Genomic DNA, 55,918 nt, shown 5'->3' with positions numbered 1-55,918 from the left:
GAACGTCGATCGAAATCCGTGCGGTACCGCGTCCACCTGCATGCGTTTGCAGACGGCGCTGATACTCATATCGGACAGCGCACCGCCTCGGGGTGCGGTGAATAGCAAATCGGAGTTCGCGAAGCGGGGCAGGGCTTCCAGCAGGGCCACGGCTTCATCGGACAACGGAACCATGTGCTGTTTGCCCGCTTTGATCCGTTCAGCAGGCACTGTCCATGTTCGGGCGTCCAGATCGATTTCATCCCACGTTGCGCCGCGCACTTCACCCGATCGGGCGGTCGTCAGGATGGCGAATTCCAGCGCCCGTGCGCCCATGCCGGGCCGTTGGCGCAGCGCCCCCATGAATGCTGGGACATCGTTCCAGGGCAGGGCTCGGTAATGGTCGCGCTTGCGGATCTTGCGCGGGGCAGGCAACGCAACCTCCAGGTTCCCTTTCCAGCGGGCCGGGTTGTCGCCTTCGCGATAACCGCTCACGGTGGCCCAGCTGAGCACCGATTCAATGCGCTGGCGTATCCGGCTGGCCGTCTCGGTCTTTTCTTTCCAGATCGGGTCCAATACGGCTTTGACGTGCCCCAACTCGATAGCGGAGACCGGAAGTTTGCCCATCGTTGGGAAGGCGTAGTGCTCCAGCGAGCGAATCCAATCCTTGCGGTGCTTCAGGTTGCGGAACTCGTCTTGCTTCGCGGCATGGCATTGGTGGGCGGCCTCGGCGAAGGTGAGCCGCTTGGCTTCCTCGGCGCGCCTGGCGTCCTCTGCGGCCCTGCGTTCGACTACTGGATCGATCCCTCGCCACAGCTGATCCTTGAGCTCCCGAGCCCGCTCACGCGCTTGTGCGAGCATGACATCGGGGAATCCTCCAAGACCGAAGTTGCGACGTTTTCCGGCCACGCGCGCGCGTAACACCCATTGCCGCGATCCGGTGTCCGTCACCCGCAGCGTCAGGCCGGACACGCCGCCCACCGCATGGAAGCCTGGACGGTCGATCCGTTTGACCTCAATGGCGGTTAGCTCCTTCGCCTTCTTCGGCACGGTGTCCCTCACAGAGTTATGTGGAGGCTTTTTGTGTAGTGCCTCCTGTATACCCAAAAAAGATGTTCTTGGATGCTACAGATTGAGACGAAGTTCAACAAGGAGAGAACGGGGAGTCCGGAAAAGGGCCGAAGAACCAGAGAGATAGAGAGGCTCTGTGAGACCTATTGAAACACCGGGGCGGTGGTCCTCCGCTCCACCAAACACCAAGGAAAAGGCCTGCTTTCGCAGGCCTTTTCCTTTTTCAGGGTTAGCTGAGCAGGTGGCCCCGTGGGGCCATGGCGGCTTTTACCGGGGCCCGGCGCGCGAACGGCTCGGGTTCGTGGTCGTTCACGAGTCGGGCCAGGGATGCGGCGGGAAGCGGGCGGCTGCACAAGTAACCCTGCCAGGCATCACAGCCCTGCGCGGCCAGAAACGCGCGCTGCGCCTGAGTTTCAACCCCCTCGGCGAGCACATCCAGCCCCAGGTTGTGGGCCATGTCGATGATGGTCATGGCCAGCTCGGCATCGTTGCGGTCCTCCGGCAGGTCGCGCACAAAGGTCTGGTCGATCTTCAGGATGTCGATCGCGAATTCCTTCAGGTAGGCCAGCGACGAATACCCGGTGCCGAAGTCGTCGATGGCCAATGCCACGCCCAGATGCTTGAGCTGTTGCAGGGTGCCGCGGGTCGTGTCGGCCTGTTCCATCAGGGTGCTTTCGGTGAGCTCCAGGGTCAGGCGTTGCGCGGGGAGTCCGGATTCGTTCAGCACCTGGCGGAGCTGATGGAGCAGGCCCGGTGCGGCGACCTGGCGGGCCGACAGGTTGACCGAGACCTCCAGCGGCGGCAGGCCCTGACGATCCCATTCCACGACCTGGCGGCAGGCCTCGCGCAGGACAAAATCCCCGATGGCGGTGATCAGGCCCGTTTCCTCGGCCAGCGGTATGAACACGTCCGGCGCGATCAGGCCGCGTTCGGGGTCCCGCCAGCGCACCAGGGCCTCGATCCCGGTGATCTTCCCGGACGTCATGTGTATCTGAGGCTGGTAGAACACCGCCAGTTCGTTCTGGACCAGGGCGTGCCGCAGCCGGTTCTCGATCTCCAGGCGCTGGTTGGCGGCATCGGTGAGGGCGGTCCGGTAAAAGCGGAAGGTGTTGCGCCCGGCGTCCTTGGCCTCGTACATCGCCGCATCCGCCTGGGTGAGAAGCTCACCAGCTTCGGTGGCGTCCTCCGGGAACAATGCAATACCGATGCTGGCGCCTACCTGCAAGTTGGTCCAGCCGCCGACGGCAAACGGTTCGGCTATGAGCTCCAGCAGCTGCCGGGCGCGAGCCTCCAGCTCTTGATGTTCTGCGGCGTCGTCGATTACCGCGATGAATTCGTCGCCCCCAATCCGGGCCACGGTGCGAGCCTTGAAGCGCGTCTTCAGGCGCTCGCCCAGGATTTGCAGGAGGTCATCGCCGACGCGGTGGCCGAGGCTGTCGTTGATGTTCTTGAAGCGGTCCAGATCCACGAACAGGATGGCCACCAGGCCTTCCCGCTGGCTAGCCTGTTGCATGGCCTCGTCAAGGTGCTCCTGCAGCAGCGTGCGGTTGGGCAGTCCGGTCAGCGGGTCATGCCCCGCCTGGTACGCCAGGCGAGCTTCGTGTGCGCGCAGGCGGCCCTGCGCCGCGCGGCGTTGCTCGACCTCCAGTGAAAGCCGCCGGGTCAGACGGCGGTAGTAGAGCGCAGCCAACCCGCTCAGCAGCAATAGTCCCGCCATGAAGCCGAGCAGGACCTCCGGCCGAGCCTCCCAGTAGGCGCGCAGACTGATGGCCACGGTGCGGTCGTAGGGCGGGCGGCCGAGTTCTTCCAGGAGTTCATGTACCGCCGCGTAGGACAATGGGGCCGACCAGCCGTGGTAGCCGCCTTCGCGCGCCGCGGGGTGATCCGCGGGCAGGCTCAGCAGGGCGATCGTGACGGCTTCGGCCAGTTGGTCAGGGGTGTGCCCAAGGCGCGAGAACGGCCATTCGGGGTAAAGCCGGGTGGAGTGGGCAAACGGGAAGCCCGCCGTTTTGCGGGGCGCCAGTACACGCAGGGTGTCGGCGGGCAGGTCGCCCGATTGCAGCCGTTCCTCCAGCACGCCGGTGCGCACCATGCCGGCGTCGGCCTCGCCGGTTAGCACGCCCTCGATCACCCGGTAGTGAGGCATGCCCGTGTAGTGAACGGACGCCAGGTCCTCGAATGGATCCACGCCAGCGTTGCGCAGGGCCCCGTAACCGGCCAGCCAACCGCCCAGAGAGTCTTCTTCCACCGCCAGCAACCGTTGCCCGCGAAGGTCGTCCAGTGACTGGAGGTCATTGCGTTCGTCGAGGACCAGGATCGTCCCGCCGAACTGACGAATGGGCTGGCCTTGCTCCTCGGCGATGAGGGTGGCTAGGCGGGTGATGCCTTGTTGCGCCTCCAGGCGCACGTAATGGCCGGTGTTGGTGAGGACGAAATCGACGTCCCCGGTGGCGACGGCCTGCTCCAGGTCCGGATAGTTAAGTGCCTGAATGCGAAATTCGGCCGCGTCGACCTGCGTGCTCAGGTAGCCGGCTGTGGGTTGCCACTGGGCCGTGGTCTCTTCGGCATCGCGAAAGGCCAGCACGCCGATGGTGTATACGCTGGCGCCGTCACTATTTGCCGCCATTGCGGGCGCGGCAACAGACAGGCTGATCAGCAGGATCAGCAGACGGGGCAGGGTGGATGGATGGCGCATCGGCAAGAGCCTACTATGCGAAGGGACTTGCCGTACACGTTGGGGCGCGAACGGGCGCTGGGCTACCGGCTCGCGGGAAGGGGCGGTCACGCGGCGCGTCTGGCCGCCGCGTGACCGATGGGGCACGCTACCAGCTCTTGTAGGGCAGGAATTTACCGTTCCAGGTGATCTTCACACGGTCGCCCTTCGGGTCCTCGACCTTGTCGATGTCCATGGTGAAGTCGATGGCGCTCATGATGCCGTCACCGAACTTCTCGTGGATCAGCGCCTTCATGGTGTCGCCGTAGACGTTGATCGCCTCGTAGAAGCGATAGATCACCGGGTCGGTGGGGATGGTCTTGTCCCAGGTCTTGTGCGGGAAGGCCTGCAGCGCCTGCGAGACCTCGGGGCCGAGACCGAGGAAGGTCGCCAGCTTGTCGGCCTGGTCGCCCCCCAGGTGGTTCATGCCGTAGCAGGCGGAGGTCACGTAGACCTCGTGCAGCCCGGTGGCCTCGGCGATCGCGGCCCAGGTGGTTCCGCGGTTCTCCTTGGCCTCGAGGATGGTGGTGGTCATGGCGCTCTTGCTGAGACTCATCATGTGCTCCTTAGAATGCGATGGATGGACTGGGGGTCAGACCGCGCGAACCATGCGCGGACCGGGTTCCGGGTTGGCCTCGGGCTTGGCCGGGTTGACGATGCGCGGGCTGTGGCGCGGGTTGTCACCGCGGGCGGCGCCCGCCTGGGCCTTGGCCGACATCTCCTTGGCTCCGTTCACGAGGAAGTCGACCAGGTGGTTGCGGATCGGGTAGTAGGCCTCCTGCTGATGCAGACTGGCGCGCTCCCGCGGCCGGGGGATGTCGATCTTGACCGACTCGGCGACCTGGGCATGCGGCCCGTTGGTCATCAGCAGCACGCGGTCGGCAAGCAGGATCGCCTCGTCCACGTCGTGGGTGATCATGAACACGGTCTGGTGGGTCTCCGACCAGATCTTCAGCAGCTCCTCCTGGATGACCCCGCGGGTCAGGGCGTCTAGGGCTCCGAACGGCTCGTCCATCAGCAGCAGCTTGGGTTCGATGGCGAAGGCCCGGGCGATGCCGACGCGCTGGCGCATGCCGCCGGAGAGTTGCGAGGGCTTGCGGTCCATGGCGTGGTCCAGGCCCACCATGTGCAGGTAGCGCTCGGCGTGTTCCAGGCGTTTCGCCTTGCTCCAGTTCGGCCAGCGGGCGCGCACCGCGAACATCACGTTGTCGCGCGCCGACAGCCACGGCAGCAGGCTGTGGTTCTGGAAGATCACGCCCTGGTCGAGGCTGGGGCCGTTGATCTCCTTGTTGTCCATGATCACGTTGCCGTCGGTCGGTGTGGCCAGACCGGCGAGCACGTTCAGGATGGTGGACTTGCCGCAGCCGGAGTGACCGATCAGGCAGACGAACTCGCCCTTGTTGATGGTCACGTCGACGCCCTCGAACACGGTCATCAGTTCGCTGGAGTCGGGCTGCGGGAAGCGCTGGCTCAGGTTCTCGATTTCGAGGAATCCCTTGCTCATGATAGGTCTCCTGGTTGGGCTGCGCCGACTTAGTCGGCGTAGCGCACGAATTTGGTGGCCTGGGCGAGGGAGGCATCCAGCAGGAAGCCGACGATGCCGATCATGATGATCGCGAAGATCACGCTGGCGAGATCGAGGTTGTTCCACTCGTTCCAGATGTAGTAGCCGATGCCGGTGCCGCCCACGAGCATCTCCGCGGCGACGATGACCAGCCAGGCGATGCCGATGGAGATGCGCATGCCGGTGAGGATGGTCGGGGCCGCGGCGGGCAGGATGACCGTGAACGCGGTGCGCAGGTTCGACAGCTGGTGGGTCTTGGCTACGTTCAGCCAGTCATTGCGCACCGAGGCCACGCCGTAGGCGGTGTTCACGAGCATCGGCCAGATCGAGCAGATGAAGATCACGAAGATCGCCGACATGTTCGAGTCGCGGATCACGAACAGGGCGAGCGGCATCCAGGCCAGGGGCGAGATCGGCTTGAGGATCTGGATGTACGGATCGAACGCCTTGTTCAGCAGCGGCGACATGCCGATCACGAAGCCGAGCGGGATGGCGATCAGCGCGGCCAGGGCAAAGCCCAGCAGGACCCGATAGATCGAGTAGGCCAGCTGGATGCCGATGCCCTTGTCGTTCGGGCCCGCGTCGTAGAACGGGTTGCTCAGTTCGCTGAAGGCGTGGCTGAACACCTGGGTGGGGGCCGGGATGCCGCTGCTGGAACTGCGATCGGTCCCGCCCCCCATCAGTTGTTCGTATTCGCTCAGCTCGCCCTGCTGCGGCGCGAGGACCTCCGGGGCGGTGGCCAGCTGCCACACGCCCAGGAAGACCACGAGCATCACCAGCGAGAGAACGGTCGCCCGGAAGTTGAGATTGCTCAACATGGCTTAGCTCCTGCGGATTGCGAAGCTGTCGAGATAACCTTCCGGGTCGGTGTAGTCGAACACCTTGCCCATGATCTCGAAGTTCTTGTAGGTGTCGCTCGGCGCTTCGTAGCCCAGCTCGGTCATGACCTCGGCGCACTCGCTGGCGAGGAAGACGTCTTCCGCAAGGCGGTTGTAGTCGAAGTCGCGATCCACATAGCCCCAGCGCTTCATCTGGGTGAGGATCCAGGTGGCCATCGAGTGCCAGGGGAAAGGGTCGAAGTCGATCCGGTGCGGATCGTTCTGCACGTTGCCCAGGCCGTCGGCGTAGCGACCGGTGAGCACCTGCTCCACCACGGACTGTGGCTGATTGAGATAGGCACGCGGGGAGATGGCCTCGGCAATCTCGGCCCGGTTGTTGATGTCCGAGCTGTACTGCGTGGCCTCGATCAGCGCGCGGAACAGGGCACCGAAGGTGTTCGGATGCTCGTCGGCCCACGCCGCGGAGCAGGCGAAGGCGCAGCACGGGTGGCCGTCCCAGATCTCCTTGGTCAGCATGTGAATGAAGCCGATGCCGTCCCAGACCGCGCGCTGGTTGAAGGGGTCGGGGGCCAGGTAGCCGTCGACGTTCTCGGCACGCAGGTTGGCGACCATCTCCGGCGGCGGCACGACGCGGATGCTGATGTCGCGATCGGGATCCAGCCCGTGTTCCGCGACGTAGTAACGCAGCAGGAAGTTGTGCATCGAGTACTCGAAGGGCACGGCGAAGGTGAAGCCCTTCCAGTCCTTGGGATCGCGCTTGTCCTTGTGCTTGTTGTGCAGGGTGATGGCCTGGCCGTTGATGTTCTCCACCGCCGGCATGATGTAGTGCTCGCGCGAGGAGCCGGAGCCCAGGGTCATCGACAGCGGCATCGGCGAGAGCATGTGCGAGGCGTCGTACTCACCGGACAGCGACATGTCGCGGGCCACCGCCCAGCCGGCGGTCTTGATCACGTCGACATCCAGGCCGTGGCGCTCGTAGAAGCCCATGGGGTGGGCCATGATGATCGGCGTGGCGCAGGTGATCGGGACGAAGCCGACGCGCAGCTTGGTCTTTTCCAGCGGCCCGCCGTCCTTGATTGCGGCCTTGACCTTGTCCAGCGGCAGGATGGAGCCCAGGGCCGCGGCCACCGTGCCGCCCCCGATCATCTGCAGGAAGCGGCGGCGGTTGATCTCGTTGTGGCCGAACATGCCGCGCACGATCGCGCTCTCTACCGCGCGATCGACCATGGCCTCGTCGCTCAGGTCCTCGCCGGTGGCGTGGGCATCGGCCTGTACGGGCTCATGGGTGGCGCGTCGTTCCAGTTTCTCTTCCAGGTCCGGGGACGCGGTGTCGAAGCAGCTGCAGCTGCCGGGACCGGTGTGCCCGTGGCGGCAGCTGGAGCCGTGGCGCAGATCGGCATTGGCGTCAAAGGGATCGTGAAGACTCTTGGTCGGCATGGTCGGCTCTCCTCGTGGGTCGAATCGATGCGGGCATCGTTGCCGCGCATGTCGAGGGTCATTGCAGGTGCCATGCCAAGCGTGGGGAATGGGCCGCCAGGGCGGCGCGCGAGCGCCGGGAGATCGGACCATTGGTCGACATTGTCGACGAAGGGGACAAAAGGTCCGCTGGTGTCTGAGCGGTGGGCCTAAGTGGTTTCTATGCCGAGCTTTTTCAGGCGATAGCGCAATTGCCGCGGGGTCAGGCCCAGGTCCATCGCGGCGCGGGTCTTGTTGCCCCCGGTCTGCTCGATCGCGCGCTTCAGGCGCTCCGCCTCGGTGGCGTGCACGCGCTGATACGGGCGCACCGCGCTGGTGCAGGACGCGCCGGAAGAGGGCAGGGTTCGGGGCTCGTTGTGCCGCGATGGTGCCGGTGCATGCTCGTCGCGGAGGCCGTGCCGCTCACCCTCGAACGGGCTGATGCGGGATTCCTCGTGCAGGATCTCGTCGATCAGCGGCGTGCCGATGCGGCCGTCGGTGGACAGCAGTACCGCGCGCTCCAGGACGTTCTCCAGCTGGCGGATGTTGCCGGGCCAGTCGAAGGCCTCCAGGCGTTCCAGCACGCCCTCGTCGACGACCACGTTCCAGCCGTGCAGGTGGGTGTAGCGGTCAAGGAAGTGGCGGGTGAGCAGGCGGATGTCGCTGGCGCGGTCGCGCAGGGCCGGCATGTGCAGCGGGATCACGTTCAGGCGGTAGAACAGGTCGAGCCGGAAGTTCCCGGCGTTCACCGCGGCCTGCAGGTTCTGGTGGGTTGCGGCGATGATGCGTACGTCCACCGGGAGATCGCGGTTGCCGCCAATGGGCTGGACCACCCGTTCCTGCAGCACACGCAGGATTTTGGACTGGAGAGCCTCCGGCATGTCGCCGATCTCGTCCAGAAACAGCGTGCCGCCGTCGGCCAGGGCGATCTTGCCGGTCTTGGCGCTGAACGCGCCGGTGAAGGCCCCCTTTTCGTGGCCAAACAGTTCGGATTCCAGCAGGTCGGCCGGGATGGCGGCGCAGTTGATGGAGATGAACGGCTTTGCATTGCGCTGGCTGATCCGGTGGACCATGCGCGCGATCTTCTCCTTGCCAGTCCCGGAGGCCCCGGTGATCAGGACGGTGGCCTGGGTATCCGCAATGCGGTGGACCTGCTTGAGGACATGGCGCAGGGCCGGACTCTCGCCGAGGATGCCGTACTGCCCGCCCTGGGTATCCAGGGCGCTCTTGAGGTAGCGGTTCTCCGAGACCAGCTCGGCGGTGCGCTCGGCGATCAGCTGGTGGATGCGCAGCACCTGGCCGATCATGCTCGCGATCACCCGCAGCAGGTTCAGGTCGTCCTGGAACTGGCGCGAGCGGCGTCGCAGCCGGTGCACGCCCAGCACGCCGATGGCGTGTTCGTCCTGGACGATGGGCACGGCGATGTAGGCGACGGTCTCCTGCGGCAGGGTGGAACGGTCAATGGCGCGCGCGAGGTATTCGGGCTCGTTGTCGATGTCCTGGATCAGGGCGATCTGGCCGGTCTTCATGACGCGCCCGGTGACACCCTCGCCGAGGCTGTAGCTGCCGCGGTCGCGCTCGGCATCGGTCAGGCCGTAGGCGTGGCGGATGCGCAGTTGGCCGCTGTTCGGATCCGGCAACAGGACGCGGCCGCGGTTGAGTCCCAGTAGCTGGGACATCATCCCGAGGATGCGGTAGATCGCGGCATCCGGGTCGCCGGAGCGGCCCATGAGCTTGGCAACCTCCAGCAGCAGGGTGATCTCCTGCTCCCGGGTGGCCAGGTCCGGTGGGGTCGAATCGGATATGCGGTGGAGTGCCATGCCGTGGGTTATGCAGAAAGCCTGCCAGTGCGGAAACGACGTGTTGGTGGGCGTTCGGGGGCGTCTGGCCGGGTCGGGATGACGCGGTTGCCTCGAGGCGGGGCAGGGCCTTGCACTGTTGGGTTGCGCTTGCCCGCTTTGCGGGCGCACAAAAAGGCCCGGCCATGAATGGCCGGGCCCGGGTATTGCCCGAGGGGATCAGCCCTCCGCGTGATAGCTGCTGCGCTTGATCAGGCGTACGCAGATGGCGTCGAGCATGTAGCCGATAATGCCGATGACCAGGACAAATGCGGCCAATTTGTCGTACTCCAGGGTGTCGCGGGCATCGTTGATGGCGTAGCCCAGCCCCGAGGTGACGCCCAGGTACTCGGCCGGCACCAGTACGATCCAGGCCACACCCACCGCCAGGCGGATCCCGGCGAACACATCCTGGGCGATCGCGGGCATCACGATGTAGCGCAGGGTGTGGTACGGATTGGCGCCCAGGTTGTTGCCCACCTTGAGCCACATCGGATCGATGCGTTGCACCCCGTGCGCGGTGGCGTAGGTAATGGGCCAGACGGCCGCGATGGCGATCAGGAAGATGATGGCCGCATCCCAGGTGGCGAAGGCCAGGACCGCGACCGGCATCCAGGCCAGCGGCGAGATCATCCGCAGGAACTGGAACGGGACGTGGGTGACCTGCTTCAGCGTCAGGAAGTAGCCGATCATGACGCCCAGTGGCACGCCGATGGCAATGGCGTAGGCCAGGCCCCAGCCCACGCGGTACAGGCTGGACTCGATCGGTGACCACACGGCCCCGGAGCTGACGATGTCCCAGAAGGCCGCCAGCGTGGGCCCGGGGGCGAAGCTGGCGAAGGCCATCGTGTCCTCGTTGTTACCGATGGCCCAGCCGCCCCAGTACCACAGGGCGAACAGGCCGGCGATACCCAGCGCCGGGTACTGCAGCGCCCGGCGTGCGCGGTCCGCGAGCCGCAGCAGCGGCATCAGCCGCTCCACGGTCGCGGTGTCGACGGAGAGAGTGGCTTCGCGGTTCATAGCACCACCACCTCCTCGCGGGCATAGGGCGAATCCATGTCCACGCCCGGGGCGCCCTGCCAGGCGGTGTGTTTTTCCATCGCCTTGCGCACGAAGTCGTAGTTCACCAGGTCGTCGGTGACGAAGTCCGGGTCCAGGCCTTCGAGGAAGGTGGTGTCGCCGCCGACCAGGGTCTCGTTCATAGCGCCGACCAGCATCTTGGTCGCGGACGGGTAGGGCCAGGGCGAGAAGTCGATGCGGCCGTTCTCCCATTCGGGGTGACGGATCGCGCCGCTGTCGGCGTAGGTGCTGTCGTCGTGATAGTTCGTCATCGCGCGTTCCACCACGTTGGCGGGCATCGGGAGATACCCCTTGCCGTCGCGCGAGAGCATGGTGGCGACACTCTTCTTGTCTTCCTGGATCGTGCCCTGGGCGCGGACCACGGCGTTCATCACCTTCTGGGTCCACTCCGGCTCGCGGTCGGTCAGGCGCTCGTTCATGCAGACCACGCAGCAGGGGTGGTTCTTCCAGATATCGCCGGTGAAGCGCAGCACGTTGCCGCGCGCCAGCAGTTCGCCGGCGGCGTTGAACGGCTCGGCGACGATGTAGGCATCAATGGAGCGCGCGGCCAGGGCCGGCGGCATGTCCGGCGGCGGCATGAGCATCAGGTTGACCTCGTGCGCCTCCAGGGCGTCTCCCTGATCGCGGATCACCGGCGTCAGGCCGGCATCGCGCAGGGCCATCTGCATGACCACGTTGTGCATGGAGTACCAATAGGGCACGGCCACGCTCTTGCCGCCGAGATCGGCGAAGCTCTGTACATCCACATGGCGGCCGGTCACCACGGCCGAGCCGTTGGTGTGGGCCCAGGACATGATCTTCACCGGGAAGTCATTCTGGTAGCGCATCCACAGCGGGATCGGCTTCAGCAGGTGCACCAGGTTGAATCGGTTGGCGGCAAAGGACTCGATCAGCGGCGACCAGCCGCGGATCAGCTGGGGATCGGCGACCTCCAGTCCTTCGTCCTCGAAATAGCCCTCGGAGTGGGCGACCAGCAGGGCGGCCGCGTCGGTGATCGGGATGTAGCCGATGCGCACGACGCCGTCGAAGTCGCTGACGACGCCTTCGGGTTCTTCGAGGCTCCCGGGTTCGGCCCCGAACAGGGAACCGGGCAGGGCAAGCCCGCTCCCGGCCAGGCCGCCGACGGCGGCGGTACGCAGGAAGTTGCGACGGGAGAAGCTGCGATCCAGCAGCCGGTCCAGTTCGCTGTCGATGTCGTGGTGGTTGTCGCAGTTGCACATGGTGGCGGTTCCTCGCTCGGGTTCGGGGCAGTGGGGTGGTGGATCAGGCGGCGCGTACGCGCGCTCGGGATTCGGATGAAGAAGACTCGTCTTGTTCGCTTTCGGTATCCGGCGTCGGGGCTTCGGCCTCCGCTGAACCCTTGTCAGCGGCCGGGGTGCGGGTGGCGCCGAAGTAGCCCATCAGTTCGGCCTTGCGGTCGACGAAGGCCTGGCTGTTGCGATCGCGCGGGTGGGCAATGTCGATCGGCAGTTCGGCGGTGATGGTCCCCGGGTTTGAGCCCATGACCAGCACGCGGTCGGCCATGGCGACGGCCTCTTCGATGTCGTGGGTGACGAACACCACCGAGATCCCGCGTTCCCGGGCCAGGCGGGTGACTTCGTCCTGCAGGGCGACGCGGGTAAAGGCGTCCAGGGCCGAGAACGGTTCGTCGAGCAGGAGCAGCTCGGGGTCGGTGGCCAGGCTGCGGGCCAGGGCGACGCGCTGTTGCTGGCCGCCGGAGAGCGACTGCACGTTGACCTCGGCCTTCTCGCTCAGACCCACGGTCTCCAGCAGCTGGTCGATGCGTTCGCGCATGTCGGTCTTGCGGCCCTGGAAGATCAGGCCCAGCGAGGCGTTCTTGCGCACCGTCATCCAGGGGTAGAGCGAGGGCTTCTGGAACATCATGTTCCAGCGCGGGCTCGGCTTGATGACCTGGTGGCCGTTGATGCGTACACAGCCTTCGCTCGGCAGCAGGAGCCCCGCGAGCATGTGCAGCAGGGTGGACTTGCCGCAGCCACTCTGGCCGATCAGGGCGACGGTCTCGCCCGGTGCGACGGTGACCTGGATGTCCTTGAGCGTGGGGGCTTCCTGCCCGGGATAGTGGTGGGTGATGTAGTCGATGGAGATGGCGGCGCCCATGGCGTTTCCCTCTTGACCTTCGTTCATGAGCCGCCGGATGGATCGGATCGGCGGCGCGTTCAAGGGGGTTCCTTACAAGGGGCGTGCCAAACCCGTCGTGTTGCCCGGGAATTTCGTCCGGACCGGGGGCGAAACGGCGCGCTGGTGCGCAATACAGTGAGCGGCGAACGAGGCATCGCAGAAGCGGGGGGATCCGGCGTGGGGGGGCGAGAAGTGGACAATCCGGACAATGCGGACCAGTTCGATTGGACAAAGCGGACGGATTGTCCGACGGGGGGATGGGTTGGATTCGGGTGGCCCGGCTGGAAATGGCTTTGTGGTGCGGTCCGCACGGTTTTGGCACGGCTTCTGCACCGGGATGGACGACCCGGTCGAATGCCGGGGATCCACGAATCCCAACTATCAGGAGCACCACCATGTCTGCAGCCGAAGCCACTACCTCCCTGTCCATCAACGCCCTGGAGCCGATCGACCAGGATGGCCTCAATAACCTCGCCGCCAAGGGCAAGGCCAACCCCGAGAACATCGTGACGCTGAAGGCCACCACGGTCTGCGAAGGCAAGTTCCGCAACCTGACCTTCGTGCGCGACCTCGAGGCCCACGTGATCGACGAGCCGCCGCACCTGCTGGGCGACGACACCGCGCCGAACCCCTCCGAGGCCGCGCTGGCCAGCTTGGGTGCCTGCCTGTCCGTGGGGATGCACGCCAACGCCATCGATCGCGGTATCACCCTGACCAAGCTCGAGTTGACCCTGGAGGGCGACATCAACGTGACCGCCGTATGGGGCGTCGGGGATACCGATGTGAACAAGCACCTCGGCTTCTCCGATATCCGCGTCAAGGCGAACCTGGAAGGGGATGCCAGCGAGGAACAGCTGAAGGAGCTGGTCGCCCATGCCGACTTCTGGTCGCCGGTGGCCAACACCATGCGCAACCCGGTCAAGCTCAGCGTCGAACTGGCCTGATTCCGGTCCTGCTGCCCAACGGGAGTAAACCCCAATGCTTGAAACCCGCACTCACGACGTGACGGGGGTGTCGCCGGCCGCAGGGCCGGCGGATGCCGATGCCGCGCTGCAGGCGCTGGTGGAGCGCGATCTGGCTCCGCTGACCGCCCGTATCGACCGCGAAGGCCTGTACCCCGAAGACTTCCTGCGCGAGGCCGGTCGCCTCGGCGCCTTCAACCGCCACCTGGCCAGCCAGAACGCCAGCGGCACCACGGATATTGCCAGTGCCATCCGCGCGACCGAGGTGATCTCGGCCGAGTGCATGACCACCGGCTTTGTTGCCTGGTGCCAGAACGCCTGTGCCTGGTACGTGGAGAACAGTGCCTCGGACACCCTGAAGCGCGAGGCCCTGCCGAGGCTGGCGAATGCCGAGGCACTGGGTGCCACCGCGCTGTCCAACCCGATGAAGTGGTTTGCCAATATCGAGGACCTCAAGCTCTCCGCCGAACGTGTGGACGGGGGCTATGTGGTCTCCGGTGCGCTCCCCTGGGTATCCAACCTGGGCGAGGACCACTACTTCGGCGCGATCTTCCGCACCTCCGGCGCGAACCCGCGGCCGGTGATGGCGCTGATCAACTGCTCCGACCCCGGGTTCAGCCTGACGGCCTGCCCCGAGTTCACCGCGCTGGAGGGTTCGCGCACTTTCGGCTGCCATTTCGATCGCGTGTTCGTGCCCGATGAGCACGTGCTTGCCGACGCCCTGCCCGAGTACATCCGCCGGATCCGACCGGGGTTCGTGCTGCTGCAGATGGGGATGGGGCTGGGGCTGATCGATGGCTGCATCCAGACCATGCGCGAGGCCAACGAGACGCTGTCCCACGTGAATGGCTATCTGGATGACCAGGTGGGCGAACTGGAAGAGGCGCTGGAGGATGGCCGTGCAGCCTGCTATGCGCTTTCGGAAACGCCCTTCGACGAGTCCGAAGGCTTCTTTGCCGATGTGTTGCAGATGCGCCTGACCGGTTCCGAGTTGTCGCTGCGTGCGTCGCAGTCGGCATTGCTGCATGCCGGGGCCCGGGGGTATCTGGCGAATGCTGCCGCCCAGCGCAAGCTGCGCGAGTCGTACTTCGTGGCCATCGTCACCCCGGCGATCAAGCACCTGCGCAAGGAGCTGGCGCGGATCCACGCGCACTAGTCCACCACCCACGGTCGGGGCCTACCGGGGCCCCGCACCGAACGAAGGAATCGTCATGCTGGAAACCACTACCCGACTGGACCCCGAGACCGCGGTCGCGACCCTGAAGGAGGCGATTGACGCCCAGGGGCTGAAGCTGGTCTCGCACATCAATGGCCAGGCCAATGCCGCGAAGATCGGGGTCGAGGTCCCGACCGACCAGATCCTGGAGATCTTTCACCCGAGCTACGCCGTGCGTGTCTGGGAGGCCTGCAAGCCGGCCGGCATCGACATCCCGTTGCGCATCCATGTCTCCGGAGATGGCGAGATGCTGCGCGTCAGCGCGCGCTCCGCACGGGACGTGTTCGCGCCGTGGGCCAACCCCGATCTGGACGCCATCGGGTCCGAACTGGACCCCAAGCTGAAGGCCATTCTCGATGCCGTGGAGGCCGCGTGATGAGCACCGAAACCGACGAGTTCAAGCGCTATATCTGCAAAGTCTGCGGATATATCTACGACGAGGCCAAGGGCGACCCGGATTCCGGTCTGGCCCCTGGGACCCGCTTCGAGGATATCCCCGACGACTGGTACTGCCCCGACTGTAATGTGACCAAGGCGGATTTCACCGCCCTGGAGCCGCGCGCCGAGACCGCGGACGCCGGTGCCGCCGCGATGGCCTGGAGTGCCGGGGCCGGCGCGGCCGATCCGGATGCGGTGGTGATCGTCGGCGGCGGCATGGCGGGCTGGGCCCTGGCCGAGGCCCTGCGCGAGCGGGATCCGCGGCGCACGATCCGCCTGCTGACCGCCGATTCCGGTGATTACTACACCAAGCCGCGGATCTCCAATGCCTTTGCCCGGGGCGTCGCGGTCGCGGATCTGGTGGAGGAGACTGGCGTGGCGCGGGCTGCCCGGCTCGGCATTGACCTGATGCCGTTTGTCCGTGTGCTGGATGTCCAGCGGGCGCAGCAAAAAATCATCACCGCCCGTGGCGGCGTGCCGTACGGCCAGCTGGTGCTGGCCACCGGGGCGCGTCCGCGGCAAATGGCGTTGCCGGGTGGGGCCGGGGCGCCGCTGTCGGTGAACACGCTGGAGGACTACCGCGCGCTGCGTGCGGCCCTCGAGGCGCAAGCCGGGTCACCGGCCCATACCCGTGTGGCCATCATCGGCGCCGGCCTGGTGGGCTGCGAGCTGGCGGACGACCTGGCGGCCGGTGGTTATCCGGTGTCTTTGATCGAGTGTGCGTCACGGCCGCTGCCGAATCTGCTGCCCGAGCCGCTGAGCGTCGATCTGGAGAAGGCGCTGGCCGACCGCGGCGTGCAGTGGCACACCGAGGCGACCGTCGAGCGCATCGAACCGGTGGCGGAGGGAACGACCCGTCTCGTCCTTGCCAGCGGCGAATCCGTAGAGGCCGAGGTGGTCATCAGCGCGCTCGGGCTGGTGCCCAACCGCGAGCTGGCCGAGCGGATCGGTCTGGCCTGCCACGCGGGGATCGAGGTGGACGCACTCTTGCGCACCACCGACCCGGCGGTCTTCGCCCTGGGCGATGGTTGCGAGTTCGACGGCCAGTTACGCCCCTACGTGGAGACCCTGCGCGGGCAAGCAGCTGCACTGGCGCGAACGCTGTCCGGCGAGCCGACGGTGTACCGGCCGGATGCCGGGATCGTGCAGGTCAAGACCGGGAGCCTGCCGTTGAACGTCTGCCCGCCGCAGACGGACGGGGGCGAGTGGGTGGAGATCTCGGGCGATGGCGAAGGGCGTCACCTGGAGTATCACGCCGATGCACGGCTCGAGGGGTTTGCCTTGTCGGGTTGCCATGCACGCCAGGCGCGGGACCTGGAGACGCGCCTGGGCGAGCCAGTGGCGGATACCCGGACCCGGCTGGCGTCCTGAGCCGCGTGGCCCGGCCGGTGCCGGGCCCGCGGGGGGCGGCGATGCGGATCAGAGGATTCGGGTCATATGACCCCGTCGAGGCGCAAATAGCCGATCAGGAACAGCACTGCCAATACACCGGCCAGGGCGTAGAGCCAGTTGGATAGCGTGGGGTTGTCGGGGCGGCTGAAGAAGGCCGCCCACAGTGCCAGCAGGATCAGGACGAAAAAGAAGAACAAAAAGCGCATGCGTCAGGCTCCTTCGGGGACTGCGTAGGGCAGTTCGACGACCTCGGCCTTGGCGCCGTCGGGTGCGTCCCAGCGCAGTTCGCCCTTCGCGGCCGCGACCTGCAGTACGGCCAGAGCGGAGTACAGCCCGTCCGGGTGCAATTCGGCTGCGACGATCTCGCCGTCCGACTGGTCCGGGTTGCCGCCGGCCTTGAACACAGGCGAGCCGGGTTGGGGTGGAGTCTGAGTATGGATCGCCAGGCGGAACATGCGCCGCTTGAGCTTGCCCAGGTAGTGCATGCGTGCCACGACCTCCTGGCCCGGATAGCAGCCCTTTTCGAAGCTGACCGCGCCCAGGGCATGCAGGTTGAGCATCTGCGGCACGAACTTCTCGCTGGTTTCCTCCACCACGGTGGGGACCCCGGCCAGGATGTCCAGCAGTGCCCAGTCGCGCGGGCCCACCGGGGCCGCGTGGACGTTCAGGCCGTCCCACGCCTTGCGCATGGCTTCGATCTCGCCGAACAGCTCGAAGCGCGGGTGCACCCCGGGTACCCGGACCACGGTGACGCCGTTTTTCTCGACGACCTCCTCGACCTCGGCGGGACAGACACCCAGCGCGCTTTGCAGCTCCTTCTCGGCATCCGGCCCGGAGCAGCCGAAGTGGATGCGGGAGTCGCCGGCCTGTTCGATGATGACGTTCGCGCGCAGCACGAACATCTGCAGGCGCTTTGCCACCGGCTCGATCCGGTCTGCGGGCATCTCCAGCAGGTAGCCGTCGCGGGTACGCAGCACGCGGAACACCGCGTAGGCGCGGCCCTTGGGACTGGAGTAGCTGGACAGCTGACTGTGTTGCGCATCCACCGCGCGGATGTCGTTGCCGAACTGTCCCTGCAGGAAGTCGGTGGCGTCGTCGCCGCGAACCTCCAGCAGGCCGCGATGGGAGAGGTCGCAGATCACCTCGCCGTTGATGGCCATGCGGCGTTCGCGTTCCGGGTTGCCGTAGTGCAGGAGGTCGTCCTCCTCGAACTCGGCGCCGGCATCGATCAAGTGGTTTTTCCAGTCTTCGCGCATCGGAAATCTCCCGTGGAAGCGCTCGCTGTCGTCCGCCGTCGGGCTCGATTGGCTATCGGTATCCGGGGCGCACGGCCAGGGTTTGAGGTGGTAAGCTGAACCAAGCGGCTCGATAGTAGACGAACCATTTGCAGGGTGTCAGCCCTGGTTTCTTTTCTTCCCGTTCAAGGGGGTGGCATGACTCGGCAGGGACGTCCCGTCTTTCTGGATTTGCGCAAGATCCGACTGCCGCTGAATGCCGTGGTCTCCATTCTGCACCGGATCACCGGTGTCTTCCTGATTCTGTCGATTCCCGTGCTGCTTTGGCTGCTGGACCGCTCGCTGGCCAGCCCCGAGGGCTTCGCCCAGGTCGTGGCGATCATTCATCATCCGATCGGCCTGGTGGCGCTGGCACTGGGGCTTTGGTGGCTGCTGCATCACCTGTTTGCCGGGATTCGCTACCTGCTGATGGAATTCGGCATTGGCGAGGATCGCGCGGGCTCGCTGCGCACGGCGCGCGATGCCCTGTACGCAGGCATCCTCGGCACCGTTCTGGTGTGGCTGGGGCTGGTGCTGTGAGGCTCCTGAGCGGACAGCGCGCCTGGCTGCTGCAACGCATCACGGCGGTGTACGTGGGCGTGTACGTGATCCTGGCCCTCGGATTCTTCGTGCTGGCCGCGCCGGCGGATCATGCCGCATGGCTGGGCGTGGTCGGGCACCCGGTGGTGGGGTTGCTGACGGCGGTGTTCGTGCTGCTGATGCTCCTGCATGCGTGGATCGGGCTGCGCGACGTGGTGATGGACTACGTGCATGCGCCCGGCACGCGGCTCCTGGTGTTCGTGCTGGCCGCCGGCGGGTTGCTCCTGACGGGGCTGTGGGCATTTTTCATTCTGATTCGGGCGGGACTGGCATGAAGGGACTGGCATGAACGTGGCGCGACGCAAGTTCGACGCCCTGATCATCGGGGCCGGCGGGGCCGGCCTGCGCGCGGCGCTGCAGCTGTCGAATGGCGATGCCAAGGTCGCGGTGGTCTCCAAGGTGTTTCCCACGCGCTCGCACACGGTGGCGGCGCAGGGCGGGGTGAACGCCGCCCTGGCCAATGTGCTGCCGGACTCCTGGCACTGGCACATGTTCGACACGGTGAAGGGCTCGGACTATCTGGGCGACCAGGACGCGATCGAATACATGTGTCGCGCCGCGCCCAAGGTGGTCTACGAGCTGGACCACTTCGGCGTGCCGTTCTCGCGCCTGGACAACGGCACCATCTACCAGCGCGCCTTTGGCGGGCAGAGCCAGAACTTCGGTCAGGACCAGGCGGCGCGCACCTGCGCCGCGGCGGACCGCACCGGGCACGCGATCCTGCACTCCCTGTACCAGCAGAACCTGCGCGCGCGCACGCACTTCTTCGACGAGTACTTCGCGGTGGACCTGCTGCGCGACGCGCAGGGCTACGTGCTGGGCGTGCTGGCGTTCGAGATCCTGACCGGCGAGCCGATCGTGATCGAGGCCAAGACCACGTTGATCGCGACCGGCGGGGCGGGACAGCTGTTCCGCACCACGACCAACGCGCTGATCAACACCGGTGACGGCATGGCGATGGCCCTGCGCGCCGGGGTGCCGCTGGAGGACATGGAGTTCGTGCAGTTCCACCCGACCGGCATCGCCGGGCGCGGGATGCTGATTACCGAGGGTGCCCGCGGCGAGGGCGGGTTCCTGATCAACTCCGAGGGCGAGCGCTTCATGGAGCGCTACGCCCCGCGGGCGAAGGACCTGGCCTCGCGCGACGTGGTGAGCCGCTCCATTGCCACCGAGGTGCGCGAGGGACGCGGCTGCGGGCGCAATGCGGATCACGTATTGCTGGACCTGCGCCATCTGGGCGCCGATACGATCATGCAGCGCCTGCCGGGGATTCGCGAGACGAGCATGACCTTTCTCGGGGTGGATCCGATCGAGGCGCCGATCCCGATCTTCCCGACCTGTCACTACAGCATGGGCGGCATCCCGACCAATCGCTTCGGGCAGGTAGTGGCGCCGGAGAAGGACACGCCGGAGGACCCGGTCCCCGGGCTGTACGCGGCCGGCGAGACGGCCTGTGTCTCGGTGCACGGGGCCAACCGCCTGGGCGGCAATTCACTGCTCGACATCCTGGTGTTCGGCCGCGCGGCGGCCAATCACATCCTCGAGTACCTGGCCGAGAACCGTTACCACCGGGCGCTGGACGAGTCGGCCGTGGAACAGGCGATGGCGCGGCTCTCGCGCTGGGATCGCAAGGACCCGGGCGATGGCACCGCCGAGCAGGTCGAGCCGCTCAAGCGCGAACTGCGCAAGGTGATGGAAGACCACTGCTCGGTATTCCGTACCGACGAGGTGATGCGCGAGGGGGTGGAGAAGGTCCGTGCGTTGCGCGAGCGCTTGAACCATGCGGTGATCGCGGATCACTCCAGCACGTTCAATACCGCGCGGGTGGAGGCGATGGAGTTGGAGAACCTGATGGACTGCGCGATCGCGACCATCCGCTCCGCGCTGGGGCGCGAGGAGAGCCGCGGCGCCCACTCGCGGATCGATTTCCCCGAGCGCGACGATCAGCACTGGCTCAAGCACAGCCTGTACTCGCTGGCGGATGACAGCCTGGACTACAAGCCGGTGCGCACCCAGCCGAATACCGTGGCCTCGTTCCCGCCGAAGGAACGCGTCTATTGATGGGTCGACTCGACCGTAGGATGCGGATGAGCGCAGCGAATCGCATCATGTGGCGGATATTCCCACCGGCATCGGTGCGTTTCGCGATGCTCAACGCACCCTACGACACCGGTGCATCAATACAGGCCGTAGGATGCGGATGAGCGCAGCGAATCGCATCAGGGGGCATGGCAGCCCGCGCGTTCAACCACGTGCAACGCGGTCGATGGGAGACGAACCATGAGTAACCGCACCGAACCGGTACCCGAGGCGTGGCTGCACGAGCAGCTCGAGGTGCTGCTGACGGAGCTGGATGCCGCGCTCGCGGGCGCCGCCGACAGCGGCGCGACCGTGGAGCTGGACCAGCAGCGCACCGGACGGCTCTCGCGGATGGACGCGCTGCAGGGCCAGGCCATGGCCAAGGCGAGCCAGCAGCGGCGCGAGGCCCAGCGTGTTCGCGCCCGCCGGGCGCTGAAGCGGCTGGAGGAGGGCGAGGGCGGACTGTGCATCGACTGCCTGGAGCCGATTGCCCGCTCGCGGATGGAGATCGACCCGTCGGCCGAGCGATGCATTGCCTGTGCCGAGGCGCAGGAACAGGATTGATTGGGGCTTACCGCAGCGTGTGACAACGGTGGCCGCGGTCACCGACAGGAGATACCGATGGAGTTCTCGATCTACCGCTTCAACCCGGAGACGGACACGCTGCCGAAGATGCAGCGCTTCAGCCTGCCCGATGACCAGGTCGAGCCCGGGATGATGCTGCTGGATGCGCTACTGCTGTTGAAGGAACAGGACGACTCCCTGGGCTTTCGCCGCTCCTGTCAGCACGGGGTGTGTGGCTCCGACGGCATGAACATCAACGGCACCAATGGCCTGGCGTGCATCACGCCGCTGGCGGATCTGGACTCACCCGTGACCCTGCGCCCGTTCCCGGGCATGCCGGTGATCCGCGACCTGATCGTGGACATGGACAACTTCTGGGAGCAATACCGCAAGGCCGAGCCCTGGCTGGTCAACGACAGCCCGGAGCCCGAGGTGGAGCGCAAGCAAAGCCCCGAAGACCGCGAACAACTGGACGGGCTCTACGAGTGCATCCTGTGCGGCTGCTGCTCCGCTGCCTGCCCTTCCTACTGGTGGAACCCGGACAAGTTCCTGGGGCCGGCGGCGCTTTTGCAGGCCGCGCGGTTCATCCACGACAGCCGCGACGAGGCCACCGAGCACCGGCTGGAACAGCTGGATGATGCCTGGAAGCTTTACCGCTGCCACACCATCATGAACTGCACCCAGGTGTGTCCAAAGGGCCTGAACCCGAGCCGCGCGATCAGCGACATCCGCCGCACCATGCTGAAGAAATCGCTGTGATCGGCGCGACCCCCAACGGTTGTTCCACCCCGGTAGGAGCCTGCTTGCAGGCGAAACCCCTGCCCGCGTCCTGCTTTGGCAGGGGCATTCGCCTGCAAGCAGGCTCCCACAGGGGGCCTGGACGGGTGTTTGGGTGATGGAACCCGATAACCGGACACGCTGGCGCTGTCGCCGCGGCATGCTGGAGAACGACTGGCTGCTCGGCCACTTTCTCGCGCAGGGATATGCGCAACTGGACCAGGAGGGTCGCGATGCCTTCGAGCGCCTGCTCGATTACCCCGACAACGTGCTGCTGGACGTGGTCATGGGTCGCCAGACCACGGTGGACGAGGGGATAGCCCGTCTTGTCCCGGCGATCCGCGCCGCCACTCAGGCTTCGGCTCCGGCCTGATCCGGTTCTTCCCCGGCTCGCGCTCGCGGGCCAGATCCTCCTGCTCCTGGCTGTGGCCGCCTATGTGCTGGTGTACAGCCCGTTGTGGACGCTGGCCCCGGTCTTCGGGCTGGCCATCGCCGGGTGGTGGTGGCAAGGGCGCTCGCAACCGCCGGCCTGGGACTGGCTGGGGCAGACGCCCGAGGGTGCAACCTGGCTGGCCACCGCCGAGGGCCTGCGCCAGGAGCAGGTGGACTGGGTCGAGGTGCTGCCCGATACACGGGTGTTGCGCCGGATCGTCATCCTCGTCGTTCGGGTGCCCGCGACCGGCCGGGTATGGCGCCTGTGGCTGCACGCCGGGCGCATGCATCCGGAGGACCTGCGCCGTCTGCGCGTGCGGTTGCGCTGGTCGCCCGCGCGCGAGGTGGTGGATCCCGGCTGGCGGGTGCGGCTTCGCGCGGGGGTGGAGCGGGGCGTTGCTATACTGGCGAAAAGCCGAGTACCCGGAGGCCCGAACATGGCTGGACCCGACAATGCGCAGGTGATGGTGGACGTGTCGCATCTGCTGAGCGACGAGCCCGATCACGTGTACAGCGAGGATGAACTGGACGCGATCGAGGAACTCGATCCGGAGCTCGCGCTGCGCCTGGACCGCGCCCAGACCTTCGCCGAGCGCGAGGCGGCCGACGTGCCGGCCGATGGCCCGATCGACGTCGACGCGGTGCGCGCCGCGATCGAGGAGGCGCGGCGGATCATGATGCAGGACGGTGGCGATATCGAATTCGTGGAGCTCGATGGCCGCACCGTACGGGTCCGGCTCAAGGGGGCCTGTGTGGGCTGTCCGCGCTCCACGCTGGATCTCAAGAATGTGGTCGAGCGCCTGGTCCGGTCGCGTGCGCCGGGCGTGGCCAGCGTCGCCAACACCTTCTGAATAGGCTTTTTGGTAGTCAAGCCTGGCCGGCACCGAGCCGGCGCAGTAGCTGCCGGATGCGCCCCGGCCCGAATCCGTGCACCCGCTTGAAGGCCTTGCGAAAGGCCGCCTCCGAGGTATAGCCCACCGCGTCCATCACGCCCGCGACCGACTCCCGCCCGTCACGTAGCAGGCGTTCCGCCAGGACCATCCGCCACTGGGTCAGGTAGTCGATGGGCGTTTGGCCGACCAGCGCGTGGAAACGTTCGGCAAAGCTGCTGCGCGACATGGCCGCCTCGCTGGCCAGCCCCTCCAGGGTCCAGGCCGCCTCCGGGTGGGCGTGCAGGGCATCCAGTGCCCGGCGGATGCGGTCGTCGGCCAGGGCGGCGAGCAGCGATCCCTCCGAGTGTTCGCGTTGCGAGCAGATGTGATGGCGCACGGCCATCACGAACAGGGTGTCCGCCAGGCGGTCCAGCACCGGCCGGTAGCCCGAGGAACGCTCCGCGAGTTCGATGTTCATCAGGTCCGCCAGGTGTGACAGCCGGTCGCCGGATTCGCGGCGGCGGATGATGATGTGGTCGGGGAGTGCGGCCAGGATCGGGTTGCGGCGGCCTGAATCGAACTCGAAGTGGCCGCACAGGAGCTGGGTGACCGGTATATCCGGCGGATCCTCGCCTTCCACCAGCGTCAGATGGTTGTCGCGGTCGGGTACGGTGTCGCGGCTGGACATCAGGTGCCAGTCATCGTGCGGCAGCAGGAGAAGATCGCCGGCCTCCATCCAGACGGGGGCCATCGCCTCCATGTGCAGATAGCATCCGCCTTCCCCCACCAGGTGAAAGCTGGCATTCCCCGAGCCCGACGTGCTGAGCTGCCACTCCCCGCACAGGCGCGGGTTGGTGTCGATGCGGGCACGCAGGTTGTAGGCGGCCAGAACCGTCGACAGCACGTCTTCGTGGGGGCTGATGTCCATCAAACCTTCCCTTTGCCTGTTCCTGTTGGTTCTTCACCTTAGACCTTTGGGCGCCCGGTTGCCGGGCGCCACGGGCCTCTCCCCGTGGTCCCGGACGATCGGACATAAAAGCCGGCGGATCACCCCGCGTACAGCGTGAGCCCGAGGTCTAGGCTTTATACCCAGTAGGAGGGGAAAAGGAGATCAGGACGATGGCTGCGACTGGAACCTTGGCAGTGCGCTTGCAGGGTTGGCTGGACTGGACGCGAGGCGCGGACTTCCTGGCGCCCCTGCTGTTGCGGCTCTACCTCGCGCCGGTGTTCTGGATGGCGGGAACCAACAAGCTGGACGGGATCCTGCCGAAAGAGAACGTGGTGATGTGGTACGGCAACGCGGACTGGGGGCTGGGCATGCCCTTCCCCTATCTGATGGTGATGTTGTCGGCGTATGCCGAGGTGCTGGGTGCGATCGCGTTGCTGCTCGGTCTGGCGACGCGCTGGTTCTCGATCCCGCTGATGATCACGATGGTGGTGGCGGCCGTGACCGTGCATCTGGAACACGGGTGGCAGCGGATCTCCGACCCGATGATGTGCCTGTTCAACTGTTCCGGGATCGAGGAGGCACAGATGCGCCTGGATCGCGCCAAGTCCATTTTGCAGGAGCACGGCAACTACAATTGGCTGACCGAGACCGGACACTTCGCGATCGTGAACAACGGGATCGAGATGGCCGCGACCTTCTTCGTGATGCTGCTGGTCCTGTTCTTCTGGGGTGCGGGGCGCTACGTCAGCATCGACTATTACATCCGTTGGAGGATGATGGGCAGGGGATGACACCAAGAGCTGCGCGAGCAGCCACTACTGAACGGGCCCAAGGGTCCATAATCGCAAGACGAGGAGTAACACCATGAAGAACGATCTGTTTTCCACCAAGACCCTGGCCGGCGCTGTCGGCAGCGCGGCAATCGGCATGGCCATGGCGACCAGCCCGGTGTTCGCATCGGCCGACCTGAATCACGGGTACCAGCAATCCGGGCAGTCGGCGCTCATGCTGGCCGAGGGTGCCTGTGGGGAAGGCACTTGTGGCGGGGCGGCCGAAACCAAGGACAACGAAGGCAGCTGCGGCGAAGGGACCTGCGGCGGCGCGAGTGACACCAAGGACAGCGAAGGTAGCTGTGGCGAGGGTACTTGCGGCGGCTCCGGCAACGACGACAAGGATTCCGAGGGCGCCTGCGGCGAGGGGACCTGTGGCGGCTAGGAGCGTCAGGCCCGTCAACCCGGCCCGCGTCAGCGGTGCCGGGCTCGGTTTGCGGCGGGCCCTGCTGGGTCCGCTGGCCGAGGCCCCGGAGGCGACGGAGCGCCTGGGGTTCTTCGAGGCCGCGCCGGAAAACTGGATGCACCTGGGCGGACGCCTGGGGCGTATCTTTCGCGAATACACCGAGGCCCAGCCCTTTGTCTGCCATGGGCTGTCTCTCGACATCGGCGGGCCGCGGCCGCTGGACAAGACCTTCCTGCAGGACCTGCGTGCCTTCCTGGATACCCACGGGATCGAGGACTACAGCGAGCATCTCTCCGCCTGTGGCGACGCCCAGGGGCATCTCTACGATCTGATGCCGATCCCGTTTACCGAGGAGGCGGTGCACTACGTGGCCGATCGCGTGCGCCAGGTGCAGGACATCCTCGGACGCCGGATGGCGCTGGAGAATGTCTCCTATTACACCCCGGTGGGGGCGGAGCTGGACGAGATCAGCTTCGTGCGCGCGGTGCTGGAAGAGGCCGACTGTGACCTCCTGCTCGACGTGAACAACATCGTCGTCAACAGCATCAATCACGGCTACGAGCCGACCGAATTCCTGGATGCAATGCCGCTGGAGCGAGTGCGCTACCTGCACATCGCCGGGCACGAGCAGGAGGCCCCTGATCTGCGGGTCGACACCCATGGCCAGCCGATCTGTTCCGATGTCTGGGCGCTGCTGGAGGCCACCTATGCCCGCATCGGGCCGGTTCCGACCCTGCTCGAGCGCGACTTCAACTTTCCGCCGCTGGAGGAACTGCTGGCGGAGACCGACCGGATTCGGGATCTGCAGTTGCGGGCGCGCGCCGGCCAGGAAGAGCGGCTCCTGCATGCCTGAGGCGGATTTCCAGCAGGTACAGGAGGCATTCGCGCGGCACTTGCGTGACCCGGAGCGCTATCCGGCCCCGGAAGGGATCGAGAGCCGGCGCCTGGCGATCTACCGGCGTCTTTTCTTCAACAACGTGGCGAACCTGCTGGCCAAGGGGTTCCCGGTCCTGCGGGGACTGCTGGAAGCGGCCGCCTGGGGACAGCTGGTGCGCGACTTCTATCGCGATCATGGCAGCGAGACGCCGTATTTTCCGCAGCTGGCGGCGGAGTTCGTGCGCTACCTGGCGGAGGAACGCTCGGCGCAGCCCGGCGATCTGCCTTTCCTGGCCGAGCTGGCCCACTACGAGCGCGTGGAGACCGAACTGGTCTATGCGGATGCCACGCCGCCTCCGGATGTCGAGCCGGATGGTGACCTTATGGTTCAGGTTCCGGTGTTTTCGGCTGCCGCGCGGCTGCTGGCGTACGAGTACCCGGTGCACCGGATCGGGGCCGACTTCCAGCCCGATCAACCGGGAGAGGTGCCCACCTACCTGCTGGCGTACCGCACCGGGGAGGAGCGGGTGCGGTTTGCCGAGCTGAACCCGCTCGGCGCCCGGCTGTTGTGGCGGGTGATCGAGACACCGGCGACCGGCGACGAACAGATCCGCGGGGTGGCCGGCGATTTCGGGTTGGAACTCTCGGACGAGCTAGTAACCAGTGGGCGCCAGTTGCTGCAGCACTACCGCGGGCTGGGCGCCATCGTGGGGACCCGGACTGACCGCGCATCCGCCTGAGGCGGAGGGGCCGGACGCGCACGTCGCAGACCCGGACGCCCGGACATGGGCAACGAACGTCCAGGGCAGCCGCAAGGGAAGCAGGAAGTCGCTGTCCCCCAGGGGCCATCGGATGCGCCCGCAGTTGCGTTGGCGCAGCGTCGCCATTGTCTCTTCGCAGATGGCACTCTCCTCCCTCGATTACACACGCGACTCGGTGCTGGAGCGGATTCGGAACCTGCGGTGAGACGGGGCCTCAGTAACCCAGGTCGAGGGCGGGTTCGTCGAGGGCGGCGGCCTGCTCGCGCAGGGTGAGGATGTGATCCTCCCAGAAGCGCGGCGTGTAGAAGATCGGAAAGCCGTCGACAAAGGCCGGGTCGTCGGCGCGCCGGGCCAGCCAGGCGGCGTGGCGCAGGATGCGCAGGGTGCGTAGCGGGGCGATCAGCCCGAGCTGGCGGCGATCCAGCGGTACGAAGGTCTCGTAGCCTTCCAGGAGAGCCTGCATCTGCCAGGCCATCTCGGGCGGTTCGCCGGACAGGAACATCCACAGGTCCTGCATGGCGGGGCCGGTACAGGCGTCGTCCAGGTCGACAAAGTGCGGGCCGTCGTCGGTCCACAGGATGTTGCCGGGGTGGGTGTCGCCGTGCAGGCGCAGCTGTGGGACCGGGCCGATCGTGTCGAGGTCCCGCTGGATCCGCCCCAGGAGGTCGGCGCTGAGATCGCGGTATACGGATTCCAGCTCCAGGGGCAGATAGCCGGAGTCGAGCACGGCCTGGCGTGCCTCCTCGCCACGCGGGACGGGATCGAGCACGGGCCGCTCGTGAAAGCGGGCGGCGCGTCCGACCTCGTGGATGCGGGCGATGAAGCGGCCGATGCGGACCAGGGTTTCGCGCTGCTCCAGATCCGGTGCGCGACCACCGCAGCGCGGGTAGACGGCGAACATGAACCCGGCGTGATCGTGCAGGGTTTCGCCTTCAGGATCGGCCAGAGGGGCGACTACCGGGATCTCGCGGCTTGCAAGTTCCTGGCTGAAGCCGTGTTCCTCGCGGATGGCGGCGGGTGTCCAGCGTTGCGGACGATAGAACTTGGCGATGACCGGTGTGGTGTCCTCGATGCCGACCTGGTAGACGCGGTTCTCGTAGCTGTTGAGGGCCAGCAGGCGCCCGTCGCAGCGCAGACCGGTCGTTTCCACCGCGTCGAGGATGACACCGGGTTTCAGTTCGTCGTACGGATGTGCATGCATGCTTGCAGTGTACGGGTTTGCCGCGCATCGTTCCGGCAAAGTGACCGCGAGGAGTCGCGCTTGAATCGCTATTACTGGGGGTTGGTTGTCGCCCTGGTGGGTCTCGTCGCCGTTTGGCTGGTGGTTGCGATGGGGCCGGGCCTGGATCTGGAGACCCTGCAGGTCGCGCGCCTGCAGGTGGAGGACTGGCGGGTCGCGCACCCGTTCGTCACGGCCTGGGTGTTCTTCCTGTTGTACATGGTGGTGGCCGCCTTTTCGGTGCCGGGGATCGTGGTGATGACCCTGGCCGGCGGTGCCCTGTTTGGCGTGGTCTGGGGCACCGTGCTGTCGTCGCTGGCTTCGACGTTGGGGGCGACCCTGACCTTTGTGGTGGCGCGGGCGCTGGCGCGCGATGCCGTTCAGCGTCGTTATGGACATCAACTCGGGCGCATCAATACAGGCTTTGAGCGCGAGGGCGCGTTCTACCTGTTCGCGCTGCGGATGATTCCGGTGTTCCCGTTCCTGTTGATCAACGCCGGGATGGGCCTGTTGCCGATCCGGCTCTGGACGTATTTCTGGGTATCACTCGTGGGGATGCTGCCGGCCACGGCGGTGTTCGCGAATGCCGGGACGCAGTTGGGGCGGCTTGATGGCATCGAGGGCATTCTCTCGCCGGTGCTGGTCCTGTCCCTGGTTGCCACGGGGCTTTTTCCGCTCCTGGCGCGGTGGCTGGTGAATGCCGTGCGCCGCAGGCGGGCTCGATTGGAGAACCCGGGCGCGGACTAACCCGCACGCAGTATCTGCCATCGCGTATATAATAGGGTTTACCGTTGGGAGGTGGCCGTGGAGCGCGCGCCGCCGGACACAATCTCGAAGTTCAACGAACGATCCCGTCACATATTGCGTGCGCTGTCCGACTCGGGGCGCGAACGACACAAGGAGTTTTCCATGACATTGAATGTTTTGTTGCGCCAGGGTCAGGTGGCCTTCCTCGCGCTGGGCCTGATCGGCTTCGGCATGGCCGCCGTGCAGGCGGAGGAAGAGTCGCTGGATCGTCCGATCGAGAAGGTGCTGGAGCCGATTCAGCTGACCGACCGGGTTCATTACTTTTACGGCTCGCTCGAGAACCGCACGCCGACCAATCTCGGTTTCACCAATAACACCGGCTTCGTGGTGACCGACGAAGGCGTGGTGTTGATCGATTCGGGGCCGAGCTACCAGGTCGCCCAGCGCATGGAGAAGGCGATTGCCGGGATCACCGACAAGCCGATCACGCACGTGATCTCGGTGGGCAGCCAGGACCACCGCTGGCTGGGCAACGGCTACTTCCGCGAGCAGGGGGCGGAGCTGGTTGCGCTGCAGCGGACCGCGAGCACCCAGGCCGATCGCGGGGAGGGGCAGATCGCCTCGCTGGCCAATTCCGTGGGCGAAGAGGCGATGGAGGGCACCCAGCCGGTTCCGGCACCGAACCCCATCGATGCCGATGAATACACGCTGACCGTCGGCGGTGTGGACTTCGAGCTGATCTTCGCCGGGGATGCCCACTTCCCGGGCGACATCATGGTCCACCTTCCGGGCGAGGACGTCGTCTTTACTGGTGACATCGTCTACACCGAGCGCATGCTGGGCATCCATCCCTTCAGCAATCCAGTGGAGAAGCTCGAGGCCTTCCGGCACCTGGAATCCATCGATCCGGAGATCGTCGTGCCGGGGCACGGCCGCGCGACCGACATGGCCGAGGCACGCCAGGATACGGGTGATTACCTGGAACTCCTGGTGCGCGAGGTGACGGCAGGCATCGAGGACTGGGAATCGCTTAACGAGGTGGTCGACCGCCTGGCGGATCTGGAACAGTTCAAGCACCTGCGCCACTACGATGACTGGCACCGCCCGAACGTGAACCGGACCTACCTGTTCATCGAAGGCAACATGTAACAACCGCACGGTAATCCCGGCCACAGCCCGGGAGATCTGCCGACGGCGCGGGGCACATGGTATGCTTCGCGCCGTTGTCGTTTCCGGCAACTCCAAATTTCTGATACGCGACGTTCGACCCCGCGTATGGGTCGGCGAAGGAGCCTCGCAATGCCCGCAATAACCCTCCCCGACGGCAGCCGCCGCGAATTCGATCACCCGGTCACCGTGCTGGACGTGGCGAAGGACATCGGTCCCGGCCTGGCCAAGGCCACCCTGGCCGGCAAGGTCGATGGCGAACTGGTCGATGCCCGCCACGAGATCGACACGGACGCCGCGCTGGCGATCGTGACCGACCGCGACCCGGAAGGGGTGGAGATCATCCGGCATTCGACCGCGCACCTGATGGCGCAGGCGGTCAAGCAGCTGTTTCCCGACGCGCAGGTGACCATCGGCCCGACCATCGAGAACGGCTTCTACTACGACTTCGCCTATGACCGCGGCTTTACGCCGGAGGATCTGGAGAAGATCGAGAAGCGCATGAAGGAACTGGCCAAGCAGGATCTGCCGGTGGAGCGCTCGCTGATGGATCGCGACGAGGCGGTGAAGTACTTCCGCGACATGGGCGAGGCGTACAAGGCCGAGATCATCGCGAGCATCCCGCAGGGCGAGAACATCTCGCTGTACAAGCAGGGCGACTTTGTCGATCTCTGCCGGGGCCCGCATATCCCGTCCACCGGCAAACTGAAGGCCTTCAAGCTGACCAAGGTGGCCGGCGCCTACTGGCGCGGCGACTCCGACAACGAGATGCTGACGCGCATCTACGGTACCGCCTGGCCGAACAAGGATCAGTTGAAGGAGCATCTGGATCGGCTGAAGGAGGCCGAGCGCCGCGATCATCGCAAGATCGGTCAGGAACTGGATCTGTTCTCGATCCAGGACGAGGCCGGTGGTGGCCTGGTGTTCTGGCACCCGAAGGGCGCGCGCATCCGCCGCGAGATCGAGAAGTACTGGTACGACATGCACGAGAAGGCCGGCTACGACTTCGTGGTCTCGCCGCATATCGCGAACCTGGAGCTGTGGAAGACCTCCGGCCACGCGGATTTCTACGCCGAGTCCATGTACGAGCCGATGGAGGACGAACACCAGTCCTTCCAGCTCAAGCCGATGAACTGCCCGTTCCACGTGCTGATGTACAAGGACCGGCTGCATTCCTACCGCGACCTGCCGCTGCGCTGGGCGGAGATGGGCACGGTGTACCGCCGCGAGATGTCCGGTGCGCTGCACGGGCTGATGCGCGTGCGCGGCTTCACCCAGGACGATGCCCACATCTTCTGCCGCGAGGACCAGATCGAGGCCGAGGTCATGGGCGTGATCGATCTGACCCTCGAGGTTCTGCAGACCTTCGGCTTCGAGAAGTTCGACGTGAACCTGTCGACCAAGCCCGAGGATGCGGTCGGCTCGGATGAAATCTGGGAACACGCGACCGCTTCGCTGCGCTCGGCGATCGAGAAGAAGGGCCTGGATTATTCGGTGGACGAGGGCGGCGGTGCCTTCTACGGTCCGAAGATCGATATCAAGATCCATGACGCGATCGGCCGCGAATGGCAGTGCTCCACGGTGCAGCTGGACTTCAATCTGCCCGAGCGTTTCGACATGGAATACGTCGCCGAGGACAACGAGCGACGCCGTCCGATCATGATCCACCGCGCGCTGCTAGGCTCGGTGGAACGCTTCTTCGGCGTGCTGATCGAACACTATGCCGGACACTTCCCGGCGTGGCTGGCCCCGGTGCAGGCCGAGGTGCTGACCATTACCGAAAGGCAGGATGAGTACGCCCGCGAGGTCACGAAGACGCTGCGCGCGATGGGGTTCCGGGTCGAGGCCGACTTGAGAAACGAGAAGATCGGCTTTAAGATTCGCGAGCACACGCTCAAGCGCGTGCCGTACCTGCTGGTCCTTGGAGACAAGGAGATGGAAAATGGGCAGGTGGCGGTGCGTACGCGGAGCGGGGAAGACCTCGGCGTGATGCGCCTCGAGGACTTCGGCGAACGCCTCCGGGAGGAGGTCGGCAGTCGCCAACACTGAACCCTGAACTGGAGAGAAGGCTATTAGCGCAGCGAAAACGGTCCGCCTGAACGATCAGATCACGAGTCCGCAGATCCGACTGATCGACGCCGAAGGCGAGAATCGCGGTGTCTGCAGCACTGCAGAGGCCCTGGAAATGGCCCAGGAAGGTGGTCTGGACCTGGTCGAGATCTCGCCGAATGCCGAGCCGCCCGTGGCCCGGATCATGGATTACGGGAAGTTCAAGTTCGAGCAGGCGAAGAAGGCGCAGGAAGCCAAGAAGAAGCAGAAGCAGATCCAGATCAAGGAAGTGAAGTTTCGTCCGGGTACGGACGAGGGCGACTACAACGTCAAGCTTCGCAACCTGCGCCGCTTCATCGAGGCCGGTGACAAGGGCAAGGTGACCATCCGCTTCCGCGGGCGCGAGATGCGCCACCAGGAACTGGGTGGCGAGCTGCTCGACAAGGTCGAGAAAGACATGGCCGACATCGCGATCGTGGAACAGCGGCCGAAGATGGAAGGACGCCAGATGATCATGGTGCTGACGGGCAAGAAGAAGTAAGTCCGTCAGACGACAAGGGCGATCGGGTTTCCGCATACCCGCATCGCTTTTTCATAAACGGTCGGCCCGCAGTGGGTACGGCCCAAAATGCCGGAGAGAGTAATGCCGAAGATCAAGACCAATCGGGGTGCGGCCAAGCGCTTCACCCGTACCGGGTCGGGGAAGTTCAAGCGGTTCCAGTCGCACCGCAGCCACATCCTGACCAAGAAGCCTACCAAGCGTAAGCGTCACCTGCGCAGTCCGGCGATGGTGCACGAGTCGGATGCCCCGGCCGTGCGCAAGCTGCTGCCGTACCGTTGAACTGACCGAGGAATCGAGATATGCCACGAGTCAAGCGCGGTGTAACCGCTCACGCCCGTCACAAGAAAGTCCTGAAGCAAGCCAAGGGCTACTACGGCGCCCGGAAGAACGTCTTCCGCGTTGCCAACCAGGCCGTCATCAAGGCCGGTCAGTATGCCTACCGTGACCGTCGCCAGAAGAAGCGTCAGTTCCGGTCGCTGTGGATCGTCCGCATCAATGCGGCGGCCCGTCAGTTCGATCTCTCCTACAGCCGTTTGATGAACGGTTTGAACAAGGCCGAGATCGATATCGACCGCAAGACCCTGGCCGATCTGGCCGTGCACGACCTGACCGCGTTCGGCAAGATCGCGGAGAAGGCCAAGGCTGCACTGCCGGCCTGAGCCGCAGGGCCTGAAGGACTGCCCGCCGGCGGTGTGCCGGCGGGTCCCGAGAAGGGAGGGTCGATGCCCTCCCTTTTTTGTTTCGGGAACAGGAAACGAGGCGCCTGCAAGGCAGCGGCCCGCACTCGGGGGCCGCTGCCTTGCAGGCGAATAGGGGGCCGGGGAGGCCCGTACCAGTCGGGGGAAGTCGTGGAACAACTGCAACAGCTGGTCGCCGAGGCGCGCGAGCGCGTCGAAGGGGCCACGGACCTGAAGGCGCTGGACGAGGTCCGGGTGCACTATCTCGGCAAGAAGGGCGCACTCACGGCACAGCTCAAGGAGCTGGGCAAGCTACCGGCGGAGGAACGGCCGGCGGCGGGGCAGAAAGTGAACGAGGCCAAGACCGAGGTCGCCGGCCTGATCGAGTCGCGCAAGGAGGCCCTGGCGCAGAGCGCACTGGCGGAACAGCTGGCGGGCGAACAGGTCGACGTGACCCTGCCGGGGCGGCGTCAGGCCGATGGCGCGCTGCACCCCATTACACAAACCCTGGAACGCATCGAGACCTTCTTTGCTGGATTGGGCTTTCGCGTGGCCGAGGGCCCTGAGGTGGAAGATGACTTCCACAACTTCGAGGCCCTGAACATCCCCGAGCATCACCCGGCGCGGGCGATGCACGACACCTTCTACTTTGATGCGCACCGCGTGCTGCGCACGCATACCTCGCCGGTGCAGATCCGCACCATGGAACAGGAGCGCCCGCCGCTTCGCGTGATCGCGCCAGGGCGCGTGTATCGCTGCGATTCGGATCTGACGCATAGCCCGATGTTCCACCAGGTGGAAGGGCTTTGCGTGGATACGGATATCACGTTCGCGGATCTGCGAGGCGTGTTGAGTGCATTTCTTCAGGCCTTCTTTGATCGGGACGATCTGGCCACGCGCTTTCGGCCGTCGTACTTCCCGTTCACCGAGCCGTCGGCCGAGGTCGACATCCAGTGCGTGCACTGCGGCGGTGACGGCTGCCGCGTATGCAGCCACACCGGCTGGCTGGAGGTGATGGGCTGCGGGATGGTGCACCCCAACGTGCTGGGTCACGTGGGGATCGACGCCGAGCAGTACACCGGCTTTGCCTTTGGCCTGGGCGTCGAACGCATGGCGATGCTGCGCCATGGCGTGAACGACCTCCGGCTGTTCTTCGACAACGATATCCGCTTCATCGGGCAATTCGGGCAGACAGGCTAATGCGTATCAGTGTGCAGTGGCTGCAGGAATGGCTGCAGATCGACGAGACCCCGGAACAACTGGGCCATCGCCTGACCATGGCGGGTCTGGAACTGGATGCGATGGAAGCGGCGGCACCCGCCTTCAGTGGGGTGCGGGTGGGCCACGTGGTGGCAGTCGATCCGCACCCGGACGCGGACCGCCTGCGGGTGTGCCGGGTCGAAGCGGGCGAGGCGGAGCCGCTGACCATCGTCTGTGGCGCGCCCAATGTCCATGAAGGCATGCGGGCGCCGGTGGCGGTGATCGGTGCGGTATTGCCCGGCGATTTCCGTATCAAGCGCTCCAAGCTGCGCGGCGTGGCTTCCGAGGGCATGCTCTGCTCCGCTCGCGAGCTTGGCCTGGCGGATGATGCCGAAGGCTTGATGTCGCTTCCGACGACGCTGGAGGCGGGTCAGGACCTGCGCGAGGCGCTGGGGCTGGACGACACTGTCCTGGAAGTTGACCTGACGCCGAACCGGGCCGATTGCCTGGGGATGCGCGGGATTGCGCGGGAGTGCTCGGCATTGCTGGACCGGCCGCTGCATGCCCCGGTCATGCCGGCCGTGGACGTCGCCAGCGATGCCCGGGTGAGCGTGATCATCGAGAATCCGGAGGCCTGCCCCTTGTATGCCGCACGGGTGCTGGAGGGTCTGGACGCCAAGGCCGCGACGCCGCTGTGGATGACCGAACGCCTGCGCCGCGCCGGGGTGCGCCCGCTGAGCGCGATCGTGGATGTGACCAATTACGTGATGCTGGAACTGGGCCAGCCACTGCATGCCTTTGATGCCGATCGCACGGGCGCCCCGATCCAGGTGCGCCAGGGCAAACAGGGGGAAACCCTGACGCTGCTTGGAGGCGACCAGACGGTGAAATTGTCGCCGCAGGATCTGGTCATTGCGGGTGATGACGGCCCCCTGGCGCTGGCCGGAGTGATGGGCGGCGGAGCCAGCGCGGTCGATGCCAGCACCACCCGCGTGATCCTCGAATGTGCGCATTTCGCACCGCGCGCCCTGGCCGGTCGGGCGCGGGCCCACGGCCTGCATACCGATGCCTCCCACCGTTTCGAGCGGGGTGTCGACCCGACCCTGGTCCCGCAGGCCATGGAACGCGCGACCCAGCTGCTGCTGGAACTCTGCGGCGGGCAGTGTGGCCCGGTCGAGCAAGTGGGCGCGACGCCGGCCTCCCATGCGGAACAGGCGATCGTCCTGCGCCCGGATCGTGTCCAGCGCTTGCTCGGGGTGACCCTAGAGGCTTCCGAGGTCGAGCGGATCCTGGAGGCACTGGACTGCCGCATCGAAACGAGCGCGAGCGGCTGGTCGGTACGCGCCCCGCGGGCCCGATTCGACCTCGAACGCGAGGAGGATCTGATCGAAGAGCTGGCCCGGGTGCACGGTTATGACGCCCTGCCGCAGACACTCCCGAAGCCGGTTGCGCCGGTGACGCCGGAGTCGGGTCTGCCGTCACTGCGCAACGGGCTTGCCCGCCAGGGCTTCCATGAGGTGATCAGCTTCAGCTTTATCGCTCGCGAGGCCGCCAGTGCGTTCTACCCGGACGTGGAACCCCTGGCGCTGGCGAATCCCATTTCGTCCGATCTGGCGGTGATGCGCCCGGGGTTGTGGCCCGGGCTGGTGACCACTGCCGCCTACAACCAGGCGCGCCAGCAATCGGACCTGCGCCTGTTCGAGCATGGCCTGCGCTTTGTTCCGGATGCGTCCGGTCTGCGGCAGGAGCCCCGACTGGCCGGCCTGCTTGGTGGGAGGGTGGCTCCGGAAGCTTGGGAAGGCGAGGCGAAGACGGTCGATTTCTTTGACGCCAAGGGCACCGTGGAAGGCCTGTGCGCACGCGTCGCCGGTCCGCTCGGCTTTCGCGCGGAACGTCATCCGGCGCTGCATGACGGGCAATCCGCACGGGTACTGGTGGACGGGCAGCCGATCGGCTGGGTCGGGCGCCTGCACCCGGCGCTGTGCGAGCGCTTCGACGTGGAGCCGGTCTACCTGTTCGATCTGGACGCGACCGCCGTGGTGCACGCCCCGGTGGCGCAGTTCTCGCCGTTGTCGCCGTACCCGTCCATCCGTCGGGATCTGGCGCTGGTGGTGGCCGAGTCGGTGGCGGCGGGCGATGTGCTGGCGGCTATCGACGAGCTTGGCCTGGAGATCCTTCAGGATGTTCGCCTGTTCGATGTGTACCAGGGCAAAGGCTTGAATCCGGACGAAAAAAGCCTGGCTTTGGGCTTGATTTTACGGGCTTTTGATCGCACCCTAGGCGAACAGGACGTGGCTGGCGTCACCGACGCGGTGGTGCAGCATCTCCAGGCCCGGTTCAACGCAACCTTGAGACAATAGCCGATGGCAGCTGTAACCAAGGCGGATCTCGCCGCCGCGCTAAACGAGGAACTGGGTCTCAACAAGCGCGAGGCCAAGGAATTCGTCGAGATGTTCTTCGAGGAGATGCGGCAGTCGCTGGAGACCGGCGAGGGCGTGAAGCTTTCCGGGTTCGGGAATTTCATCCTGCGCGACAAGAACCAGCGGCCAGGGCGTAATCCCAAGACGGGCGAAGAGATTCCGGTCTCCGCGCGTCGTGTGGTGACCTTCCGGCCCGGACAGAAACTGCGCGAGCGGGTAGAGAGCTATGCTGGAGGCGAGTAACCACCAGGAACTGCCCGCCATCCCGGGCAAGCGCTACTTCACCATCGGCGAAGTCGCGGAGTTGTGCCAGGTCAAGCCGCATGTGCTGCGGTACTGGGAGCAGGAATTCCCGATGCTGGAGCCGGTCAAGCGGCGCGGCAACCGTCGCTACTACCAGCGTCAGGACGTGATCCTGATCCGTCAGATTCGCGCATTGCTGTACGAAGAGGGCTACACCATCAATGGTGCCCGTCAGAAGCTCTCGGGCGACGAAGCCAAGGGTGATCGCCAGCAGGCCCAGCAGATTATCCAGGACACCATCTCCGAGCTCGAGTCGGTTCTGCGCGTTCTGCGCGCCTGAGGCTCCGACCCTAGGGGGGGCGCCCGGACGTTGTGTTGATGCGATTCGCTACGCTCGTCGCATCCTACGGTGTCCGTCTGAACCCAACTCCAATTCGAAATTTCCGCTCTGTAGGATGCGACGAGCGCAGCGAGTCGCATCAATGGGCCATTCTCGGTGTACGTGACACGAATGGTCCGCACGGATCTCGCTGCAATGGGGTGGCCGACGCTTTCGTGAAGGCGGGGAATCGGATATAGTTCGCGGCTTCGGGGCGTGGCGCAGTCTGGTAGCGCATCTGCATGGGGTGCAGAGGGTCGCAGGTTCAAATCCTGCCGTCCCGACCAAACAGGAACGATCGAAAAAGGCCGCTTCAAGCGGCCTTTTTTGTGTTCGGAGTTGCAGGTGGCGGCGTCGCCTGGGCTCAGGCTCAATCCATCGAGCGGCGGCGCGCCTCGCGCTGGTAATGGAGCAGGGCGATGTTGGTCTGGCGTTCCATCCACTGGGTCATTCCGACGATCTCGAAGCCTGCAAACTCAAAGCCATCACGCGTGCTGCGGCGACGGTTGGCCAGCCGCAGGTCCCCGGAAAGGCGTTCACTGACATCGGGGAGCAAGAGGTTCTCGAAGGCCAGGTTTGCCTGGTCCTCAAGCGCATCCAGAAGGGTGGTGGACAACTCGATGCACATGCCCTGGGCAGAGAGGTCGGCTACCTCGCCGATCACGGGATCCTTCCAGGCCTTCGCATGGAGTTCGATCTGAGGCCGCTGGGCCATCGGGATGTGCACGCGGAACGTTTCGCGGCGTTGCAGGTAGTACAGAGTTTCCGGATAGGTGCACACGTAGAGCGCGCCTTTTTGCTCCTGCTCGATGCGTGTTACATGCGTGCCGAATCGCACTGCAACCCCGCGCAGCGCGGCGAATACGCGCAAGTCCATGCCGGCCTGAACCTGCTGGTGCGCCCGAGGCGGGGTCAGCTCGTCGAGAAAGAGTTCCTTGGCGGCTGGGTCCAGACGGACCAGGGCCGAGGTGTACAGGGGGCCGTCGGTATCCACGCGAACGCTCACGACGGTGAGCTTGTGGTCGAGGTCCTTGAGGATGCCGGCAATCCGGTCCGGCTTATCGACGGTATAGTCCGTGTCGTCCATGCGTCCGAAGTGTTAGGAAGGTGTGAGGACGCAAGGTACTGGTGGATGCCGCGAAAAGCCAGCCTCCACCAGGACCGGCCTCTCAGGCCTGGGTGATCTGGCGTCCGCCGCGGTTTCCGGGCCGGGCGCGGCCATACGGGTCGTAGGTGGCCGCGGGGCCGGTTTCCTCGCCGCGGAGGATCTGCATGGAGAGTTCCACGCGCTGGCGGTCACGGTCGATCAGGCGCGCATTGCCTTGATTCAGAGTGTCGCAGCGTTCGATGGACTGGCGCAGGGCTTGCCACAGGTCGTTCAGTACGACGCCATCCTCCATCTTCGAGAACAGGCGCGCGACGCCCTCGGGACTGAAGGCCTCGCCGGCGGCCTCGATCAGGCCTTGCTGGTTTTGGGTCTCGGTTTCCAGTTCATGCAGCAGGGTCTGCTTGCCGGTCACCACGTCCTGCAGCGTATCGGGTTGGCGCGCTTCGACCGCGCGCGTCTCCTTTAACAGACTCTCTTCCAGCTGATGAGCCAGCCGGATTGAGGTCTCGAGCGAGCGTTGCAGTTTATGGTGCGCGTCGGCATTCATGGGCGATAGACCGGGTTAGCGCAGCAGGCTTTCGAGGTCGATCATGCGATCGGCCAGCTGCTGGTTGTCCACTGGATAGTTGCCGCTGGAGATCGCCTCGCGCAGTTCGGCAACGCGGGCGGCGTCGAAGGGGGCGGTGTCGCCCGCGCCGGCCGCGGCATTCATTGCCTGGGCGGCCCCGGTGAGCGTGACCGAATCATTGTTTGCCGTCGATGCGTTACCGGAGGCCGGGGCTCGGCTTGCCGTGTTGCCGGACTCGTCGCGACCCTTTACCCCGGGGTTCTGGCTGTCGGGGCGCAGGCTGTTCGTATTGAGGCCCTTGATATCCATGATGCCTTCCTGTCGTTGTAACTGTGCTGCAATTGTTTACGGCCAGCGTTGCTGAAACTGTAGGCCTCGGGGGCGGAAAAGTGTAACGGGCTTCACAGTCCGCCTCGAAGATCGTTGGCGTGCCTGGTGGGGCGAGGCCTCAAAGCGCTACCCGGATGTGGCCGGAGGCCTGGATTTCGCCTTCGACGACGCGCCCGGAGGATGCGTTCTTGACGCGGATTCGTTCGCCCAGCGTCCCGTTCTCCAGCGCTTCGCCCTGCATGCGGATGGCGATCGAGCCGTTCTCTGCCAGGATGGTAACCCGCTGGCCGCGACTGATGATCTCGCGCGGGCTCACGTGCTGGGTTCCGATGATCTGACCCGGGCGGATGCTGCGCCGGGTCTGTTGGCCGATCAGGGCATTCTTTTCTTCATGATAACTGCCGGCATGGCGCGAGGTCTCGATTCGCTGGAAACGCAGGTCGCCCGCCGAGAGGGTGTGCTGGCGCGGCAGGGTACGGTTCGCAACCAGCACTTCGGCGTACCGTTCGACCGTCGCCGGCACGTATAACTGCCAGGTCACCGGGCCGGCACACTGGATATGGACAGCGGTGTTGCCGTCACGCCGCCCGCCGGGTGGGAAACGCGCTTCCAGGCCGTCCGTACAGGGGACGAGGCGCAGACGCTTGTCGAGCTGGCCAATCTCGATGGAAACATCCTTCTCGGTATCGGTAACGCCCAGTTCCTGAATCAGGAACTGCTCGGCGGCGTGGCGGATGTCGTCAACCGGGTGGACTTCGGCCCGGACGCTGGTAGACAGCAGTACCAGGGTGAACAAGAGGGCGACTCCGGCAAGGAGACGCGGAATGGCTCGCACGTTTTCGCTCGAGTCGGTCACGCTCGCTGGCGAGGCACCGGAGGGCCCGCCTTTTCCTGGAACGAATGAGGCCCCAACGCGAACGAGCGAACGGATCAGCGTCTTCCTGGCAGCGGAAGAAAATTCTGAAATGGGTCGGCGCTGGTTCATGTTGCGGTCCTGTTTGGTCCTGTCCTGCGCAGCCAGTTCGGTGCGGGCGTCGGACTGTGCGCGAATGGCTCGGGTTTGGCGGATCTTGCGTCGATGTCGAGCGAGTCGCGTGCGGTTTCAGTACGCAAAAACATGCAGATGTCGTGCCAATGAATGGGCATCCCGCGCCGCGCGCGCATTCAAGGCCCGTCGCGGGCGGCCGTTATGGCCATGAGGCGGCGTCAGAAGGCGCATGCACGCAAATGCAAATGACAGGCCGGGGTTGCGCGGTGCACACTTGGCCTTTGAGGCCTGTCCGGTGCTAAGAGCAATCGGGGCAAGGAGAGCGGCACGATGAGTCAATTCATTGACGATGTGAATCAGCGAACCCAGTTGGTGGGGCAGAACCGCATGGAGCTGCTGCTGTTCCATCTGGGCGGGTCGCAGACCTTCGGGATCAATGTCTTCAAGGTCCGCGAGGTGATTCCGTCGCCGCCGCTGCGTCAGATTCCCGGCTCCATGAGCGTGGTACGCGGAGTGGCGACGTTGCGTGGCGGTACCGTGCCGATCATTGACCTGGCGCGAGCGATGGGCCTGCGTGGCGCCGTCGGGGCGGTCGACAACGGGGAGCAGAAGGTGGTGGTCACCGAGTTCAATCGTTCGGTGCAGGGCTTCTGGGTGTCGGCCGTGGACCGTATCGTCAACGTGAACTGGCAGGACGTGAAGTCGCCCCCGCGCGGAACCGGGCGCGAATCCTTCCTGGTGGCCGTCACGGAGATCGACAACAAGCTGGTCGAGATTATCGATGTCGAACGGGTGCTCTCCATCGTGAACCCGCTGCCCAGCGAGATATCGCCATACATCCGCGAGAACGCCCGCGAGGCCAGCGGGCGCAAGGTTGTGATCGTCGATGACTCGGTGGTGGCGCGCAAGCAGATCGAGGGGGCGATCAAGGGACTCGGTTTCGAATACGATGTCTTCAAGGATGGCCAGGAAGCACTGGACTTCCTTGAGCAGAAGGCCGCGGAAGGGCCGGTAGGCGACCAGGTCGAACTGGTGATCTCGGATATCGAGATGCCACGCATGGATGGCTACACCCTGACCGCGCGCATCCGGGACAATCCCGCGCTGCAGAATTTGCGGGTGCTGCTGCACTCCTCACTGAGTGGGGAATTCAACACGGATATGGTCAAGCGCGCCGGGGCCGATGCCTTTTTGTCCAAGTTCAATCCCGACGAGCTGGCGAATGCGGTGCTGGACCAGACCGGGCGCCCGGATCAACAGGCCGAATGACCGGTCGGGCGGAACCGCGTTGCCGCTCGGCAAGCCCGGAGCGGCGACGGGTGGCCGCCACTCGGGCTGTATGGTGCCATGCGCGCGACGCCGTATACTCGATCCGATCTTCGGGATCACCCCGGTTTTCCGGCCAAGAGGCCCCGGTCAAGGATTCGTCATCAGGATGCCTAATCACGATGGACAGCGCTCAGGGATGACTCGGTGATCGATTCCCGCGACTACGAGGAGTTCTCCCGCTTTCTGCAGGACTGCTGCGGTCTGGTGCTGGGCGACAGCCGCCAGTACCTGGTTTCCAGTCGTCTGTCGCGCCTGCTCGACGAGTTTGACTTCAAGAGCGTCCCGGAACTGCTGCATGCCATGCGGCAGGCCCCGAATCCGCGCCTGCGCACCCGCGTGATCGATGCGATGACGACCAACGAGACGTCCTGGTTCCGCGATGGCTTTCCGTTCGAGATCCTGCGTCACGTGTTGTTGCCGGAACTGGCCGCGAAGGGAGGCAGCATCAAGGTCTGGTCCGCGGGCTGCTCCAGTGGGCAGGAGGCCTATACGATCTCGATGGTAGTCTCGGAATGGGAGGAGTCGCGGCCGGCCCGGAAGGTTCCGGTCTCCATTCTGGGCACGGACCTGTCAGAGAAGATCCTGGACGATGCGCGGCGGGCCGTGTACGACGGCCTGAGCATCGTGCGCGGGCTCAGCGAGAGCCGGCGCGCGCGCTTCTTCGAGACCGTCGCGGATGGCCACAAGGTGATCCCGGATGTGCAGCGTCGCTGTCGCTTTCAGAAGCTCAACCTGATCGACAGCTATGCGGCGCTGGGCAAGTTTGACCTGGTGTTCTGCCGCAACGTGCTGATCTATTTCTCGGGCGACACCAAGCGACAGGTTCTTGACGCTATCGCCCGGCAGATGAATCCGGGCGGGTATCTGTTTCTTGGCGCTTCCGAGACCGCAGGGCCCTATACCCAGGCTTTCGAGACCGTACGAACCGAGTACGGCTCGGTACTTCGTCTGAAGTCCTGATGTAATCCAGCCCCGGGGCTGATTCCCGGGAACGCCCGTGCAATGCGGGCGGCGAGTCGTTCCATCCCTTCCCCTGGCTGCCCGCTGTGCCTGCGCCCCTGCGGCACGCCGCTTGAGAATGGCATAACGATTGCTTCAGTCCCCCTGCAAAGGGTCGCAATCGGTGCGCCCCGTTCTCCAAGCGAGGGTCCGCCACGGGCGGACAGGACGGAAGCGATGAGTCTCTCTCTCGACAAGGCGATGGGTATTTCTCCGCAGGCCGTGAACGTGCGGGCGCAGCGCATGGAGCTGTTGGCCTCCAACATCGCCAACGCGGATACCCCGAACTACAAGGCGCGGGATATCGATTTTCGTGCGGTGCTCGAATCCGCGGCCGGCGGCGGCAATAGCTTGCCCATGGCGCGCAGCCAGGCGGCGCATCTCGACCCCAACGCCGGCGCGATGAACGGGCAGGTCGAGGCGCTTTACCGTGTCCCCTCGCAGGCGTCGCTGGATGGCAACACGGTGGACCCGCAGATGGAGCGGGCCGCCTTTGCCGAGAACGCCGTTCAATACCAGAGCAGCCTGGAATTCCTCAATCGCCGGGTCTCCGGCATCCGCGAAGCCCTGCGGGGCGACCGCTAACGCGGACCTGATCGGGAGATCGATGTCGTGAGCAACCTCTTCAGTCTGTTCAATACCTCCGCCTCGGCGCTGTCGGCGCAGTCGGTGCGCCTGAACACCGTGGCCTCGAACCTGGCCAACGCGAACACCGCCGCGACCAACCCCGATGAGGCCTATCGCGCCAAGCAGGTGCTGTTCCAGAGCGTGATGGACCAGGCCAACCCGAACGGTTCGTCGACGGCCGTTCGGGTGGCCGGCGTGACCGAGTCGCAGGCGGCGCCGCATGCGCATTACGAACCCCATCACCCGCAGGCCAACGAGGAGGGCTACATCTTCCGTCCGGCCATCAGCGTGGTGGAGGAGATGGCCAACATGATGTCCGCCTCGCGCAACTACGAAGCCAACGTGGAGGTGATGGAGACCTCGCGTCAGCTGCTCCAGCGCACATTGCAGATCGGTCAAGGCTAGGGAGCCATCGATGACACAGATATCCCCCGAATTGCTGGATCGCCTGGGCCTCTCGCGCCCCGAGCAGAAACAGGACAAGGACATGGACCGCCTGGGCCAGTCCGACTTCCTCAAGCTGATGACGACTCAGCTGGAGAATCAGGACCCGATGGAGCCGATGGACAACGGCGACTTCCTGGGCCAGATGGCGCAGTTCTCGACCGTGACCGGCATCGAGGAGCTGTCCAAATCCTTCCAGCAGCTGGCCCAGTCGCTGGGCCAGAACCAGACGCTGCAGGCCGCCTCACTGGTAGGCAAGGACGTGCTGGTTCCCGTCGAATTCGGCGAGCTGGGTCCGGACGGCATGGTCAAGGGTGCGGTGGACCTGGATCGCTCTACGGAGGAGCTGCAGATCGACGTGTACAGCCCGAACGGCGAGCGCATCCGCCGCATGAACCTGGGGGCCGCCGGCAGCGGCCTGCAGGAGTTCAGCTGGAACGGCATGCGCGACGACGGGACCTTCGCACCCCCGGGCGTCTACGAGTTCAAGGCCACGGCCCGCTCCGGTACCCAGTCCGAGGCCGTGGATACCTTCCTGGATGCCCGCGTGGAGAGCGTCGCGGTGGGTAACGATTCCGGGCTGGCACTGACCGTGCAAGGCCTGGGCGAGATCAGCTTTTCGGATGTACGGCGGATTGGCGGCTGACGCCCAAACCGCGACGAACGAACCCTAACGGAGGAAACACCCCATGCCCTTCAATATCGGATTGAGCGGACTGAACGCGGCCCAGGCCGACCTGCAGACCACCGGCAATAACGTCTCGAACTCGGGGACCACCGGTTTCAAGCGCTCGCGGGCGGAATTCGGTGACGTGTTTGCCCAGAGCTTCGGTGGCATCAGTCAGACGGCGATCGGCTCCGGCACGCGCCTGCAGGCGGTGACCCAGCAGTTCTCGCAGGGCCGGACCGAGTTCACCGAGAACGGCCTGGACCTGGCCATCAACGGCGAGGGCTTCTTCGTCCTGAACGACCAGGGCAGCACGGCCTATACCCGGGCCGGGGAATTCCAGGTCAATCGCGACGGCTTTTTGGTGAACAACCAGGGCCAGCAATTGCAGGGCTATCCGCCACAGGATGCCAACACCGCCGACCCGAATTTCAATACCGGGCAGCTAGAGGATATCCGCTTGCAGACCGGCGCGGCACCACCCAACGCGACCACCGATATCGAAACATTGGTGAACCTGCGTTCGGATGCCGAAAATTTGGTGGCTGATAATTTCAGCTTTGATGATCCGGAAAGCTATAACTTCTCTACCTCTCTGACGGTCTACGACTCTCTCGGCACGGCCCGAGATGCCTCGATCTATTTTGTTAAGACCGACGACCTCGAGTGGGAAACCCATGTCCGTGTGAGTGATGGGTTGGACGGTGCGGGGGGGCCGCAGTTTTTCGAAAGCGATTCGCATACTCTGCAGTTCAATTCGAATGGTCAATTGGTCGGCGGTGAAGAATTCGACTTCGCGACCGATGGACAATTCGAAAACGGTGCGGACGCACTCAACACGACCATTGATTTTTCCGGAACCACGCAGTTCGGTGGGGACTTTGCGGTCAATGACCTGAACCAGAACGGTTTCGCCTCCGGGCGCCTGACGGGCGTGGATATCGATGACTCCGGGGTGGTTTTTGCCCGCTTCACCAATGGTCAGTCGACGGTACTGGGGCAGGTGGCGATGGCCAGCTTCACCAATCCGCAGGGCCTGGAGCAGTTGGGCAACAACAACTGGGCCGAGACCTTCGCGGCCGGCGAGCCGGTTTTTGCGGCACCCGGGACCGGCAACCTGGGAACCATCCAGTCCGGGGCACTGGAGGCCTCCAACGTGGATATCGCGCAGGAGCTGGTGAACCTGATCACTGCGCAGCGCAACTTCCAGGCGAACGCGCAGACGATCTCCACGGCCGATCAGGTCACCCAGACGATCATCAACATCCGTTAAGTCGCGGATGAGACGCTGAAGAGGGCTTGAGCATGGATCGATTTCTGTACATCGCGATGTCCGGTGCGAAGGAGACGATGCACGCACAGGCCATCAACAACCACAACCTGGCCAATGCCAACACCGACGGTTTTCGCCAGGCGCTGGCCACGGCGGACACCTTGCCGGTGCGTGGGCCGGGCCATGCCTCGCGTGATTACACCCAGATCGGCAACGATGCGGTGGACTTCAGCAAGGGCAAGATGCAGAGCACCGGGCGCGATATGGACATCGCCATCGAGGGCGAGGGCTTTATCGCGGTCCAGGGCCCGGACGGGGAGGAAGGCTACACCCGCGCCGGCTCGCTGCATGTGGATGCCTTTGGCCTGCTTCGCACTGCGCAGGGCCACCAGGTACTGGGGGATGGCGGCCCGATTGCTATCCCGCCCGCGGAGCAGATCGAGATCGGCACTGACGGGACCATCAGCGTGCGCCCCCTGGGCGTGGGCCCGGAGGCCCTGGCGGCGGTGGAACGCATCCGCCTGGTCAACCCGGGCACCGACGAGCTCCAGCGCGGGGATGACGGCCTGTTCCGCCTGGCGGAAGGGGGCGAGGCCCCGGCGGATGCCGAGGTGCGTGTGGTCTCCGGGATGCTGGAGGGCAGCAACGTGAACACCGTCGAGGCGCTCACGCGGATGATCGAGCTGTCCCGCCACTTCGAGATGCAAGTGAAGATGATGGACAGCGCCAACACGCTGGAACAAAGCAGCAACCGCCTGCTGGGCCTCGGGTAATTTCCCGGGACTCGCGCGGCACTTGAGAGAAAACAGGAGAACACCATGAACCAGGCACTGTGGATCGCCAAGACCGGCCTCGACGCGCAGCACACGCGCATGTCGACGGTCTCGAACAACCTGGCCAACGTGAACACCACCGGCTTCAAGAAGGACCGGGCGGTGTTCGAGGATCTGATCTATCAGACCGTGCGCCAGCCAGGCGCCCAGGCCACCCAGGATCAGCAGCTGCCCTCGGGCCTGCAGATCGGTACCGGGGTGCGCGCCGTCTCCACCGAGAAGATGTTCCAGCAGGGCAACCTGCAGCAGACGGACAATTCGCTGGACATGGCCATCGAGGGCCGCGGGTTCTTCCAGATCCTGCTGCCGGACGGAAATGTGGGCTACACCCGGGACGGCAGCTTCCAGTTGAACTCGGATGGCCAGGTCGTGATGTCCAATGGCTACCCGCTGCAGCCGGGTCTATTCGTGCCGGAGGACACCCAGTCCCTCTCGATCGGCAAGGACGGCACGGTGACCGCGCAGATCCCGGGGCAGGCCGCCCCGGTGGAGCTGGGCAATATCCAGCTGGCGGACTTCGTGAACCCGGCCGGTCTGCAGGCGGTGGGTGAGAACCTGTTCCGCGAGTCTGCGGCCTCGGGCGTGGCGCAGCAGTCCCTGCCGGGCCTGAACGGCACCGGCACGGTGGTGCAGGGTTCGCTGGAGACCTCGAACGTGAACATTGCCGAGGAGCTGGTGAACATGATCGAGACCCAGCGCGCCTACGAGGTCAACTCCAAGGCGATCTCCGCGGCCGACCAGTCGCTGCAGTTCGTCAACCAGACGATCGGGTGATCTAATGACGCGCCTCGGAACCGTTCTCCGCCTGGCCCTGGCCGTGACCGCCGCATTGTTGCTGTCCGCCTGCGCCGCCACCCAGACGACCAAGCCGGACGACGACCCGGAGTACCAGCCGGTGATGCCGGCGCAGCCGGTCCCGCAGTCACAGAACAATGGCGGCATCTACCAGGCCGCCCACTCCCAGGGGCTGTTCGAGGACTACAAGGCGCGCAATGTTGGCGACATCCTGACGGTCATCCTGGCGGAGAGCACCAACGCGCAGAAGTCTGCGTCGACTTCCACCGGCAAGGATTCCAACCTGGAGCTGGGCAATCTCTCGGCCTTCGGCCGCGATGCCACGTTCAACGGTCGCCCGTTGTTTGGGGCGAGCAACTCGAGTTCGCGGGACTTCGACGGGTCCGGGGACTCCTCGCAGAGCAACCAGCTCGACGGCGAGATCACCGTGACCGTGGCCGAGGTACTGGCGAACGGCAACCTGGTCGTGCAGGGCGAGAAATGGCTGGGCATCAACCAGGGCGAGGAGTACGTGCGCTTTCGCGGCATCGTGCGCCCAGTGGACGTAACCACCAACAACACCGTGCTCTCCACCCAGGTGGCCAACGCCCGCGTGTACTACGGCGGTTCCGGCGTACTGGCGGACAGCAACACACCCGGGTGGATCACGCGCTTCTTCAACAGCCCGATCTGGCCCTTCTGACCCGGCATGACCGTGGCGAGGTACGACATGGATTCCACACGCACGACACAACGCGCCTCAGGCTTACCGGCTGCGCCGTTCGGCGACTGGCGCCGGCTGGGGCTACTGCTCCTGGCGGCGCTGCTGGTGGCAGGGCTGGGGAGTGCCGCGGTCTCGGCGCAGACCGCGATGCAGCAGCAGGTGGCCATGCAGGAGCGCAGCTACATGGAGCGGGTCAAGGATGTGGCCAGTGTCTCCGGCGTGCGGGATAACCAGCTGATCGGTTATGGCCTGGTGGTCGGCCTCGATGGTACCGGGGACCAGACCACCCAGACCCCGTTCACCGTGCAGAGCCTGAACAACATGCTGGGCCAGCTGGGGCTGACGCCGGATGCGGGCAACCCGCAGTTGCGCAACGTGGCCGCGGTGATGGTCACGGCTGAACTGCCACCGTTCGCCAAGGCGGGTCAGCGGATCGATATCACCGTGTCGTCCATGGGCAACGCGACCAGCCTGCGCGGCGGCACGCTGCTGATGACGCCGCTGAAGGGGGCGGATGGTCAGACCTACAGCATCGCCCAGGGCAATCTGATCGTGGGCGGTTTCGGTGCCGAGGGCAGCGATGGCTCGCGCATCACCGTGAACGTGCCCAGCGTCGGACGCATCCCCAACGGCGCAACCGTGGAGCGCGAGGTCCCGACGGCGTTTGCCCAGGGCGATCACGTCACCTTGAACCTCAACCGACCGGATTTCACCACCGCCAATCGCCTGGTGCAGACGGTGAACGATACCTTCGGCCATGGCGTGGCCCATGCCCTCGACGGCTCGTCCGTGCGGGTGCGGGCGCCGGCGAACCCGGATCACCGGGTCGGTTTCGTGGCCGAGCTGGAGAACCTGCCGATCGAACGCGGCACGCCGCCGGCGCGCGTGATCGTCAACTCGCGTACCGGGACCGTGGTGATCGGCTCCAGTGTGCAGGTGACCCCGGCCGCCGTCTCCCACGGCAGCCTGACCGTCACCATCAGCGAGGCCCCTCAGGTCGTGCAGCCTGCGCCCTTTGGCGAGGGCGAGACCGCCATCCAGCCGGATACCGACATCGCGATCGAGGAGGGCGACAACACCATGTTCCTGTTCGACCCGGGCACCTCGCTGGACGAGATTGTCCGCGCCGTGAACAACGTGGGCGCGGCCCCGGGCGATCTGGTCGCGATCCTGGAGGCCCTGCGCGAGGCCGGTGCCCTGCGCGCGGAGCTGGTGGTGATCTGATGATTGGCTCGGGCGTCGATACCCAGATGCAGGCCCGCGCGGCCATGGCCTCGGACCCCAGTGGTCTGCAGGACCTGGCCCGGGGCGCGCGTTCGGGCGATCAGAAGGGTCTGGAGGCCGTGGCCCGCGAGTTCGAGGCCATGCTGATCGGCCAGATGCTCAAGCAGATGCGTGAGGCCTCTCTGGGCGACGGCCTGTTCGACAACGACCAGAGCGAGATGTACCTGGAGATGCAGGATCAGGAGTTCGCCAAGGCCATGAGCCAGGGCGACGGCATCGGCCTGCGTGATGCCCTGATGCGCCAGCTCTCCGCCCAGCAGCCTGTCGATCCCGAGACACTGAATGATCCGGATCGCCAGGCGGCCCTGGAAATACCGCGTCGACGGTCGGAGCTGGATACCCTGCGGGCGTTGCAGGGCGAGGCGGAATTCGAGTTGCGCCCGGTGGGCCCGCAACGCCCGGAAGCTGTGTCGCCGGAGGCGGCTCGCAAGGCGGCGCCGCAACCGGCCCCCATCGCCTGGCCGCCGCGGGATGCCGCGGACTTTGTGCAGACCCTGGAACCCCTGGCGCGGGATGCCGCGGCGGAGCTGGGCGTCGAGCCCGGCATCCTGCTGGCGCAGAGCGCGCTGGAGACCGGCTGGGGGCAGCACGTGCCGTCGCGGGCCGATGGCCAGCCGAGTTTCAACCTGTTCGGGATCAAGGCCGACAGCCGCTGGGATGGCGATCGCGTCTCCGTGGGCACGCTGGAGTTCCGCGAGGGCGTGGCCCAGCGCGAACAGGCACGCTTCCGGGCCTATGCCGATCCGTCCGAGTCGTTCTCCGATTACGTCGATTTCATTCGCAACAATCCGCGTTACCACCGGGCCCTGCAGGCCGGCGATGACGCGCAGTACATCCGCGAGCTGCAGGACGCCGGCTATGCCACCGACCCGGCTTATGCGGACAAGGTCCTGCGGGTGCGCGACCAGATGGCCGCGCATCGTGACAGTGGATCGACTCAAGTCGCGGCGGATGCCGCCGTTACCCGTACCAAGGGGTAGAGCATGAAGAAGAAATGGCCCAGTCCGATGATTAAACAGGCGTTGTCGCGGGAGGCACGGGCGTGAGCGCGTCCGGCATCGGTACCTCCGCGCTGCTGGCGTTCCAGCGCGCGATCGGCACCACCAGCAACAACATCGCGAACTCGGCGACCGAGGGCTACAGCCGTCAGCGCACCGAGCTGTCCAACCTGACGCCGCAGTTCCTGGGGGGCAGCTTCCAGGGCCAGGGCGTGCAGGTGGACACGATCCGCCGTATCTCCGACGATTTCGTGAACACCCAGCTGCGCAATTCGATCTCCGATCAGTCGAACGCCGAGCTGAAGGCCTCGCTGGCCGGGCGCATCGATGACCTGCTGGGCAGTTCCAGTTCCGGGCTGACACCGGTGCTGCAGGACTTCTTCGACGCCGGCCAGGATCTGGCCAACGACCCCACCTCCAGCGCCGCGCGCACGGTCTTCCTGACCGAGGCGGAATCGTTGGCCGAGCGATTCGGCTCGATCGACCGTCGCATCGAGGAGCAGCGCGACATCATCAACGGCCAGATCCGCACCAACGTCGACGAGATCAACTCGCTGACCGAGGCGGTCGCGGGGCTCAACCGCGAGATCGTGTCCAAGTCCACCCAAGGCACCCCGAACGATCTGCTGGACCAGCGCGATCGCGTGCTGAACAAGCTGGCGGAGAAGGTGAACGTCCGCATCACCGAGCAGGACGACGGTGCGGTCAATGTGTTCGTCGGCAATGGCCAGGCGCTGGTGCTGGGCGGCAACAATCGCGAACTGGTCGCCGAGTCGTTGACGGGGGACCCGCGTTCGCCGGATATCGGACTGGCCACCAGCGGGGATCCGGTCAACATCTCCCGCTTTATCCAAGGCGGAGAGCTGGGTGCGCTGCTGGAGACGCGCGGCGGGATCATCGACGAAGCGCAGAACACCCTGGGCCGCCTCGCGATCAGTATCGGTGAGGAATTCAACCAGCAGAACAACCTCGGGCTGGACCTGGAGGGCAATCTGGGCGCGGATATCTTCGCGATCAGTGATCCGACCGTGCGTGGGTTTCCGGGAAATGGGTCCGGTGGTGTCCCGGCGGTGGAAGTCACGGATGTCCGTGCCATCACCACGTCCGACTACCGCCTGCGCTACGTCGGGGGCGAATACGAGTTGACCCGGTTGTCTGATGGCAAAAACATCGCTCTCGACCAGGAGGACGACATGTTGGCCGCAACCGAGGACGGGCTGGAGATCGACGTGGACGGCCTGGACGCGGAGGAGGGTGACCAATGGCTGATCCAGCCGACGCGCAACGGCGCGCGGGATTTGTCCGTTGAAATGACCGATCCGGTTGGGATTGCAGCCGCCGCCGCCGTGCGGGCCGACCTCGGCGAGGATAACAAAGGGGATGCCACGATCGCCTCGGTTCGCGCCGTGGACGCTGACACCCTCGACTTGGAATCGATTAGCGTTGAGTTTCTTAATGGCGAGTTCAGCGTCAACGGTGGTACCGGCACACCAGTTGAGCCTGGCCCTGACGGCGTGACAACCATTGCGTTCAATGGCTGGGAGATGGAGATCCGGGGCACGCCGGAGGCGGGGGACACCTTCGATGTGAGTAGCAACGTGGGCTATCCGGGTGACAACCGCAACATGCTGGCGATGAACGATCTGTCGGATGAACGGCTGGTGGGTGGTGACCGTACTTTCGGGGATGGCTACAACAGCCTGCTGGCTAATGTCGGCACGCGCACGCGCCAGGCCCAGGTCGCGCAGGAATCCGCCGATGCGCAGTTGGCCCAGGCGCGTGCCCAGCGCGAGGCGGTCTCCGGCGTCAATCTGGACGAAGAGGCGGCGGACCTGATCCGTTATCAGCAGGCCTATCAGGCGGCGGCTCAGGTCATCTCGGTCAGCAATTCGCTGTTCGATACATTGCTCGGCGCAGTTCGCCGCTAGCGCCCACCGGGAGACACGGACATGCGCATTTCGACCACCCAGATCTTCCAGACCGGAATCGACCAGATCCAGCGCGGCCAGACGGAGCTCAACCGGACATCACTGCAGATGGGACGGGGCGAGCGCATCCTGTCGCCCTCCGACGACCCGAGCGGTGCGACCCAGGTCAATCAGTTCGAGCGCATCATCCAGGCTACCAAGCAGTACCAGCGAAACATCGACAACACCCAGCCGCGCCTGCAACAGGAAGAGTCCGCCCTGCAAAGCAGCACGGACCTGCTGCAGCGGGCGCGCGAGCTGGTTGTGGCCGGCAATAACGACAGCCAGACCAACGAGACCCGTAGCTATCTCGCGGGCGAGCTGCGCCAGCTGCGCGATGGGATGTTCGACATCGCCAATACCAAGGATCCGAACGGCGAATATCTCTTCGCCGGTACGAAGTCTCTGGATCAGCCCTTCCGCCAGAATGGCGACGGGGAAGTCATCTACGATGGGGCCAAGGGAACGGGCAGCGTTCGTGAGGTCGCAATCTCCCCGAACCGGAAGATCTCGGTGGGCGACACCGGCGAACGAGTATTCATGGCCATCCCCGAGAACGACGGACGGGTTGGGGCCGCCGCGCATCCCGAAAACACCGGTCGGCTGGTTGTGGAGCAGACTGGGGTAAGTGACCAGTCCACCCTGAACACCGATGACAATTTTCTGATTCGATTTGAAGAAGATCCTGATGGAAGTTTCGAGTACGGCATTTACGAGGCGGACGAATACGGCAACCTGATTTTTAACGGAGACGACCCTGTCGCCCTTGAGGATGGTTTGGGAAATCCAGTTCGGGGTGAGTACGTATCGGGTGCGGCGATCGAATTCGAAGGTCGTTCTGTCACGATCAGTGGTACACCGGATGAAGATGACAAGGTTCTGTCCAGGCCTGCGCAGAACAAAAGTGTCTTCGATACCCTAGATGCCATCATTGATGCCCTGGAACAGGGCGGAGCCGATGGTGCCAGCCGGGCGAATCTGGCCACAGCCAGCAACACCGCGCTGGCCGACCTGGATGCTGTACTGGGAAATTTCAGCGATATCCGCGCCGAGGTGGGGTCTCGCCTGAAGACCTTTGACCAGCAAAAGGACCTGAACGAAGACCGCCTGGTGGACCTGAACAGCGCCGTCTCCGAGATTCGCGATTTGGACTACGCCGAGGCCATCAGTCGCTTCAACCAGCAGCAGGTCGCCCTGCAGGCCGCGCAGCAGACCTATACCCAGGTGAACCGCCTGTCGCTGTTTGACTTCCTCTGATCAATCCCCCGTCGGGCGGATCATGGTCGTGCCTTTGTGCGACCATGACGCCGTCCTGATCTGCGAGAGTCCGGCATGGCCAAGAACAACGAACCCTCCGCGCCCATCCAGTACCGTTCCACGGGGCGTCCCCCGCGCTACCTGATTGTCCTCCTGATCCTGGCTGCGTTGTGGGCGGGCTTCTGGGGCGTCATCCATCTGCAGTCGGGCGAGCCCGAGGCGGTGACGCTGGACGTCGAGGAGCAGGCCGAGCTGGAGGCCAAGCTACAGGCGCTGGCGCCCCGTGATGCCGAGTCCCGTCCGGATCAGGCACCCGCCGACCCCATTATCGATCTCGATGCCGAGGCCGAGCCGCTGGTCCCGGAACTCTACGAGGAACGCGCCGAGGCGCGCAGCGTGCGCTTCAGCGAGCGGGAACTGAATGCCCTGATCGCCCAGGACCCGGACCTGGCCGGACGCGTGGCCATGCGCCTTACGCCGGGGCAGGTGAGCACTCGGGTGCGCATCGACGTTCCGGCGGATATCCCACTTCTGGGAGGTCGTGTCCTGAATGTACGCTCGGGGGTGCGCTTCGAGACCGAGGATGGGCGGGTGCATGCGCGCCTGGTCGGCGTGAGCGTCGCCGGAATCCCGCTGCCGGATGCCTGGCTGGGCGGGCTGAAGGACGAAGACCTGCTTGCGCTGGAGCCCTTCCAGCAACTGCGCGCGGGCATCGAGTCCATCGAGGTCCGCGACGGCGAACTGGTGCTGGAACTCGCCCCCTAAAGCCGCTCGAGTCCGTCCGCGAATCACACCGTTTCCCGCACGCGTTCATCTTTCTGTCAATGCCTCTACTAGGCGCGGAGGAGCGCGGGGCGGTTGCGGTGCCCCTGATGCGTTTCGATCCTGAGGGAGACGCAACGCATAAACGGCGATGGCATGGAGTCCCAAGCCCACCGGCCGCCCGGATCCTCACCGTGAGCCCGTCATCCCGGAAACCGCGCAGCGGTTATCCGGGGTCTGCATCGTTGGAAGGCGTAGAGACGTCGGGGTGTTTGTGCGCGGGGAGATCCCCGGCTCTTCGCTGCGCTACGGCAGGGATGACGAGAACGGGAGCGTTACGGCCGGGATGACGAGAAGGGGGGCGCTGTGGCCGGGATGATGGGAAAGGAGGGTCCTACCGGGATAACGGCCGGGGGATTGGGGCTGGATGGATGCACCCACGTTCGGAATGACCGTCTAACCTTCGGAATGACCACCCAACCCCCGTCATCCCGGAAACCGCGCAGCGGTTATCCGGGATCTCCATCGTCGGGGATGGCACGGGCATTGGGGTGTCCCCGCGTACGGAGATCCCGGCTCTTCGCTTCGCTACTGAGCTGGTCTAATTTCCATGGACACCTCGTTAGGTGGGACGATACCCCCTGGACGAGGAGAACAACCATGGCACGCAAGCGCCGAAGTTTTTCAAGCGAATATAAGGAGCGCGTGGCCCGGATGGTGGTCGATGACGGCCTGGAGGTCTCGGTCGTATGCCGGGATCAGGATCTAGGCGAGACGGCCGTTCGCCGCTGGGTCGATCAACTCAAGGCGGAGCGCACGGGACAACCGGGCGAGGGTCGGCCGCTGACGGCGGAACAGCAACGGATCCGCCAGCTCGAGGAGGAGAACCGGCGGTTGAAGGAGGACAAGGAGCTTCTAAAAAAAGCGTCGGCCTTCTTCGCCCGGGAACTGAAGTGATGCATCGCTGCATCACGCGGTTGAGCGGAGAAGGCCCTGTCCATCGTCTTTGTCGGCTGCTGGGAGTGAGCCGGGCCGGCTATTATGCGGCGCGGGCGCGGGCCGAACATCCAAGCGTGCCCTGCGCCGCTGGCGCTCACCTCGAGCGCGTGTTCGCGGCTTCCGGGCGAACCTACGGCAGCCGGCGTCTGGCAAAAGCCTTACAGGCGGATGGCACCGTCGTGGGCCGTTACCGGGTGCGGACGCTGATGCGCGAGCGC

59 protein-coding genes and 1 tRNA gene (1 of these 60 cut by a window edge) are annotated in these 55,918 nt (G+C 65.4%); 42 read left to right on the top strand and 18 right to left on the bottom strand.

Annotated features, from left to right (window positions below; all coding sequences use genetic code 11):
* From F618_RS0110755 to F618_RS0110710, 10 genes are all read right to left on the bottom strand, one after another.
* Positions 1-1,041, bottom strand: partial view of a site-specific integrase gene (locus F618_RS0110755; RefSeq protein WP_019568543.1) — the 5' portion only. Its footprint begins 210 nt before the window's first position; the window shows 1,041 of its 1,251 coding nt (coding positions 1-1,041); its start codon is at positions 1,039-1,041; the stop codon falls past the left edge of the window.
* A 238-nt stretch (positions 1,042-1,279) separates the two neighbouring features.
* On the bottom strand, positions 1,280-3,745 hold the full coding sequence (locus F618_RS0110750) for a bifunctional diguanylate cyclase/phosphodiesterase (RefSeq protein ID WP_019568542.1): 2,466 nt from the start codon (positions 3,743-3,745) through the stop codon (positions 1,280-1,282).
* A gap of 127 nt (positions 3,746-3,872) precedes the next feature.
* On the bottom strand, positions 3,873-4,319 hold the full coding sequence (cynS, locus tag F618_RS0110745; protein WP_019568541.1) for a cyanase: 447 nt from the start codon (positions 4,317-4,319) through the stop codon (positions 3,873-3,875).
* A gap of 36 nt (positions 4,320-4,355) precedes the next feature.
* On the bottom strand, positions 4,356-5,267 hold the full coding sequence (locus F618_RS0110740) for an ABC transporter ATP-binding protein (RefSeq protein WP_019568540.1): 912 nt from the start codon (positions 5,265-5,267) through the stop codon (positions 4,356-4,358).
* Between the two features lie 29 nt (positions 5,268-5,296).
* Positions 5,297-6,145, bottom strand: coding sequence for a nitrate ABC transporter permease (ntrB, locus tag F618_RS0110735; RefSeq protein WP_018176619.1), 849 nt, complete (start codon positions 6,143-6,145; stop codon positions 5,297-5,299).
* Positions 6,146-6,148: 3 nt separating this feature from the next.
* The gene (locus F618_RS0110730; protein WP_019568539.1) at positions 6,149-7,603 is read right to left on the bottom strand and encodes a CmpA/NrtA family ABC transporter substrate-binding protein; all 1,455 of its coding nucleotides are present in this window, start codon (positions 7,601-7,603) and stop codon (positions 6,149-6,151) included.
* A gap of 188 nt (positions 7,604-7,791) precedes the next feature.
* Positions 7,792-9,441 carry a sigma-54-dependent Fis family transcriptional regulator gene (locus tag F618_RS0110725; protein ID WP_019568538.1) on the bottom strand — a complete coding sequence of 550 codons (1,650 nt, stop codon included), beginning with the start codon at positions 9,439-9,441 and terminating at the stop codon, positions 7,792-7,794.
* Between the two features lie 198 nt (positions 9,442-9,639).
* A complete protein-coding gene (locus F618_RS0110720; protein ID WP_019568537.1) occupies positions 9,640-10,479 on the bottom strand; it encodes an ABC transporter permease in 840 nt (279 codons plus the stop codon).
* On the bottom strand, positions 10,476-11,759 hold the full coding sequence (locus tag F618_RS0110715) for an ABC transporter substrate-binding protein (RefSeq protein ID WP_018952023.1): 1,284 nt from the start codon (positions 11,757-11,759) through the stop codon (positions 10,476-10,478). Before F618_RS0110715 ends, F618_RS0110720 begins: the two co-directional genes overlap by 4 nt.
* A gap of 43 nt (positions 11,760-11,802) precedes the next feature.
* The gene (locus F618_RS0110710) at positions 11,803-12,657 is read right to left on the bottom strand and encodes an ABC transporter ATP-binding protein (RefSeq protein WP_026289509.1); all 855 of its coding nucleotides are present in this window, start codon (positions 12,655-12,657) and stop codon (positions 11,803-11,805) included.
* 416 nt (positions 12,658-13,073) lie between these two features.
* Here F618_RS0110710 and F618_RS0110705 point away from each other — a divergent pair, with 416 nt between their 5' ends.
* Genes F618_RS0110705 through F618_RS0110690 form a run of 4 tightly spaced genes read left to right on the top strand, consistent with a single transcriptional unit; the run spans position 13,074 to position 16,665 of the window.
* Positions 13,074-13,622 (top strand): OsmC family protein, encoded by a 549-nt coding sequence (locus F618_RS0110705; RefSeq protein ID WP_018145431.1) that lies wholly within the window; start codon positions 13,074-13,076, stop codon positions 13,620-13,622.
* 34 nt (positions 13,623-13,656) lie between these two features.
* Positions 13,657-14,796: an acyl-CoA dehydrogenase family protein gene (locus F618_RS0110700; protein WP_019568536.1), complete on the top strand. Its 1,140-nt coding sequence runs from the start codon at positions 13,657-13,659 to the stop codon at positions 14,794-14,796.
* 55 nt (positions 14,797-14,851) lie between these two features.
* Positions 14,852-15,232 (top strand): DUF302 domain-containing protein, encoded by a 381-nt coding sequence (locus F618_RS0110695; protein WP_018176625.1) that lies wholly within the window; start codon positions 14,852-14,854, stop codon positions 15,230-15,232.
* Positions 15,232-16,665, top strand: coding sequence for an FAD-dependent oxidoreductase (locus F618_RS0110690; protein ID WP_019568535.1), 1,434 nt, complete (start codon positions 15,232-15,234; stop codon positions 16,663-16,665). The genes F618_RS0110695 and F618_RS0110690 overlap by 1 nt, the downstream gene beginning before the upstream one ends.
* A gap of 62 nt (positions 16,666-16,727) precedes the next feature.
* Here the strand turns inward: F618_RS0110690 and F618_RS16200 are convergent, their stop codons facing one another.
* Both F618_RS16200 and F618_RS0110680 read right to left on the bottom strand, forming a co-directional pair.
* Positions 16,728-16,892 (bottom strand): hypothetical protein, encoded by a 165-nt coding sequence (locus F618_RS16200; protein ID WP_018140916.1) that lies wholly within the window; start codon positions 16,890-16,892, stop codon positions 16,728-16,730.
* A gap of 3 nt (positions 16,893-16,895) precedes the next feature.
* Positions 16,896-17,942, bottom strand: a complete 1,047-nt coding sequence (locus F618_RS0110680) for a folate-binding protein YgfZ (protein ID WP_019568534.1) — start codon at positions 17,940-17,942, stop codon at positions 16,896-16,898.
* A 177-nt stretch (positions 17,943-18,119) separates the two neighbouring features.
* Here F618_RS0110680 and sdhC point away from each other — a divergent pair, with 177 nt between their 5' ends.
* From sdhC to F618_RS0110645, 7 genes are all read left to right on the top strand, one after another.
* The gene (gene sdhC, locus F618_RS0110675; RefSeq protein ID WP_019563546.1) at positions 18,120-18,500 is read left to right on the top strand and encodes a succinate dehydrogenase, cytochrome b556 subunit; all 381 of its coding nucleotides are present in this window, start codon (positions 18,120-18,122) and stop codon (positions 18,498-18,500) included.
* Positions 18,497-18,835, top strand: a complete 339-nt coding sequence (sdhD, locus tag F618_RS0110670; protein WP_018938541.1) for a succinate dehydrogenase, hydrophobic membrane anchor protein — start codon at positions 18,497-18,499, stop codon at positions 18,833-18,835. Before sdhC ends, sdhD begins: the two co-directional genes overlap by 4 nt.
* Positions 18,836-18,845: 10 nt before the next feature.
* The gene (gene sdhA / locus F618_RS0110665; protein ID WP_019568533.1) at positions 18,846-20,621 is read left to right on the top strand and encodes a succinate dehydrogenase flavoprotein subunit; all 1,776 of its coding nucleotides are present in this window, start codon (positions 18,846-18,848) and stop codon (positions 20,619-20,621) included.
* 219 nt (positions 20,622-20,840) lie between these two features.
* A complete protein-coding gene (locus F618_RS0110660; protein WP_019568532.1) occupies positions 20,841-21,203 on the top strand; it encodes a TraR/DksA C4-type zinc finger protein in 363 nt (120 codons plus the stop codon).
* A gap of 57 nt (positions 21,204-21,260) precedes the next feature.
* Positions 21,261-21,962 carry a succinate dehydrogenase iron-sulfur subunit gene (locus F618_RS0110655; RefSeq protein WP_018145440.1) on the top strand — a complete coding sequence of 234 codons (702 nt, stop codon included), beginning with the start codon at positions 21,261-21,263 and terminating at the stop codon, positions 21,960-21,962.
* A gap of 136 nt (positions 21,963-22,098) precedes the next feature.
* A complete protein-coding gene (locus F618_RS0110650; RefSeq protein ID WP_018938539.1) occupies positions 22,099-22,353 on the top strand; it encodes a succinate dehydrogenase assembly factor 2 in 255 nt (84 codons plus the stop codon).
* Positions 22,354-22,405: 52 nt separating this feature from the next.
* Positions 22,406-23,263 carry a NifU family protein gene (locus tag F618_RS0110645; RefSeq protein ID WP_019568531.1) on the top strand — a complete coding sequence of 286 codons (858 nt, stop codon included), beginning with the start codon at positions 22,406-22,408 and terminating at the stop codon, positions 23,261-23,263.
* A 16-nt stretch (positions 23,264-23,279) separates the two neighbouring features.
* On the opposite strand, the gene F618_RS0110640 is transcribed toward F618_RS0110645, so the two are convergent.
* Complete coding sequence (locus tag F618_RS0110640) at positions 23,280-24,212, bottom strand: AraC family transcriptional regulator (RefSeq protein WP_019568530.1); 933 nt, start codon at positions 24,210-24,212, stop codon at positions 23,280-23,282.
* A gap of 191 nt (positions 24,213-24,403) precedes the next feature.
* Between F618_RS0110640 and F618_RS0110635 the strand changes: the two genes are divergently transcribed.
* The 4 genes from F618_RS0110635 (at position 24,404) to F618_RS0110620 (ending at position 27,085) form a co-directional block, all read left to right on the top strand.
* Positions 24,404-25,024 carry a DoxX family protein gene (locus F618_RS0110635; RefSeq protein ID WP_038071541.1) on the top strand — a complete coding sequence of 207 codons (621 nt, stop codon included), beginning with the start codon at positions 24,404-24,406 and terminating at the stop codon, positions 25,022-25,024.
* 73 nt (positions 25,025-25,097) lie between these two features.
* Positions 25,098-25,448, top strand: coding sequence for a hypothetical protein (locus F618_RS0110630; protein ID WP_017942022.1), 351 nt, complete (start codon positions 25,098-25,100; stop codon positions 25,446-25,448).
* Positions 25,438-26,322: a DUF692 domain-containing protein gene (locus tag F618_RS0110625; protein ID WP_026331214.1), complete on the top strand. Its 885-nt coding sequence runs from the start codon at positions 25,438-25,440 to the stop codon at positions 26,320-26,322. The genes F618_RS0110630 and F618_RS0110625 overlap by 11 nt, the downstream gene beginning before the upstream one ends.
* Complete coding sequence (locus tag F618_RS0110620) at positions 26,315-27,085, top strand: DUF2063 domain-containing protein (RefSeq protein WP_019568527.1); 771 nt, start codon at positions 26,315-26,317, stop codon at positions 27,083-27,085. Before F618_RS0110625 ends, F618_RS0110620 begins: the two co-directional genes overlap by 8 nt.
* A gap of 235 nt (positions 27,086-27,320) precedes the next feature.
* Here the strand turns inward: F618_RS0110620 and F618_RS0110610 are convergent, their stop codons facing one another.
* Positions 27,321-28,307, bottom strand: coding sequence for a serine/threonine protein kinase (locus F618_RS0110610; protein WP_018176638.1), 987 nt, complete (start codon positions 28,305-28,307; stop codon positions 27,321-27,323).
* A 60-nt stretch (positions 28,308-28,367) separates the two neighbouring features.
* On the opposite strand from F618_RS0110610, the gene F618_RS0110605 reads away from it, so the two are divergent.
* The 11 genes from F618_RS0110605 to F618_RS0110555 all read left to right on the top strand — a co-directional run bounded on the left by F618_RS0110605 (position 28,368) and on the right by F618_RS0110555 (position 38,056).
* Positions 28,368-29,072 (top strand): TVP38/TMEM64 family protein, encoded by a 705-nt coding sequence (locus F618_RS0110605; protein WP_019568526.1) that lies wholly within the window; start codon positions 28,368-28,370, stop codon positions 29,070-29,072.
* A 162-nt stretch (positions 29,073-29,234) separates the two neighbouring features.
* Entirely contained in the window at positions 29,235-30,221 is a 987-nt protein-coding gene (locus F618_RS0110600; protein ID WP_019568525.1) for an MBL fold metallo-hydrolase, read from the top strand.
* A 150-nt stretch (positions 30,222-30,371) separates the two neighbouring features.
* A complete protein-coding gene (thrS, locus tag F618_RS0110595) occupies positions 30,372-32,288 on the top strand; it encodes a threonine--tRNA ligase (protein WP_018145452.1) in 1,917 nt (638 codons plus the stop codon).
* A gap of 22 nt (positions 32,289-32,310) precedes the next feature.
* Positions 32,311-32,829: a translation initiation factor IF-3 gene (gene infC / locus F618_RS0110590; RefSeq protein ID WP_077276933.1), complete on the top strand. Its 519-nt coding sequence runs from the start codon at positions 32,311-32,313 to the stop codon at positions 32,827-32,829.
* Positions 32,830-32,931: 102 nt separating this feature from the next.
* Positions 32,932-33,129 (top strand): 50S ribosomal protein L35, encoded by a 198-nt coding sequence (gene rpmI, locus F618_RS0110585; protein WP_017942014.1) that lies wholly within the window; start codon positions 32,932-32,934, stop codon positions 33,127-33,129.
* 20 nt (positions 33,130-33,149) lie between these two features.
* Complete coding sequence (rplT, locus tag F618_RS0110580) at positions 33,150-33,509, top strand: 50S ribosomal protein L20 (RefSeq protein WP_018145454.1); 360 nt, start codon at positions 33,150-33,152, stop codon at positions 33,507-33,509.
* Positions 33,510-33,698: 189 nt separating this feature from the next.
* Positions 33,699-34,727: a phenylalanine--tRNA ligase subunit alpha gene (gene pheS / locus F618_RS0110575; RefSeq protein ID WP_018145455.1), complete on the top strand. Its 1,029-nt coding sequence runs from the start codon at positions 33,699-33,701 to the stop codon at positions 34,725-34,727.
* Positions 34,727-37,087: a phenylalanine--tRNA ligase subunit beta gene (gene pheT, locus F618_RS0110570; RefSeq protein ID WP_019568524.1), complete on the top strand. Its 2,361-nt coding sequence runs from the start codon at positions 34,727-34,729 to the stop codon at positions 37,085-37,087. The genes pheS and pheT overlap by 1 nt, the downstream gene beginning before the upstream one ends.
* A gap of 3 nt (positions 37,088-37,090) precedes the next feature.
* Positions 37,091-37,390: an integration host factor subunit alpha gene (locus tag F618_RS0110565; RefSeq protein WP_018140932.1), complete on the top strand. Its 300-nt coding sequence runs from the start codon at positions 37,091-37,093 to the stop codon at positions 37,388-37,390.
* Positions 37,374-37,730, top strand: coding sequence for a MerR family transcriptional regulator (locus F618_RS0110560; RefSeq protein ID WP_018140933.1), 357 nt, complete (start codon positions 37,374-37,376; stop codon positions 37,728-37,730). Before F618_RS0110565 ends, F618_RS0110560 begins: the two co-directional genes overlap by 17 nt.
* Positions 37,731-37,979: 249 nt before the next feature.
* Positions 37,980-38,056 (top strand) — tRNA-Pro (locus tag F618_RS0110555).
* An 83-nt stretch (positions 38,057-38,139) separates the two neighbouring features.
* Here F618_RS0110555 and F618_RS0110550 read toward each other — a convergent pair.
* From F618_RS0110550 to flgA, 4 genes are all read right to left on the bottom strand, one after another.
* Positions 38,140-38,856, bottom strand: a complete 717-nt coding sequence (locus tag F618_RS0110550; RefSeq protein ID WP_019568523.1) for a flagellar brake protein — start codon at positions 38,854-38,856, stop codon at positions 38,140-38,142.
* 82 nt (positions 38,857-38,938) lie between these two features.
* Positions 38,939-39,424, bottom strand: coding sequence for a flagella synthesis protein FlgN (locus tag F618_RS0110545; RefSeq protein WP_019563557.1), 486 nt, complete (start codon positions 39,422-39,424; stop codon positions 38,939-38,941).
* A 15-nt stretch (positions 39,425-39,439) separates the two neighbouring features.
* Entirely contained in the window at positions 39,440-39,754 is a 315-nt protein-coding gene (gene flgM / locus F618_RS0110540; protein WP_018938525.1) for a flagellar biosynthesis anti-sigma factor FlgM, read from the bottom strand.
* A gap of 139 nt (positions 39,755-39,893) precedes the next feature.
* Complete coding sequence (gene flgA / locus F618_RS0110535; RefSeq protein WP_018952005.1) at positions 39,894-40,571, bottom strand: flagellar basal body P-ring formation chaperone FlgA; 678 nt, start codon at positions 40,569-40,571, stop codon at positions 39,894-39,896.
* A gap of 522 nt (positions 40,572-41,093) precedes the next feature.
* On the opposite strand from flgA, the gene F618_RS0110530 reads away from it, so the two are divergent.
* The 16 genes from F618_RS0110530 to F618_RS16605 all read left to right on the top strand — a co-directional run.
* The gene (locus tag F618_RS0110530) at positions 41,094-42,032 is read left to right on the top strand and encodes a chemotaxis protein CheV (RefSeq protein WP_018938523.1); all 939 of its coding nucleotides are present in this window, start codon (positions 41,094-41,096) and stop codon (positions 42,030-42,032) included.
* Positions 42,033-42,236: 204 nt separating this feature from the next.
* The gene (locus F618_RS0110525) at positions 42,237-43,052 is read left to right on the top strand and encodes a protein-glutamate O-methyltransferase CheR (RefSeq protein WP_018145462.1); all 816 of its coding nucleotides are present in this window, start codon (positions 42,237-42,239) and stop codon (positions 43,050-43,052) included.
* A gap of 216 nt (positions 43,053-43,268) precedes the next feature.
* Complete coding sequence (gene flgB, locus F618_RS0110520; protein WP_019563558.1) at positions 43,269-43,676, top strand: flagellar basal body rod protein FlgB; 408 nt, start codon at positions 43,269-43,271, stop codon at positions 43,674-43,676.
* Positions 43,677-43,703: 27 nt separating this feature from the next.
* Positions 43,704-44,123, top strand: coding sequence for a flagellar basal body rod protein FlgC (gene flgC, locus F618_RS0110515; protein ID WP_018145464.1), 420 nt, complete (start codon positions 43,704-43,706; stop codon positions 44,121-44,123).
* Positions 44,124-44,133: 10 nt separating this feature from the next.
* A complete protein-coding gene (locus F618_RS0110510; RefSeq protein ID WP_018145465.1) occupies positions 44,134-44,808 on the top strand; it encodes a flagellar hook assembly protein FlgD in 675 nt (224 codons plus the stop codon).
* A gap of 43 nt (positions 44,809-44,851) precedes the next feature.
* Positions 44,852-46,102, top strand: coding sequence for a flagellar hook protein FlgE (gene flgE, locus F618_RS0110505; protein ID WP_019568522.1), 1,251 nt, complete (start codon positions 44,852-44,854; stop codon positions 46,100-46,102).
* A gap of 32 nt (positions 46,103-46,134) precedes the next feature.
* Positions 46,135-46,875: a flagellar basal-body rod protein FlgF gene (flgF, locus tag F618_RS0110500; protein WP_019568521.1), complete on the top strand. Its 741-nt coding sequence runs from the start codon at positions 46,135-46,137 to the stop codon at positions 46,873-46,875.
* Between the two features lie 45 nt (positions 46,876-46,920).
* The gene (flgG, locus tag F618_RS0110495; protein WP_018145468.1) at positions 46,921-47,709 is read left to right on the top strand and encodes a flagellar basal-body rod protein FlgG; all 789 of its coding nucleotides are present in this window, start codon (positions 46,921-46,923) and stop codon (positions 47,707-47,709) included.
* A 4-nt stretch (positions 47,710-47,713) separates the two neighbouring features.
* Positions 47,714-48,412 (top strand): flagellar basal body L-ring protein FlgH, encoded by a 699-nt coding sequence (gene flgH, locus F618_RS0110490; RefSeq protein WP_019568520.1) that lies wholly within the window; start codon positions 47,714-47,716, stop codon positions 48,410-48,412.
* A 27-nt stretch (positions 48,413-48,439) separates the two neighbouring features.
* Positions 48,440-49,657 carry a flagellar basal body P-ring protein FlgI gene (locus tag F618_RS0110485; RefSeq protein ID WP_019568519.1) on the top strand — a complete coding sequence of 406 codons (1,218 nt, stop codon included), beginning with the start codon at positions 48,440-48,442 and terminating at the stop codon, positions 49,655-49,657.
* The gene (flgJ, locus tag F618_RS0110480; RefSeq protein ID WP_019568518.1) at positions 49,657-50,697 is read left to right on the top strand and encodes a flagellar assembly peptidoglycan hydrolase FlgJ; all 1,041 of its coding nucleotides are present in this window, start codon (positions 49,657-49,659) and stop codon (positions 50,695-50,697) included. Before F618_RS0110485 ends, flgJ begins: the two co-directional genes overlap by 1 nt.
* Positions 50,698-50,759: 62 nt before the next feature.
* Positions 50,760-52,643, top strand: a complete 1,884-nt coding sequence (gene flgK, locus F618_RS0110475) for a flagellar hook-associated protein FlgK (RefSeq protein WP_019568517.1) — start codon at positions 50,760-50,762, stop codon at positions 52,641-52,643.
* Between the two features lie 21 nt (positions 52,644-52,664).
* Entirely contained in the window at positions 52,665-53,939 is a 1,275-nt protein-coding gene (gene flgL, locus F618_RS0110470; protein ID WP_019563563.1) for a flagellar hook-associated protein FlgL, read from the top strand.
* 75 nt (positions 53,940-54,014) lie between these two features.
* Positions 54,015-54,704: a hypothetical protein gene (locus F618_RS0110465; protein WP_019568516.1), complete on the top strand. Its 690-nt coding sequence runs from the start codon at positions 54,015-54,017 to the stop codon at positions 54,702-54,704.
* A gap of 657 nt (positions 54,705-55,361) precedes the next feature.
* Positions 55,362-55,658: a transposase gene (locus F618_RS16195; protein ID WP_018650388.1), complete on the top strand. Its 297-nt coding sequence runs from the start codon at positions 55,362-55,364 to the stop codon at positions 55,656-55,658.
* On the top strand, positions 55,658-55,918 hold a 261-nt coding region (locus tag F618_RS16605), incomplete at its 3' end, for an IS3 family transposase (RefSeq protein WP_155998000.1). The genes F618_RS16195 and F618_RS16605, both read left to right, overlap by 1 nt.

This window comes from Thioalkalivibrio sp. ALMg13-2 (genome assembly GCF_000381185.1).
Taxonomy (GTDB): Bacteria; Pseudomonadota; Gammaproteobacteria; order Ectothiorhodospirales; family Ectothiorhodospiraceae; genus Thioalkalivibrio; species Thioalkalivibrio versutus.
This window is presented reverse-complemented; position numbering and strand designations above follow the sequence as displayed.

Excerpts from the sequence above, each read along its gene's own strand:
- F618_RS0110720 (WP_019568537.1), bottom strand. The coding sequence starts at position 10,479 with ATGAACCGCGAAGCCACTCTCTCCGTCGACACCGCGACCGTGGAGCGG.
- F618_RS0110620 (WP_019568527.1), top strand. The coding sequence starts at position 26,315 with ATGCCTGAGGCGGATTTCCAGCAGGTACAGGAGGCATTCGCGCGGCAC.
- F618_RS0110485 (WP_019568519.1), top strand. The coding sequence starts at position 48,440 with ATGGATTCCACACGCACGACACAACGCGCCTCAGGCTTACCGGCTGCG.
- flgH (WP_019568520.1), top strand. The coding sequence starts at position 47,714 with ATGACGCGCCTCGGAACCGTTCTCCGCCTGGCCCTGGCCGTGACCGCC.
- F618_RS0110725 (WP_019568538.1), bottom strand. The coding sequence starts at position 9,441 with ATGGCACTCCACCGCATATCCGATTCGACCCCACCGGACCTGGCCACC.
- thrS (WP_018145452.1), top strand. The coding sequence starts at position 30,372 with ATGCCCGCAATAACCCTCCCCGACGGCAGCCGCCGCGAATTCGATCAC.
- F618_RS0110705 (WP_018145431.1), top strand. The coding sequence starts at position 13,074 with ATGTCTGCAGCCGAAGCCACTACCTCCCTGTCCATCAACGCCCTGGAG.
- F618_RS0110660 (WP_019568532.1), top strand. The coding sequence starts at position 20,841 with ATGAGTAACCGCACCGAACCGGTACCCGAGGCGTGGCTGCACGAGCAG.
- sdhC (WP_019563546.1), top strand. The coding sequence starts at position 18,120 with ATGACTCGGCAGGGACGTCCCGTCTTTCTGGATTTGCGCAAGATCCGA.
- F618_RS16200 (WP_018140916.1), bottom strand. The coding sequence starts at position 16,892 with ATGCGCTTTTTGTTCTTCTTTTTCGTCCTGATCCTGCTGGCACTGTGG.
- F618_RS0110695 (WP_018176625.1), top strand. The coding sequence starts at position 14,852 with ATGCTGGAAACCACTACCCGACTGGACCCCGAGACCGCGGTCGCGACC.
- flgL (WP_019563563.1), top strand. The coding sequence starts at position 52,665 with ATGCGCATTTCGACCACCCAGATCTTCCAGACCGGAATCGACCAGATC.
- F618_RS0110465 (WP_019568516.1), top strand. The coding sequence starts at position 54,015 with ATGGCCAAGAACAACGAACCCTCCGCGCCCATCCAGTACCGTTCCACG.
- F618_RS0110600 (WP_019568525.1), top strand. The coding sequence starts at position 29,235 with ATGACATTGAATGTTTTGTTGCGCCAGGGTCAGGTGGCCTTCCTCGCG.
- F618_RS0110510 (WP_018145465.1), top strand. The coding sequence starts at position 44,134 with ATGACACAGATATCCCCCGAATTGCTGGATCGCCTGGGCCTCTCGCGC.
- pheT (WP_019568524.1), top strand. The coding sequence starts at position 34,727 with ATGCGTATCAGTGTGCAGTGGCTGCAGGAATGGCTGCAGATCGACGAG.
- F618_RS0110715 (WP_018952023.1), bottom strand. The coding sequence starts at position 11,759 with ATGTGCAACTGCGACAACCACCACGACATCGACAGCGAACTGGACCGG.
- F618_RS0110710 (WP_026289509.1), bottom strand. The coding sequence starts at position 12,657 with ATGGGCGCCGCCATCTCCATCGACTACATCACCCACCACTATCCCGGG.
- F618_RS0110690 (WP_019568535.1), top strand. The coding sequence starts at position 15,232 with ATGAGCACCGAAACCGACGAGTTCAAGCGCTATATCTGCAAAGTCTGC.
- F618_RS0110610 (WP_018176638.1), bottom strand. The coding sequence starts at position 28,307 with ATGCATGCACATCCGTACGACGAACTGAAACCCGGTGTCATCCTCGAC.
- F618_RS0110565 (WP_018140932.1), top strand. The coding sequence starts at position 37,091 with ATGGCAGCTGTAACCAAGGCGGATCTCGCCGCCGCGCTAAACGAGGAA.
- F618_RS0110730 (WP_019568539.1), bottom strand. The coding sequence starts at position 7,603 with ATGCCGACCAAGAGTCTTCACGATCCCTTTGACGCCAATGCCGATCTG.
- F618_RS0110740 (WP_019568540.1), bottom strand. The coding sequence starts at position 5,267 with ATGAGCAAGGGATTCCTCGAAATCGAGAACCTGAGCCAGCGCTTCCCG.
- F618_RS0110630 (WP_017942022.1), top strand. The coding sequence starts at position 25,098 with ATGAAGAACGATCTGTTTTCCACCAAGACCCTGGCCGGCGCTGTCGGC.
- F618_RS0110560 (WP_018140933.1), top strand. The coding sequence starts at position 37,374 with ATGCTGGAGGCGAGTAACCACCAGGAACTGCCCGCCATCCCGGGCAAG.
- F618_RS0110550 (WP_019568523.1), bottom strand. The coding sequence starts at position 38,856 with ATGGACGACACGGACTATACCGTCGATAAGCCGGACCGGATTGCCGGC.
- flgM (WP_018938525.1), bottom strand. The coding sequence starts at position 39,754 with ATGGATATCAAGGGCCTCAATACGAACAGCCTGCGCCCCGACAGCCAG.
- flgJ (WP_019568518.1), top strand. The coding sequence starts at position 49,657 with ATGATTGGCTCGGGCGTCGATACCCAGATGCAGGCCCGCGCGGCCATG.
- F618_RS0110545 (WP_019563557.1), bottom strand. The coding sequence starts at position 39,424 with ATGAATGCCGACGCGCACCATAAACTGCAACGCTCGCTCGAGACCTCA.
- F618_RS0110635 (WP_038071541.1), top strand. The coding sequence starts at position 24,404 with ATGGCTGCGACTGGAACCTTGGCAGTGCGCTTGCAGGGTTGGCTGGAC.
- rplT (WP_018145454.1), top strand. The coding sequence starts at position 33,150 with ATGCCACGAGTCAAGCGCGGTGTAACCGCTCACGCCCGTCACAAGAAA.
- F618_RS16195 (WP_018650388.1), top strand. The coding sequence starts at position 55,362 with ATGGCACGCAAGCGCCGAAGTTTTTCAAGCGAATATAAGGAGCGCGTG.
- flgB (WP_019563558.1), top strand. The coding sequence starts at position 43,269 with ATGAGTCTCTCTCTCGACAAGGCGATGGGTATTTCTCCGCAGGCCGTG.
- F618_RS0110640 (WP_019568530.1), bottom strand. The coding sequence starts at position 24,212 with ATGGACATCAGCCCCCACGAAGACGTGCTGTCGACGGTTCTGGCCGCC.
- ntrB (WP_018176619.1), bottom strand. The coding sequence starts at position 6,145 with ATGTTGAGCAATCTCAACTTCCGGGCGACCGTTCTCTCGCTGGTGATG.
- F618_RS0110750 (WP_019568542.1), bottom strand. The coding sequence starts at position 3,745 with ATGCGCCATCCATCCACCCTGCCCCGTCTGCTGATCCTGCTGATCAGC.
- flgF (WP_019568521.1), top strand. The coding sequence starts at position 46,135 with ATGGATCGATTTCTGTACATCGCGATGTCCGGTGCGAAGGAGACGATG.
- flgG (WP_018145468.1), top strand. The coding sequence starts at position 46,921 with ATGAACCAGGCACTGTGGATCGCCAAGACCGGCCTCGACGCGCAGCAC.
- rpmI (WP_017942014.1), top strand. The coding sequence starts at position 32,932 with ATGCCGAAGATCAAGACCAATCGGGGTGCGGCCAAGCGCTTCACCCGT.
- F618_RS0110680 (WP_019568534.1), bottom strand. The coding sequence starts at position 17,942 with ATGCGCGAAGACTGGAAAAACCACTTGATCGATGCCGGCGCCGAGTTC.
- F618_RS0110700 (WP_019568536.1), top strand. The coding sequence starts at position 13,657 with ATGCTTGAAACCCGCACTCACGACGTGACGGGGGTGTCGCCGGCCGCA.
- sdhA (WP_019568533.1), top strand. The coding sequence starts at position 18,846 with ATGAACGTGGCGCGACGCAAGTTCGACGCCCTGATCATCGGGGCCGGC.
- F618_RS0110650 (WP_018938539.1), top strand. The coding sequence starts at position 22,099 with ATGGAACCCGATAACCGGACACGCTGGCGCTGTCGCCGCGGCATGCTG.
- F618_RS0110530 (WP_018938523.1), top strand. The coding sequence starts at position 41,094 with ATGAGTCAATTCATTGACGATGTGAATCAGCGAACCCAGTTGGTGGGG.
- F618_RS0110655 (WP_018145440.1), top strand. The coding sequence starts at position 21,261 with ATGGAGTTCTCGATCTACCGCTTCAACCCGGAGACGGACACGCTGCCG.
- cynS (WP_019568541.1), bottom strand. The coding sequence starts at position 4,319 with ATGAGTCTCAGCAAGAGCGCCATGACCACCACCATCCTCGAGGCCAAG.
- flgE (WP_019568522.1), top strand. The coding sequence starts at position 44,852 with ATGCCCTTCAATATCGGATTGAGCGGACTGAACGCGGCCCAGGCCGAC.